This is a genomic window from Parabacteroides sp. AF17-28 (genome assembly GCF_003479205.1).
GTDB lineage: Bacteria > Bacteroidota > Bacteroidia > Bacteroidales > Tannerellaceae > Parabacteroides > Parabacteroides acidifaciens.
In genome coordinates this window covers 9,750-67,420 of sequence record NZ_QUGV01000007.1, presented here as the reverse complement: position 1 = coordinate 67,420, position 57,671 = coordinate 9,750, and the positions used below count along the sequence as shown (strand labels likewise).

Annotated in this window: 53 protein-coding genes and 3 tRNA genes (1 of these 56 only partly in view); 21 read left to right on the top strand and 35 right to left on the bottom strand. The window is 42.2% G+C overall.

Features of this window, described 5'->3' with window-relative positions; translation table 11 throughout:
- The 4 genes in view from DWW90_RS06750 to bioD are tightly spaced (at most 7 nt apart) and all read left to right on the top strand, a layout consistent with a single transcriptional unit that may run on beyond the window.
- Positions 1-471, top strand: partial view of an 8-amino-7-oxononanoate synthase gene (locus DWW90_RS06750; protein ID WP_122344435.1) — the end only. It extends 672 nt beyond the left edge of the window; only the last 471 of its 1,143 coding nucleotides appear in the window; the start codon falls outside the window, past its left edge; it ends in the stop codon at positions 469-471.
- The gene (locus tag DWW90_RS06745) at positions 471-1,133 is read left to right on the top strand and encodes a DUF452 family protein (protein ID WP_122344434.1); all 663 of its coding nucleotides are present in this window, start codon (positions 471-473) and stop codon (positions 1,131-1,133) included. Before DWW90_RS06750 ends, DWW90_RS06745 begins: the two co-directional genes overlap by 1 nt.
- The gene (gene bioC, locus DWW90_RS06740) at positions 1,121-1,882 is read left to right on the top strand and encodes a malonyl-ACP O-methyltransferase BioC (RefSeq protein WP_122344433.1); all 762 of its coding nucleotides are present in this window, start codon (positions 1,121-1,123) and stop codon (positions 1,880-1,882) included. Before DWW90_RS06745 ends, bioC begins: the two co-directional genes overlap by 13 nt.
- A gap of 7 nt (positions 1,883-1,889) precedes the next feature.
- Positions 1,890-2,567 carry a dethiobiotin synthase gene (bioD, locus tag DWW90_RS06735; RefSeq protein ID WP_122344432.1) on the top strand — a complete coding sequence of 226 codons (678 nt, stop codon included), beginning with the start codon at positions 1,890-1,892 and terminating at the stop codon, positions 2,565-2,567.
- Between the two features lie 31 nt (positions 2,568-2,598).
- On the opposite strand, the gene DWW90_RS06730 is transcribed toward bioD, so the two are convergent.
- On the bottom strand, positions 2,599-3,714 hold the full coding sequence (locus DWW90_RS06730; protein ID WP_122333082.1) for a glycoside hydrolase family 43 protein: 1,116 nt from the start codon (positions 3,712-3,714) through the stop codon (positions 2,599-2,601).
- A 156-nt stretch (positions 3,715-3,870) separates the two neighbouring features.
- Between DWW90_RS06730 and DWW90_RS06725 the strand changes: the two genes are divergently transcribed.
- Positions 3,871-4,272, top strand: coding sequence for a lipocalin-like domain-containing protein (locus DWW90_RS06725; protein ID WP_122344431.1), 402 nt, complete (start codon positions 3,871-3,873; stop codon positions 4,270-4,272).
- Positions 4,273-4,524: 252 nt separating this feature from the next.
- Here the strand turns inward: DWW90_RS06725 and DWW90_RS06720 are convergent.
- The 7 genes from DWW90_RS06720 to panC all read right to left on the bottom strand — a co-directional run bounded on the left by DWW90_RS06720 (position 4,525) and on the right by panC (position 10,986).
- Positions 4,525-4,598 (bottom strand) — tRNA-His (locus DWW90_RS06720).
- An 89-nt stretch (positions 4,599-4,687) separates the two neighbouring features.
- Positions 4,688-5,785, bottom strand: a complete 1,098-nt coding sequence (locus DWW90_RS06715; protein ID WP_233547662.1) for a CapA family protein — start codon at positions 5,783-5,785, stop codon at positions 4,688-4,690.
- A gap of 67 nt (positions 5,786-5,852) precedes the next feature.
- Positions 5,853-6,749: a bifunctional methylenetetrahydrofolate dehydrogenase/methenyltetrahydrofolate cyclohydrolase FolD gene (gene folD / locus DWW90_RS06710; RefSeq protein WP_115500408.1), complete on the bottom strand. Its 897-nt coding sequence runs from the start codon at positions 6,747-6,749 to the stop codon at positions 5,853-5,855.
- 20 nt (positions 6,750-6,769) lie between these two features.
- On the bottom strand, positions 6,770-8,095 hold the full coding sequence (gene ffh, locus DWW90_RS06705; protein ID WP_122332990.1) for a signal recognition particle protein: 1,326 nt from the start codon (positions 8,093-8,095) through the stop codon (positions 6,770-6,772).
- A 100-nt stretch (positions 8,096-8,195) separates the two neighbouring features.
- On the bottom strand, positions 8,196-9,518 hold the full coding sequence (locus DWW90_RS06700; RefSeq protein WP_122344430.1) for an MATE family efflux transporter: 1,323 nt from the start codon (positions 9,516-9,518) through the stop codon (positions 8,196-8,198).
- Between the two features lie 103 nt (positions 9,519-9,621).
- Entirely contained in the window at positions 9,622-9,972 is a 351-nt protein-coding gene (gene panD / locus DWW90_RS06695) for an aspartate 1-decarboxylase (RefSeq protein WP_122344429.1), read from the bottom strand.
- 174 nt (positions 9,973-10,146) lie between these two features.
- Positions 10,147-10,986 (bottom strand): pantoate--beta-alanine ligase, encoded by an 840-nt coding sequence (gene panC, locus DWW90_RS06690; RefSeq protein ID WP_122344428.1) that lies wholly within the window; start codon positions 10,984-10,986, stop codon positions 10,147-10,149.
- Positions 10,987-11,085: 99 nt separating this feature from the next.
- On the opposite strand from panC, the gene DWW90_RS06685 reads away from it, so the two are divergent.
- Positions 11,086-11,904 (top strand): glycogen/starch synthase, encoded by an 819-nt coding sequence (locus DWW90_RS06685; RefSeq protein ID WP_115500413.1) that lies wholly within the window; start codon positions 11,086-11,088, stop codon positions 11,902-11,904.
- A 10-nt stretch (positions 11,905-11,914) separates the two neighbouring features.
- Entirely contained in the window at positions 11,915-13,294 is a 1,380-nt protein-coding gene (locus DWW90_RS06680) for a DUF4270 domain-containing protein (RefSeq protein WP_115500414.1), read from the top strand.
- 78 nt (positions 13,295-13,372) lie between these two features.
- Here DWW90_RS06680 and DWW90_RS06675 read toward each other — a convergent pair whose 3' ends face one another.
- Genes DWW90_RS06675 through DWW90_RS06665 form a run of 3 tightly spaced genes read right to left on the bottom strand, consistent with a single transcriptional unit; the run spans position 13,373 to position 17,916 of the window.
- On the bottom strand, positions 13,373-14,677 hold the full coding sequence (locus DWW90_RS06675) for a glycoside hydrolase family 57 protein (protein WP_115500415.1): 1,305 nt from the start codon (positions 14,675-14,677) through the stop codon (positions 13,373-13,375).
- Positions 14,678-14,707: 30 nt separating this feature from the next.
- The gene (locus tag DWW90_RS06670; RefSeq protein ID WP_115500416.1) at positions 14,708-15,970 is read right to left on the bottom strand and encodes a glycosyltransferase; all 1,263 of its coding nucleotides are present in this window, start codon (positions 15,968-15,970) and stop codon (positions 14,708-14,710) included.
- 11 nt (positions 15,971-15,981) lie between these two features.
- Positions 15,982-17,916, bottom strand: coding sequence for a glycogen debranching enzyme N-terminal domain-containing protein (locus DWW90_RS06665; RefSeq protein ID WP_122332992.1), 1,935 nt, complete (start codon positions 17,914-17,916; stop codon positions 15,982-15,984).
- 322 nt (positions 17,917-18,238) lie between these two features.
- On the opposite strand from DWW90_RS06665, the gene DWW90_RS06660 reads away from it, so the two are divergent.
- Positions 18,239-20,290, top strand: coding sequence for a M3 family metallopeptidase (locus DWW90_RS06660; RefSeq protein ID WP_122344427.1), 2,052 nt, complete (start codon positions 18,239-18,241; stop codon positions 20,288-20,290).
- Positions 20,291-20,385: 95 nt separating this feature from the next.
- On the opposite strand, the gene DWW90_RS20380 is transcribed toward DWW90_RS06660, so the two are convergent.
- Genes DWW90_RS20380 through DWW90_RS06615 form a run of 10 tightly spaced genes read right to left on the bottom strand, consistent with a single transcriptional unit; the run spans position 20,386 to position 34,122 of the window.
- Entirely contained in the window at positions 20,386-20,706 is a 321-nt protein-coding gene (locus tag DWW90_RS20380) for a hypothetical protein (protein WP_147382405.1), read from the bottom strand.
- 25 nt (positions 20,707-20,731) lie between these two features.
- The gene (locus tag DWW90_RS06655; protein WP_122344426.1) at positions 20,732-23,365 is read right to left on the bottom strand and encodes a hypothetical protein; all 2,634 of its coding nucleotides are present in this window, start codon (positions 23,363-23,365) and stop codon (positions 20,732-20,734) included.
- A gap of 3 nt (positions 23,366-23,368) precedes the next feature.
- Positions 23,369-25,459, bottom strand: a complete 2,091-nt coding sequence (locus DWW90_RS06650; RefSeq protein ID WP_147382404.1) for a hypothetical protein — start codon at positions 25,457-25,459, stop codon at positions 23,369-23,371.
- Positions 25,443-26,393: a hypothetical protein gene (locus tag DWW90_RS06645; protein WP_122344424.1), complete on the bottom strand. Its 951-nt coding sequence runs from the start codon at positions 26,391-26,393 to the stop codon at positions 25,443-25,445. Before DWW90_RS06645 ends, DWW90_RS06650 begins: the two co-directional genes overlap by 17 nt.
- A complete protein-coding gene (locus tag DWW90_RS06640) occupies positions 26,359-29,805 on the bottom strand; it encodes a hypothetical protein (protein ID WP_122344423.1) in 3,447 nt (1,148 codons plus the stop codon). The genes DWW90_RS06645 and DWW90_RS06640 overlap by 35 nt, the downstream gene beginning before the upstream one ends.
- Positions 29,806-29,812: 7 nt before the next feature.
- Positions 29,813-30,880 (bottom strand): ABC transporter substrate-binding protein, encoded by a 1,068-nt coding sequence (locus DWW90_RS06635; protein ID WP_122344422.1) that lies wholly within the window; start codon positions 30,878-30,880, stop codon positions 29,813-29,815.
- Positions 30,881-30,886: 6 nt separating this feature from the next.
- Entirely contained in the window at positions 30,887-31,597 is a 711-nt protein-coding gene (locus DWW90_RS06630) for an ABC transporter ATP-binding protein (RefSeq protein WP_122344421.1), read from the bottom strand.
- Positions 31,594-32,379 carry an ABC transporter ATP-binding protein gene (locus DWW90_RS06625; RefSeq protein ID WP_122344420.1) on the bottom strand — a complete coding sequence of 262 codons (786 nt, stop codon included), beginning with the start codon at positions 32,377-32,379 and terminating at the stop codon, positions 31,594-31,596. Before DWW90_RS06625 ends, DWW90_RS06630 begins: the two co-directional genes overlap by 4 nt.
- A gap of 1 nt (position 32,380) precedes the next feature.
- On the bottom strand, positions 32,381-33,253 hold the full coding sequence (locus DWW90_RS06620) for a branched-chain amino acid ABC transporter permease (RefSeq protein WP_122344419.1): 873 nt from the start codon (positions 33,251-33,253) through the stop codon (positions 32,381-32,383).
- A complete protein-coding gene (locus DWW90_RS06615) occupies positions 33,253-34,122 on the bottom strand; it encodes a branched-chain amino acid ABC transporter permease (protein WP_122344418.1) in 870 nt (289 codons plus the stop codon). The genes DWW90_RS06620 and DWW90_RS06615 overlap by 1 nt, the downstream gene beginning before the upstream one ends.
- A gap of 869 nt (positions 34,123-34,991) precedes the next feature.
- Here DWW90_RS06615 and DWW90_RS06610 point away from each other — a divergent pair.
- Genes DWW90_RS06610 through DWW90_RS06600 form a run of 3 tightly spaced genes read left to right on the top strand, consistent with a single transcriptional unit; the run spans position 34,992 to position 37,635 of the window.
- The gene (locus DWW90_RS06610) at positions 34,992-35,429 is read left to right on the top strand and encodes a dCMP deaminase family protein (RefSeq protein WP_115500432.1); all 438 of its coding nucleotides are present in this window, start codon (positions 34,992-34,994) and stop codon (positions 35,427-35,429) included.
- 12 nt (positions 35,430-35,441) lie between these two features.
- Entirely contained in the window at positions 35,442-37,175 is a 1,734-nt protein-coding gene (locus DWW90_RS06605; RefSeq protein ID WP_115500433.1) for a S41 family peptidase, read from the top strand.
- On the top strand, positions 37,120-37,635 hold the full coding sequence (locus DWW90_RS06600) for a 5-formyltetrahydrofolate cyclo-ligase (protein ID WP_233547661.1): 516 nt from the start codon (positions 37,120-37,122) through the stop codon (positions 37,633-37,635). The genes DWW90_RS06605 and DWW90_RS06600 overlap by 56 nt, the downstream gene beginning before the upstream one ends.
- Here DWW90_RS06600 and DWW90_RS06595 read toward each other — a convergent pair.
- The gene (locus DWW90_RS06595; RefSeq protein WP_115500435.1) at positions 37,628-37,921 is read right to left on the bottom strand and encodes a DUF721 domain-containing protein; all 294 of its coding nucleotides are present in this window, start codon (positions 37,919-37,921) and stop codon (positions 37,628-37,630) included. The genes DWW90_RS06600 and DWW90_RS06595 overlap by 8 nt on opposite strands.
- Positions 37,918-39,021 (bottom strand): DNA replication/repair protein RecF, encoded by a 1,104-nt coding sequence (locus DWW90_RS06590; protein WP_122344416.1) that lies wholly within the window; start codon positions 39,019-39,021, stop codon positions 37,918-37,920. Before DWW90_RS06590 ends, DWW90_RS06595 begins: the two co-directional genes overlap by 4 nt.
- A gap of 135 nt (positions 39,022-39,156) precedes the next feature.
- Here DWW90_RS06590 and DWW90_RS06585 point away from each other — a divergent pair, with 135 nt between their 5' ends.
- From DWW90_RS06585 to DWW90_RS06565, 5 genes are all read left to right on the top strand, one after another.
- Entirely contained in the window at positions 39,157-39,843 is a 687-nt protein-coding gene (locus DWW90_RS06585) for a tetratricopeptide repeat protein (protein ID WP_115500437.1), read from the top strand.
- Between the two features lie 84 nt (positions 39,844-39,927).
- On the top strand, positions 39,928-40,410 hold the full coding sequence (gene ribH / locus DWW90_RS06580) for a 6,7-dimethyl-8-ribityllumazine synthase (RefSeq protein WP_115500452.1): 483 nt from the start codon (positions 39,928-39,930) through the stop codon (positions 40,408-40,410).
- A gap of 55 nt (positions 40,411-40,465) precedes the next feature.
- Positions 40,466-40,548, top strand: a tRNA-Tyr gene (locus DWW90_RS06575).
- 18 nt (positions 40,549-40,566) lie between these two features.
- Positions 40,567-40,639 (top strand) — tRNA-Gly (locus tag DWW90_RS06570).
- Positions 40,640-40,755: 116 nt separating this feature from the next.
- On the top strand, positions 40,756-41,085 hold the full coding sequence (locus DWW90_RS06565; RefSeq protein ID WP_115500438.1) for a hypothetical protein: 330 nt from the start codon (positions 40,756-40,758) through the stop codon (positions 41,083-41,085).
- On the opposite strand, the gene DWW90_RS06560 is transcribed toward DWW90_RS06565, so the two are convergent.
- Positions 41,082-41,285 (bottom strand): hypothetical protein, encoded by a 204-nt coding sequence (locus DWW90_RS06560; RefSeq protein WP_122344415.1) that lies wholly within the window; start codon positions 41,283-41,285, stop codon positions 41,082-41,084. The genes DWW90_RS06565 and DWW90_RS06560 overlap by 4 nt on opposite strands.
- Positions 41,286-41,382: 97 nt before the next feature.
- Here DWW90_RS06560 and DWW90_RS06555 point away from each other — a divergent pair, with 97 nt between their 5' ends.
- The 5 genes from DWW90_RS06555 to DWW90_RS06535 all read left to right on the top strand — a co-directional run bounded on the left by DWW90_RS06555 (position 41,383) and on the right by DWW90_RS06535 (position 49,248).
- A complete protein-coding gene (locus DWW90_RS06555) occupies positions 41,383-41,928 on the top strand; it encodes an RNA polymerase sigma-70 factor (RefSeq protein ID WP_122344414.1) in 546 nt (181 codons plus the stop codon).
- 83 nt (positions 41,929-42,011) lie between these two features.
- Positions 42,012-42,983, top strand: a complete 972-nt coding sequence (locus DWW90_RS06550) for a FecR family protein (protein ID WP_122344413.1) — start codon at positions 42,012-42,014, stop codon at positions 42,981-42,983.
- 224 nt (positions 42,984-43,207) lie between these two features.
- A complete protein-coding gene (locus DWW90_RS06545; protein WP_122344507.1) occupies positions 43,208-46,495 on the top strand; it encodes a TonB-dependent receptor in 3,288 nt (1,095 codons plus the stop codon).
- Between the two features lie 18 nt (positions 46,496-46,513).
- The gene (locus DWW90_RS06540) at positions 46,514-48,031 is read left to right on the top strand and encodes a RagB/SusD family nutrient uptake outer membrane protein (RefSeq protein WP_122344412.1); all 1,518 of its coding nucleotides are present in this window, start codon (positions 46,514-46,516) and stop codon (positions 48,029-48,031) included.
- Between the two features lie 62 nt (positions 48,032-48,093).
- The gene (locus DWW90_RS06535) at positions 48,094-49,248 is read left to right on the top strand and encodes a glycoside hydrolase family 105 protein (RefSeq protein WP_147382403.1); all 1,155 of its coding nucleotides are present in this window, start codon (positions 48,094-48,096) and stop codon (positions 49,246-49,248) included.
- A gap of 321 nt (positions 49,249-49,569) precedes the next feature.
- On the opposite strand, the gene DWW90_RS06530 is transcribed toward DWW90_RS06535, so the two are convergent.
- The 11 genes from DWW90_RS06530 to DWW90_RS06480 all read right to left on the bottom strand — a co-directional run.
- On the bottom strand, positions 49,570-49,875 hold the full coding sequence (locus DWW90_RS06530; protein ID WP_122344506.1) for a DUF4491 family protein: 306 nt from the start codon (positions 49,873-49,875) through the stop codon (positions 49,570-49,572).
- 188 nt (positions 49,876-50,063) lie between these two features.
- On the bottom strand, positions 50,064-50,429 hold the full coding sequence (secG, locus tag DWW90_RS06525) for a preprotein translocase subunit SecG (RefSeq protein ID WP_115500440.1): 366 nt from the start codon (positions 50,427-50,429) through the stop codon (positions 50,064-50,066).
- Positions 50,430-50,436: 7 nt separating this feature from the next.
- On the bottom strand, positions 50,437-51,195 hold the full coding sequence (locus DWW90_RS06520) for a hypothetical protein (RefSeq protein ID WP_122332999.1): 759 nt from the start codon (positions 51,193-51,195) through the stop codon (positions 50,437-50,439).
- 2 nt (positions 51,196-51,197) lie between these two features.
- Entirely contained in the window at positions 51,198-51,710 is a 513-nt protein-coding gene (lptE, locus tag DWW90_RS06515; RefSeq protein WP_115500442.1) for an LptE family protein, read from the bottom strand.
- A gap of 3 nt (positions 51,711-51,713) precedes the next feature.
- The gene (locus DWW90_RS06510) at positions 51,714-52,910 is read right to left on the bottom strand and encodes a sigma-54-dependent Fis family transcriptional regulator (protein WP_115500443.1); all 1,197 of its coding nucleotides are present in this window, start codon (positions 52,908-52,910) and stop codon (positions 51,714-51,716) included.
- A gap of 93 nt (positions 52,911-53,003) precedes the next feature.
- Entirely contained in the window at positions 53,004-53,831 is an 828-nt protein-coding gene (locus tag DWW90_RS06505; protein WP_122344410.1) for a lysophospholipid acyltransferase family protein, read from the bottom strand.
- 3 nt (positions 53,832-53,834) lie between these two features.
- On the bottom strand, positions 53,835-54,725 hold the full coding sequence (locus tag DWW90_RS06500) for a CDP-alcohol phosphatidyltransferase family protein (protein ID WP_115500445.1): 891 nt from the start codon (positions 54,723-54,725) through the stop codon (positions 53,835-53,837).
- Positions 54,726-54,732: 7 nt separating this feature from the next.
- Positions 54,733-55,461, bottom strand: a complete 729-nt coding sequence (locus tag DWW90_RS06495) for an SDR family NAD(P)-dependent oxidoreductase (protein WP_122344409.1) — start codon at positions 55,459-55,461, stop codon at positions 54,733-54,735.
- A 9-nt stretch (positions 55,462-55,470) separates the two neighbouring features.
- Positions 55,471-55,941, bottom strand: a complete 471-nt coding sequence (locus DWW90_RS06490) for an adenylyltransferase/cytidyltransferase family protein (RefSeq protein WP_115500447.1) — start codon at positions 55,939-55,941, stop codon at positions 55,471-55,473.
- Positions 55,942-56,218: 277 nt separating this feature from the next.
- Entirely contained in the window at positions 56,219-57,082 is an 864-nt protein-coding gene (locus DWW90_RS06485; RefSeq protein ID WP_122344505.1) for a KilA-N domain-containing protein, read from the bottom strand.
- A gap of 71 nt (positions 57,083-57,153) precedes the next feature.
- Positions 57,154-57,671: hypothetical protein (locus DWW90_RS06480; protein ID WP_233547660.1), on the bottom strand; the 518-nt coding region annotated here is incomplete at its 5' end.

Sequence of the window (57,671 nt, the reverse complement as noted above, 5' to 3'; positions counted from 1 at the left end):
GATTGCATCGGGGATATAGACCTGCTGGTCGGTACTTTTGGAAAGGCATTGGCATCTATGGGCGCCTACCTGCTATGCAGCCGGACGATCCGGGAATACCTGATCAATACCATGCGCCCACTTATCTTTAGCACCGCCCTCCCACCTGCCCAGATTGCCTGGACCCGGTACATTTTCGAGAAGCTTCCTGAGTTTACGGAAGAACGGCAGAGACTCGCCACAACCAGCCGTCTGCTATCGGATGCATTAAAAGGCAAGGGAGGAGAAATTTCATCCAGCCACATCATTCCTTTCATTATCGGGGAAAGCGAAGACTGTGTGGAGACGAGCCTAAGATTACAGCGGAAAGGTTTCTATTGCCTGCCCGTCCGTCCGCCGACAGTTCCGAAAGGAACGGCACGAATACGTTTCTCACTGACGGCCAATGTAACGGAAAGTGAAATAAAAGAATTGATTAACAGTATAGACTAATGAAAATAGATAAGCAAGTCAATAAGGGGCAAGGACGTCTATTGCTGTTCTTTTCCGGATGGTCAGCATCTCCGGAACTGTTCCGCCCGCTAAAAGCGGAGCCCGGTACGGACGTTTGGGTCTGCTATGACTACCGCGACCTCCGGTTCGGGGAGGACCTGTCGGCTTACAAGGAAATCCGCCTGGTGGCATGGTCATTGGGCGTATGGGTAGCCTCGGCCCTGTTCCGGGAGAAAAAGGATATGTTTGTAGAAACGATTGCGATTAATGGGACGGACTATCCCGTTCACGACACCTGTGGAATCCCGCCTGCCGTATTCGAAGGAACGCTTGCGAATGTAACGGAGGAGGGCATGCACCGCTTCAACCGTCGGATGTGTGGAGGACGGGAAGTGCTCCAAACCTATGAAAAAGTGCCTTCCCGCCCGATTGACGAGGTGCGCGAGGAGCTACAGACGCTCTATACCCATATCAAGGAAGATGCAGTAAAGCCTGTCGCTGACAACTTCTGGACCCGGGCTGTTATCACATCCGGCGACCGGATTTTCCCGTTCGCCAACCTGCACAATTACTGGCAAAACCGTTGCCAGGTAACCGTATTGGAGGCGCCTCACTATCCTTTTTATTTATGGAAACAATGGAATGAAATATGGAAGCAATAGACAGAGAACGCATACAGCACCGCTTCACCCGCGCATTGACAAGTTATGACAGCCAGGCGGATGCACAGCATCGGATTAGCCGAAAATTAGCATCTCTCCTGCCCGGACCAGTGGGAGGACATTATGGGCGCATCCTGGAAATCGGCTGTGGAACAGGTGGTTTCACCCGTTCCCTTATCGAACAATGCAAGGCGGAGGAATGGGTGTTGAACGACCTTTGCGAAGGTTGCCGGGAAAAGGTAAGCAAACTATTTCAGGGTTGCCCTCCTCGCTTTATCATGGGTGATGCAGAAGCGATCCCCTTTCCCGGCAAGTTCGACCTGATTGCTTCTGCCTCAGCCTTCCAATGGATGAAAGAGCCGGAAAAGTTTCTGGGCAAGCTGGCGAGACTGCTGGAACCGCACGGTACGCTTCTGTTCAGCACCTTTGCGCCCGGTAACCTGTCAGAGATAAAAGAGCTGACGGGAAAAGGACTATCCTATCCCACTGCCGTCGAACTTGCCGGATGGTTGTCCGCCGGCTTCGACCTCCGGCATTGTGAGGAAGAGATAATCCGCCTGACATTCAACAGTCCGCTGGATGTATTGAAGCACCTGAAAGCGACAGGAGTAACGGCTACGGGAAACGGTCTCTGGACAAAGGGTATGCTGGCTTCTTTCTGCAATCGCTACCGGGAACAGTTTCCGGCAGCCAACAATCAAGTAACACTCACATACCGCCCTCTCTATGTTGTGGCGATAAAAAAATAAACAGCTTATGAAAGGAAAAGTATTATTCATCACAGGTATCGATACCAACATCGGCAAGACCTTTGCCACCGGCATTCTTGCACGCGCATTAGCCGGAAAAGGGAAACAAGTAATCACCCAGAAAATGATCCAGACCGGCTGCACGGAGACTTCGGAGGATATAGAGATGCACCGCCACCTGCAAGGTATTTCCTTCACGGAGGATGATTATATAGGATTGACCTGCCCCTATATCTTCACCTATCCCTGTTCCCCACATATGGCGGCGGCAAAGGATGGGCGGACAATCGACCTGTCGGTGATCACCGAAGCGACCCGCCGGCTACAGGGGAAATATGAATATGTCCTGCTGGAAGGCGCAGGAGGATTGATGGTTCCGAATGACTTCCATTCGCTGACAATCGATTATGTAAAAGAACAGGGATATCCGGTAGTCCTGGTCACGTCCGGTAAGTTGGGCAGTATCAACCACACGCTGCTTAGCCTGTATGCCTGCAAGCAGTACGGCATACGGGTCGAAGCTGTCATCTACAACCTCTATCCCCCGACCGACGAGTTGATTACAGCCAATACGTTGGAATATCTCAAACAATATCTGGAGAAAGAGTTCCCCGGTACTCCGGTCATCCTTCTCCCGGAAGAGTCGGATGCAGGAACGGAGGTGGATATCGACTGCCTGCTGTAAGCAGTTTATATATTCAGGGAGAAGGTCCGCACTATTTCTTTTGCGGAGTGGTTGTCGGACCTTCGACGTATAGACGGCCATTGTCGTCTATTCCCATCTTGTCGATGAAGACGACCCGTTCGTCACCGGTCTCCTGTGTCCGTCCGTGATAGACGCAATACATCTGCTTGCCGTCTTTAGACCAGGTCACACTGTTATGCCCGGTACCGGTAACGATGCCTCCCTGCTCCACGTTCTTTTGCAGGACAGGATTATCACTTGACTTGGTGAAAGGGCCGAGCGGATTCTTCGATGTAGCATAGCCGACAGCATAATTCTTGCCCCCGAAATAGTTGGCCGAATACATCATATAGTAAGTGTCTCCCTTCTTGAGCGTATAAGGGCCTTCGGTCCAACGGCGATTCACCTCTCCGGTTGTGACGGAACGGCTTTCCCATTCGGATTGCGTGTCATCGAGTTTTACCGGGGGACGCAAGATAAGTACAGGCTCACCGATGACATCCGTCAGGTCGGGTTTCACCTCTATACCGTAAATCCAGCTCTCCTCTATTTCATTGAACTTCCCTTCTTTCCGGGCCTGTTCGGCGATCTCGCTCTCTACCGGATGCTTGTAGCAGCAACGGGAGAAGTACATATAAGTACGGCCATTGCCATCATCCACGAGGTTTCCGTCGATAACCGGATATCCCGGGTCAAACAGAGGTTTATCGGAAAGTTCCTTAAAAGGACCGGTCGGCTTGTCTGCCACTGCCACGCCGATACGGAAGTTTTCGAGTTCATTGGTCGGGTTTTCCTTCCAGTCGGCACTATAGAGCATGTAGAACTTACCATTACGTTCATAGACTTCAGGAGCCCAGAAGTTGGCAACACCCCATGAACCGGGAACATTCCCCCGAAAAACCTGTCCTTCTGCTTTCCAGTTGACCATATCCGGTGAAGAATAGACGCAGAAACCGTCAACAGCTCCGCCGCCTGTCCCATACATATAATATAGACCGTCCGATGCCAGCAAGACATAGGGATCACCAAACTGTACCGGGAGGGGATTCGAGTAGACAAGGATATCCTCCTTTTGAGCCTTGTTCACGCATGAAGAGATGGTCAATGCGACCAAAAGCAGTAGTACTAATTGTTTTATTCGTATCATAGAATGTTTGTATAATTAAAAACACAAAGTAAATAATGACACAAATATACGAAACAAAAGCCAATTGTAAAAATACCTGCGACTGCTATATATATTTAACTTGCGACTTTGAAAATATTTCCTTTCCTTTGACAACTTATTGAAGCAAGTAAGACTATGGTTAGAAATATATTGATAGCAGTTTGTGCATTCCTTTTTGTCGCATGTAGTAAAGATACAGAATCCAAGTTATTCGGAAAATGGCAGTTGCAACAGGTAGAAGCGAGCGGAACAATCCAGGAGACCGATACGGTTTATTTTAATTTCGAGCACTCTTTATTCATGTACCAGGTTTACTTCCCAGCTGTCGATTCATTCCTCCACTGTTATGGTTACAATGTCATGGAAGGAGATAAAACGCTCCTGCTGGAACTGATAAGTGACCCGAGGCCAGTTGAGAAATTCCTGCCATATACCGATTGGGATTCGACCAAGCGGACTTACACTATTGACAAATTGACATCCAAGCAGTTAATACTTAACAGCAAAGGGAAGACTTATACTTTCCGGAAGTTCTGATAGCAGCTAATCTTAAAGACTCTTTCGAAACCAAAGTTTCTTACAGGAAGTTCATATAAAAAAGCCAGGTCCTACCAGACGCAGATTTCGCAGACGACGCAGACAAACGCAGATCATTTATTGTTTTAAAAGAAATAAGTCTGCGTTCCTCTGCGTCGTCTGCGTCCCCCAAGAAATATCGGGTGAGCCCTAAATCGGCTACCGATGAATGGACATAATAAAAAAGGCCATCCTTTTCAGGATAGCCTTACGGGTGAAAGATGGGGCTCGAACCCACGACCCTCGGAACCACAATCCGATGCTCTAACCAACTGAGCTACTCTCACCATGTTTATCTTAACGAACTACGTTTCCTTTAAGACGGTGCAAAGATAGATATTTTATTTTAAGTGCCAAACATTCCGGACACTTTTTTTTAATCAAAAACATACTCATCAACCGCTTTATTGTTTCCATTTAGAAGCAAACGGGTATTCTTTACATACTTAATTAATGCCGAATCGACTGAAAAAGAGCCATTTTGATTCTTCTCCGACCAAGATGCCGCCGGAACGACCCGGATATCTTCTTTTCCCCATTTATTTACATACCGGGAGGAATAAACCAATGAATATTGTGCGGAGGCAATATACCGGCGCAGCCCTTTCCGGCGCAGGACTACTTTTACCATTGCACCTCCGTCCGTATGTTCCCGGCTCATGTTTGAGATAAAATTGCCTAATGAGTAGACGACCAAACGATCGGGGACGCCGTCCTCCCCTTTCCGAAGTTCCATAGGTTGGACGACATGCGGATGGCAACCGATAACCAAATCCACACCTTGCCCCACCAACCAGTCTGCCAACCGGCGTTGTTCACGGGAAGGCATCTGCTCGTATTCCAATCCCCAATGCATATTGGCAATAATAAAGTCAGGATTAAAAAGTTTGGCTTCGGTAATATCCGCTTCCATCACCTGTTTGTCGATATAGTTGACAATACGGGGCGTATCGACCGTCAAACCGTTGGTATCATAAGTATAATTAAGCATGATGATACGGAAATCCTTCTTGCGGAGCAGCATCGGATACGTACGGTGCCGGTGGTCACGATCCAGGAAAGTCCCGGTATGGCGTATCTCGAGGGAATCCAGCATCCGGATAGTACGCACAAGTCCTCGTGTCCGCCTGTCAAGACAATGATTATTCGCTAACAGGAAGAAATCGAAACCCGCCTTCTGTAAAGCCAAAGCAAAGTCTTCCGGCGCACTGAAAGCAGGATAACCGCTATAAGGTTTCCCTCCCAATGGAACCTCAAAGTTCACGACAGCAATATCCGCAGCCTTCACCTCTTTCTCTATATTCGAAAAGTAACCGCTCAGATCAAAAGAATCTCCTTTCCGGGTATTATCGAGCTGTGTCTGGTGCATCATGGCATCCCCTGCAAACAAGATTGTCAGCGAATCCTGGGCGGAGAGCGGCAGGCAACTAAAAAGGAATAAATAAACGACAAAGGAACAAATCTTATTCATCATAAGGCTTGTTCCTTTGCGATCCCGCGTCAAGCGCGGGAACAAGGTATGTCGAGGCAACCCCACTATATTATTTATAAATAGCTTTCTTCCCTGCCAGAAGGGTATTACGCATCAAAGAGATGATTGTCATCGGACCTACACCTCCCGGAACCGGCGTGATATAAGACGCTTTGGGAGCGACTTCGTCAAACTTGACATCGCCCGTCAGCTTAAAGCCGCTTTTACGGCTTGCATCCGGCACACGCGTCGTTCCGACATCAACAATCACAACGCCATCTTTCACCATATCGCCTTTCAGAAATTCAGGCACGCCTAAAGCAACAATAATAATATCGGCACTCTGGCACATCTCTTTCAGGTTTTCCGAACGGCTGTGGCAAACAGTAACCGTACAGTCACCCGGATAAGCCTTCTGCATCATCAGGGTTGCCATCGGCTTGCCTACGATATTGCTACGTCCTAAGACTACGCAATGTTTACCGCGTGTCGGGATTTCATAACGGCGCAACAGTTCCAGAATACCGGCCGGAGTAGCCGACACGAAACAAGGAAGACCAATAGACATGCGTCCCACATTAATCGGATGGAAACCGTCCACATCTTTACGATAGTCGATCGCTTCGATGATCTTCTGTTCAGAGATATGCTTCGGCAAAGGAAGTTGCACGATGAATCCGTCCACATCGGGGTCGTTATTCAATTCGTCCACTTTGCGCAGAAGTTCTTCCTCGGTCACATCGCTTTCGTAACGGATCAGTGTCGACTTGAAACCGATCTCATTGCAGGTTTTCACCTTGCTGGCGACATACGTCTCGCTGCCGCCGTCATGACCGACCAAAATAGCAGCCAAATGCGGAATCTTACCGCCTGCAGCCTTGATCTGAGCTACTTCTTCAGCCATCTCCTGCTTCATCTGGGCAGAAACAGCCTTTCCATCCAATAGTTTGTACTGTTGCTCTTCCATATTCTATTATCTTTTCGGATTTATCTTTTAAATGAAGGGAATTTCTTACTTCCCGGTTTAGCGGCAGTCAGCATACGCATCATCTTACGCGTTTCGTCGAACTGCTTGATCAACTTGTTCACTTCCTGGATAGTCGTGCCGCTACCTTTGGCAATACGCTGGCGGCGTGAACCGTTCAGGATAGCCGGATTGACACGTTCGTCCGGAGTCATGGAATAGATGATCGCTTCGATGCTCTTGAAAGCATTGTCGTCGATATCCACATCTTTCAGGGCTTTGCCCACACCCGGAATCATGGATGCCAGTTCCTTCAGGTTACCCATCTTCTTGATCTGCTGTATCTGAGCGATGAAGTCATTAAAGTCGAACTGGTTCTTGGCGATCTTCTTCTGCAGGCGTTTGGCTTCTTCTTCGTCATACTGTTCCTGGGCGCGTTCCACCAACGAAACGATATCACCCATGCCGAGGATACGGTCTGCCATACGTTCGGGATGGAAAATATCCAGCGCATCCATCTTTTCACCGGTTCCGACAAACTTGATCGGTTTGTCGACCACCGTACGGATAGAAAGGGCGGCACCACCGCGTGTATCACCATCGAGCTTAGTCAGGACAACGCCGTCGAAATCCAGGCGTTCGTTAAATTCCTTCGCCGTGTTGACAGCATCCTGTCCGGTCATGGAGTCGACCACGAATAAAGTCTCATCCGGCTGGATAGCGCTCTTGATAGCAGCGATCTCTTTCATCATCTGCTCGTCGATAGCCAGACGGCCGGCGGTATCGACAATCACCACATCGTTTCCTTTTGCACGTGCTTCGCGAATTGCGTTCATGGCGATCTCCACCGGATTCTTATTCTCCAGTTCCATGTAAACAGGCACGCCGACCTGTTCGCCGACCACGCGCAACTGTTCGATAGCAGCCGGACGATACACGTCGCAGGCAGCCAACAGCGGCTTCTTATTTTTCTTAGTCTTCAGCAAATTTGCCAGCTTACCCGTAAAGGTCGTTTTACCGGACCCTTGCAGACCGGACATCAGGATGATTGACGGATTACCCGTCAGTTCCAGTTCAGTAGCCGTCCCTCCCATCAGTTCGGCCAGCTCGTCATGCACGATCTTAACCATCAACTGGCTGGGCTTAACGGATGTAAGCACATTCTGTCCTAACGCCTTCACCTTCACCGTGTCGGTGAAACTCTTGGCCACTTTATAGTTTACGTCGGCGTCGAGTAATGCCTTACGTACATCTTTCAATGTTTCCGCCACATTGATTTCCGTAATCTTACCTTCACCCTTCAACAGTTTAAACGATCTGTCTAACCTTTCGCTTAAGTTCTCAAACATAATTCGTATGTATATTTATTTTATCTTCTATTCTTTGAATGAGGGGCAAAGGTAAGAAAAACTGATGAATAAAGCAGGAGATTGCCCGGACAAAATAGCTTCAGATTTTCTTATTCTGCCAGGAAGCTTTCTTCAGATAGACAACGCTTGACACCAACAGACCGGTATAATAAACAACCTCGGTCAGGAAGCAAATGGCTACCGGCAGATGCAAACGCATTCCTGCTACATATATAAACAAGGTGTAAAAAACAAGCGTAACCAACTCCATGGCAAAGGCGGAACGCGTATTTCCCGTACCCGTCACCCCGTTAAATACGATATTCGCAACCGCCCCGATCAACAAAGCGCCGGAAATGACATAAAGCGAAGGCACAGACGCCTCGATCAAAGACACGTCATTCGTATAAACTGACAGGATCGCGGACGGGATCAAACAGGTGACGGAAACGAACACCGCCATGATCCCCAACGAAATCCAGGTGATATGACGGATAATCGGTATCACCTGGTCTTTATGACCCGCACCGATGCTGTTACTTACGAATGTATTCGTCGCCGTCGACAAGGAATTGACAGGAATCAACAAGACAATATAGACACTGCGGACAATATTCGCAACCGCCAGCTCCCGCTGTCCCAGATGTTCCACCGCCACGAAAAGCATGAAATAGGTACTAAGCGATATGAAATACTGCAACATCGTGAAGATGGAAATACCCAACACATGCCTCAGCAGCTTGACATCGAATGAACGGAACTGGTTCAAGGCATACTTCTTGATATCCACCGTCATCCGGGTATAAATCATATAAAACACAATCGAAACTGCCTCTGCCATCACCGACGCAATAGCCGCTCCCTTAATCCCTAATTCCGGAAATCCCCAATGTCCGAATATCAACAGATAGTCGAGCAAGACATTGGTCAGCGCCATCACGATCGCATTCAACGTCAACACCTTAGTGCGCGTAATACCGATGAACAAAGCACGGAACATCACATTCACAAAAGAGAAAAAGAAACCGAACACGCGCCAGTCCAGAAACTCTTCCGTAGCAGACAGAATCGTATCGGAAGAAATCAGTCCCCGCATAATATCCCCAGCAAACAGCCGGGACAGCGTAAACATGACTGCCGCTAACGCAAGCAGGAAGAAGACGCCCTGTATCATCACCGGCCCGACTTCCTTGTAATTCCGCTCTCCATTGCGCCGGGCCATAATAATCTGCGACCCGGTACTGAAACCGAAAGCAATCGTAAAGGCACAGATATAGAACAAACCGCCCATCGCCGATGCGCCCAGTTCAACCTCGCCTACCCGCCCCAAAAACGCAGTATCTGTCACGTTGATAACATTCTGCGCTAAAAGGCTCAAAAAGATAGGATAACTTACATTCCAGATTTGTTTATTCGTGTACATACAGTTTATTTTCGAATGGGATGTTTATACTCATAAAAAAAGCCCGTCACATCAGACGAGCTTTTTCTATATGCTTTTGCATTTATTATCAGCTACCGATGTTTCATATCAGCCTATTTGTCGCCGTATCGGGGAACACAACAGACGGCTTAAATGTTTTCGCTTCCTCAAAATCCATCAGGGCATAAGACATGATGATGATGACATCGCCGGGCTGTGCCTTTCGTGCAGCCGCCCCGTTCAGGCAAACCATACCAGAGCCTCGTTTTCCTTTAATAATATAGGTCTCAAGGCGTTCGCCGTTATTGTTGTTCACAATAGATACTTTCTCGTTGGCAATCAGATTAGCGGCGTCCAACAAATCCTCATCGACCGTAATACTGCCGATATAATTCAAGTTGGCCTCCGTGACCGTCACCCGGTGAATCTTTGATTTAACTACTTCTATTAACATACGATATGAGTTATGATTCCTATTTCTGAATTATTTAGTTTCACTTGTTCCCCTTGCTTGAAACTTTTGTTCCATAGGCATGAAACCGGAGTTTCATGGGCAGGAAACTATTGTTTCACTTATATGAAACTTTTATTTCGCAAGGAAAGCAAAAACATAATTCACAAGTCTATTTTAGTACTTAATATTATCTATCAGACGAACCTCTCCGCAATATACGGTAATACATCCCACGGGATAAGTCGTATCGGACCAGTTCCGGATGGATTCCATCGTGTAGCCATCTACAATCTCATAGTATTCCACCCGCATGACAGGATCGGCATTTATCGTATTGATAACATAATCTATCACCTCCTGCACACTCTTTTCGGGCGCAAAGTTAGTACTTTCTTTTAACGTACGAGCTATTAACGGTGCTTTTTGACGTTGTTCCGGCGTCAAACGTACATTCCGGCTGCTTAAAGCCAGGCCGTCTGCCTCGCGTAAAATCGGACAGGCATTGATTTTTACCGGGATATCCAACTGTTTCACCATCGCGCGAATCACAGCAATCTGCTGGAAATCTTTTTCGCCGAAATAGGCATTATCCGGTTCGACCACATAAAAGAGCTTGCTCACAATCTGGGCGACCCCGTTAAAATGACCGGGCCGACGCGCCCCTTCCATAACTGCCGACACCGTCCCAAAATCGAACGTACGGGTATCCGGCTCCGGATACATTTCTTCTGCCGACGGGGCAAACACATAGTCACAACCGGCCGGCTCTAACAAAGCGCAGTCCTGATCCAGCGTACGCGGATAAGTTTCAAGGTCATGCTTGTCGTTAAACTGGGTCGGATTGACAAAGACGCTGACCACACATACGTCGTTTTCCTTCACACAACGTTCGACCAGGCTCAGGTGTCCGTTGTGCAATGCCCCCATAGTGGGAACAAAGCCGATTTGCTTGTTATTACGCTTTTCTTCAGCGAGATAACTCTTTAATTCTTTAATACTGTTTACTATTTTCATCCCTTAGATGCTTATTGACGGTGCAAAGCAAATAAATAATTGCGGTAAATGAAAGAAATTTTGTATCTTTGTAGCGTCTTTATAAAACTAGTTTACAGAATGGATGCAAAAAAAATCTTGTTTATAGCTCAAGAAATAACACCCTACCTTCCCGAATCCGAGATTGCAACGATATGCAGAAACCTGCCGCAAGGCATACAGGAGCGCGGTCGTGAAATCAGGACTTTCATGCCTAAATTCGGCAGCATCAACGAGCGCCGTAACCAATTGCACGAAGTGATTCGCCTTTCGGGTATGAATCTTATCATTGATGATACCGACCACCCGTTAATTATAAAGGTAGCGTCCATTCAGGCAGCCCGCATGCAGGTATACTTCATTGACAATGAAGATTTCTTCCAAAGAAAACATACTATAAGCGATGATGATGGAAACGAATACGAGGATAACGACGACCGCTCGATCTTCTATGTTCGTGGTGTATTGGAAACAGTGAAAAAGCTCCGTTGGATACCCGACGTGATTCACTGTCATGGATGGATGTCAGCGCTAACAGCCCTGTACATCAAACGTATGTATGCCGACGACCCTTGCCTCAAAAATGCAAAGATTGTCTATTCTATTTATAACGATGACTTCAAAACACCGTTCAGAAAGGAATTTGCAAGCAAATTAAAGATGGATGGAGCCAAAGACAGCGACCTGAAAGGTATCAAGGCCGATACCAGCTTCACCGGACTGACAAAACTTGCCATTGATTTTGCTGACGGCGTGATACAGGGAAGTGAGACAATCAACCAGGATGTGTTGGATTATATCGCGACCAAAAAGAACACGCCGTTCCTGCCTTACCAGTCTCCGGATGTTTATATGGATAAATTCAACGAATTCTACGATGTCGTATTAGGCACAAAATAAATTTAGAGAAATGAAAATCAAGCTTTTTATACTTGGCCTGAGTCTCGGGATCTCGATCTTGAGCGGGTGTAATGATGAGTTGACGCAGGTAGGAACCGGTATCCAACCGGAGAATGACAGACCGCTGGTGCATGCGGATACATTCTACATGAAAGCAAGCACAATGCTTACGGATTCTGTTTATGCACGAACGACTTACGGTTCGTTGGGAGAAATCTACGATCCTTTATACGGCAACCTGAAATCCGATTTCATGTGCCAGTTCTACAGTCCGGAGAACTTCCGGTTCAGAGAAACTCCATATAATGGTAAAATAGACTCTGTTGAATTTAAAATATATTACAGCAGAAGCTGGACGGGTGATTCTCTTACGCCCATGCGTGTCCAACTCTATGAAGTTACGACACCGCTGACAAGGGATTTCTACACAAATATCGATCCGGGAAAGTATTGCAATATGCAGAAATCATTGGGCATGCAGACTTATACGGCACGTGATTTGGCCGTTTCCGACTCTCTTTGGAATGATAAAAACACCACATCCGGTGAATATACTTACTCGCCAAATGTAACCATCCGTATGCCGCAGGAGCTCGGACAACGTTTCTATGAAGCGACGATCAACACACCGGAAGTCTTTAAAAATCAGAATACATTCAATGAATTCTTCCCGGGTATTTATGTAACAAACACGTACGGGACAGGAAATATCCTGAACATTGACGGTACCCAAATGAACATATTTTATAAATATGTAGTGAAAGGTTCTGCCGGCCAGGATTCAATCATACAAACAGCAGAAGTATTTAGCGCCACATCTGAAGTAATCCAGTTGAACCGCTTTAAGAATACCGACATGAGCCATCTCTTGGAACCGAATGACAGCATCGCTTATTTGAAGAGTCCGGCAGGTGTTTACACTCAACTGACCATTCCTGCACAGGATATCGCGCCTATCATTAAGGGCCGTATCGTCAGCAACTTCGCGCTTTCATTGAAAGCGCTTCCGCAGGAAGACTGGAAATATGCATTTGAAGCTCCTGCCAACCTGTTGATTTTGCCAAAGGATTCGGTTGATAGTTTCTTTAAAAGCAATAGTGTTGAAAATAGTATAACCTCTTTTAGAGCTCCATATACGGCTTCTACCCGAACTTATACATTTGGGAATATAGCAAAATTGCTCAAAGCTCACATCGAGAACTCTCCGGACGAGGATCTTGTTCTCAGTGTTATCCCGGTAGAACGCAGAGTAGGAAAGACTACAAACTATTACGGACAAACAAGTGATTATACCGTCGCTATCGAAAACTACTTGAAACCGTCCGGTGTTAAGTTGCGTATCGACAAAGATGCAATGGAAGTACGTGTTGTAACAATTGAATACAGATAAATCGACCTTACATTACAGACATAAAAAAACCGGGGTTTCCAGAAGGAAGCCCCGGTTTTTACTTTTACCACTTTACCTCTATTCAGCAGAAGCAGCTTTCTTTGCCACTTTTTTCTTGCATTTATCAAGTTCCTTCTGCAATTCCTCTATCTCTTCTCCCTGATTCTTGATTGTTGTCAACAGAGAATTCAGTTCTTCGTTTTCTATTGTTTCCGGGAATTCGGCATTCACACGAACGATAAAGTCCGACAAGACGTTCATATAGTTATTGAAAGCGTCATACGGATTGTCGTATGGACTGAATCCGGCACCGATATGCTTTGTACTCATATAATAGAAATGGTCGCTGCTCTGCAGATAATACCAATCCTGACGGATACGGCGGGTCTGCGACAGGCGTACGCGTTCGCCTATTTCATTCAGCTTGCGGAATGCCTCTTGCTGCAAAACATTACCCAACCAGGAACTGCAGTCTCTTTCTTCATCCACCCATGACATCGGGTAAGGAACAGAAATACAATCAACCGGTTTCATCAAAGCCAACACTTCCGAAGGAGTAGAGAAACCTATTCCCTTTTCAGCGGCAAAGCGAGGCAGTGCCTTGAAGAAGTCGAAGATTCCGGTTTCTGCCGGGTGCAGAGAACCTAACACCTCATAATTCATAAACAGATTGATGATCTGTTCGGAATCCGGAGTTGCAGCAATCCAGGATATATATTTATCAGCCGTCAGCGGATATTCATTCCAGCTATAATTACTGAAACGGTCGGACAGGTCTTCACTGAAACGGTCGTTCTTCAACAGCAATTTCAATTTCGGTTCCGTGCAGGAAGAATAGACATAGTTCGGGCTCTTCCATCCTAAGATGTGTTTAGCACCTTCAGTCAACATTCCTTTATAACCCATTGCATAAACCATCTCCGAAATCTCGTCGGAATAGATCAGTTCCGTATTGCGGAACACCTTCGGTTTAACGCCGAACAAACTCTTGATCTTATCTTCCTGTTTCTGTACCTGGTGTTTGAATTCAGCCGGGTCGCCCAGAGAAGACAAAGAGTGAGCATATGTTTCCGACAGGAATTCCACATTGCCGGTTGCAGCCAGCTCCTTAAAGCTGTCGATTACTTCCGGTGTATAGATTTCCATCTGTTCCAATGCCATTCCCGAAATAGAGAAAGCCACTTTAAACTTGCCGCCACTCGTTTTAATCATCTCCAGAATAGCCTTATTAGCCGGCAAATAGCAGCGTTCGGCTATACGGCGGATAATTTCTTCATTCTGGAAATCATCATAATAATAATGATCGTTGCCGATGTCGAAGAAACGGTATCTTTTAAGACGGAACGGCTGATGTATCTGAAAATAAAAGCAGATCGTTTTCATAATATCTTATTTTTTTATTTTTTCTTGTCGTTACTTATTCAATACTTGATCATAGATGCGGCGAACCTTTTGTCCGGCATATTCCCATTTAATATTGTCCACCTCTTTCTTACCTTCCTCTTGCAGGAACTTATGCATGGCGGGATAGGTAATAATGGCGTACATGGCATCTGCCAACGCCTCGATATCCCAATAATCCACCTTCACTGCATAATCAAGAATCTCGGCACAACCGGATTGCTTGGAAATGATGGAAGGCACACCGCACTGCATCGCTTCGAGCGGAGAAATACCAAACGGTTCGGAAACAGAAGGCATCACATATACATCACTGGCTTTCAACACCTCGTACACCTGTTTACCTTTCATAAATCCGGTGAAGTGGAAACGGTCCGAAATATTACGCATCGCCGCCAAGTTGATCATCTGGTCCATCATGTCGCCGCTACCGGCCATCACGAAACGGGCATGCGGAGCTTTCGCCAACACCTTGGCAGCTGCTTCCACAAAATATTCAGGTCCTTTCTGCATTGTGATACGTCCCAAGAAGGTGATCACTTTGTCTTTCACACCCTTTTTATCCTGAATGGATAAAATCTCCTGGCTCAGCGGTTCAACGGCATTATGCACAGTCGTCACCTTTGACGGGTCCTGATGATATTTTTCGATCACCGTCTGCCGGGTCAGGTTACTTACCGTAATAATATGGTCCGCATTATCCATACCGTTCTTTTCGATGGCATACACATCCGGGTTCACATTCCCGCGGCTGCGGTCATAGTCGGTTGCATGCACATGGATCACGAGAGGCTTGCCACTCACATTCTTGGCATGAATACCGGCCGGATAAGTCAGCCAGTCGTGCGCATGAATAATGTCATACTGCTCCGTACGGGCCACAACACCGGCGACGATCGAATAGTTGTTGATCTCTTCCAGCAAGTTATCAGGATAGCGCCCGGAAAACTCCATGCATCCCAAGTCATTTACATGCCTGTAACTGAAGTCTGCATAAATATGGTCACGAAGATCATAATATTTCTGCGGATCCATGTATTTCGACAATCGTTCTCTGACATAATCCATCTGGACATCACGCCATACGATCGGGACGTTGCACATCCCTATTATCTTCAGGAAACTCTGGTCTTCATCACCCCAGGGCTTCGGTATACAAAAAGTTATATCCATATCCGGCTGCATAGCCATTCCACGTGTAAGACCAAAACTGGCCGTACCCAGACCTCCCAGGATATGAGGAGGGAATTCCCATCCAAACATTAATGCTTTCATATGGTACTGTTTTATTCGGCATTATACATCTTCAACAAATCCACTACCCGGAGGATAGCAGCCACATTCATTGCAAACGAGATAGCTCCTCTACCCGTAAACGGAGGGTTACCATCAAACAATTCAGGAATTGTCCCGATACAATGCAATGACATCTCCTCCTCCATGCTTATCAGCATACGTTCGGCGAAAGGCACCCCGCCTTTTCCAAACACACGGAGATAAGCCTCCAGATAAGCTCCCAGCAACCACGGCCACGCCGTACCTTGATGATAAGCTAAATCCCGCTCATATTGCGGCCCGACATAATATGGTTTATATCCTCCACTTTTCGGACTCAGAGAACGTAACCCCTTAGGCGTCAACAACTCTTTCGTCACAATATCCAACACTGACCGTTTCTGCATTCTCGTCAATGGAGAATAAGTCAGTGCAACAGCAAAGATCATATTCGGACGGACACTCCAGTCAACCGTTGAACCGCTAACCGAATCAAACAAGTAATTATACCCGTTTATGAATGTTTCGGGGAACGATTTATCCAGCGCCTTGATAATTTTGTCATACTTCTCAACCGGTGCGCCACCGACCAGTTCCGTATAGAAACAAAGAGCATTATACCAAAGAGAGTTGAATTCTACAATATAACCGGAACGGGACACCACTGGTTTTCCGTTAATAGTGGAGTTCATCCAGGTTATCGCTTTATCACGGCCATTTGCAAAAAGCAAACCGTTATCCATCAACTTCATATCCGGATGTTTCTGGCCGGAAATATATTCCAGGATTTCATGTACGAAATCGGCATACAACTCACGGGCCTTTTCCACGCCGACAGCTTTTGCATACTGTTGGATAGCCCAGATTGCCCATAAAGGCACATCCGGATGTTCCAACTCCCGGATCACAGGATCTAAACTATTCTGCGACATGAAGGCACGCAATGCAGGCATAGCCGTACTCATGATTTTCTCAAAGCGGACAGGGTCGTCGATAGACAAGGTGCAACCCGGCAAAGCGACGAACAAATCTCTTGCACGGACTTTAAACCAAGGATAGCCGGCCAACAAATAAGCATCGTCTTCTTTCGGACGGAAATAGAACTGCTGCGCCGAGTTTTTCAGGCAGTTGAAAAAGCTGGTACGCGGCGTACGGGCATCGACCTCCTGTTCATACAAACTTTTCAGGCGGGTCGTCGTGACAGCACTGTCGCCTGCACTGAAAATAATCGATTCCCCTTTCTTGATCGGGACTTCAAAGTAACCGGGCACATACAAGTCTTCCTGATACGGATATCCCCGCTCCTGCTCTTTCGGATATTCTATTCCAAAATACCAATTCGGCTCATACACAAATTTCACTTTCTTGTTGAATTGCATATAAAGCTCGGGATATCCGGGATACATACAAGTCTTGATACCATTCGTAACCTCTTCAAAACTTTGATTCACATTCCCATTCGCCTGTGTCAGTGATTTTACACTACGGAAAGCCAGAAACGGGCGGAAACGCAGGGTTGTCGCCGAATGGGCATCTTCCAAAGTGTACTTGATCATGATACGGTTTTCATACAGGGAAAAGACCTTTTCCTTCGAGAAGATAACGCCACCGACACGATAAACGGTCCGGGGCACTGTTTCCGAACTATACTCACGAATATATTTATGTCCCTTCGGGCTAAAGTTATTGCCCTGATACTTATGTAATCCAAGATTAAATTCCGCGCCATGCTGAATAACCGTTTCGTCCATAGACGACAGCAACACGTGGTTGTCGTCATCTATTGCAGGAACAGGCATTACCAGCAGTCCGTGGTATTTTCTTGTATTACAATCAACGACAGTTGTACAATGATAGGCCCCCTTTCGGTTTGTTCGGAGGACTTCACGGGTCAAAGACTCCTCCAAATTTATCATGACTGTCTTGTCAAATTTAAGATAACTCATACTTTATATTTGGTTTTAAGTTTATGCTTTAACGTGATAATAAATAAATCGGTTTTATATTCTGACCAAAAGTATCACTTAAAAAATAAAAAAACAAATTTGCTTTCATATTTATTTAGAAATTACATTTTTTACTATTTCAGAACAGTTTGATAAATAATTTGTTACGTTTTAGGACTTATCAGTATATGTGTTGTCAAACACATGCAAGGTTGTTAAAAACTGCCAAATGCACCAATTTCAGAAAGCCCGAAAATCAAGACATTTTTATTTACCGATTATTCCGTACCTTTGTTATATAAATATGATAACACCAAAGAATATGAAGCAAAATAGCGAAAATCCCTTTTTCGGGACTTACCAGACACCTTTCGGGACTCCCCCGTTCGATCAAATCAAAACAGCTCATTACGAACCGGCTTTCGATGAAGGCATCCGGCTATTGGATGAAGAAATCCGGACAATAGCCGATAATCCGGAACCGCCGACTTTCGAGAATACGATTGTCGCGTTGGAACGAAGCGGCAGGCTGCTGGATAAGGTCAGTTCCGCCTTTTTCAATGTGCTGAATGCTGAAGCGGACGACGAAATGATGGAAATTTCACAACGGGTATCGCCCAAGTTGTCGGATAGCTCCAATAATATTTACCTGAATGAAAAACTGTTTACACGGGTAAAAAGCATCTACGGGCAGAAAGAGATGTTGCATCTATCAACGGAAGATGGTCGCCTGCTGGAAGAAACATTCGAGGCTTTTTCCGTACGTGGCGCCGCCCTCAACCCGGAAGACAAGGAAAAGTACCGCAAACTCAGCTCTGAATTAAGCCGGCTCTCCCTGACATTCGATCAGAATGCGCTAAAAGATAAAAACCGCTACGAGCTGCTCTTGACAAAAGAAGAAGAGCTGGAAGGCCTTCCCGAAAGCATACGGGAAGCGGCTGCGCTCCGGGCCAAAGAGAAAGGAAAGGCCGGATGGCTGTTCAACCTTTCGGCTCCCAGCTATGTGCCTTTCATGCGCTATTCGGCTTTGCGGGAATTACGTGAAAAGATGTACCGGGAATACATGAGCGTCGGCAACAAAGGGGACGGATACGACAACAAAGAGATTATCCGGAAAATCGTCAATATCCGGTTGGAAATCGCCCGCCTGATGGGTTACACGAATTATGCAGACTACAAGTTGAAACACACGATGGCCAAAACACCGGTGCGCGTCTACAAGCTGCTCAACGAACTGCTGGAGGCTTACAAACCGGTTGCCGTCAACGAATATAGCGCCATACAAGGTTTTGCTTTAGGGATTGAGAAAGAAAACATGAGCGTTATGCCTTGGGACTGGAGTTATTATTCCGAGAAGCTGAAAGACATCCGTTTCAAGGTGAACGACGAAATGACGCGTCCTTATTTCGAACTGGGCAACGTAAAAAAAGGCGTATTCGGGTTAGCGACTCAATTATACGGCATCACATTCAAAGAGAATAAAGAGATACCGGTCTATCATCCGGAAGTGGATGCATACGAAGTGTACGACGCGGACGGCCAATTCCTTTCCATATTATATACGGACTTCCATCCGCGCGACGGCAAACAATCGGGCGCCTGGATGAACAGCGTAAAGGAACAATACCGCGAAGGGGACGGAAGCGACAGCCGTCCGCAGATCATTATCGTGATGAACTTCACCCGTCCGACCGAGACAAAGCCGTCCTTATTGACCTTCGACGAAGTCTACACATTGCTACACGAGTTCGGACACGCCCTGCACGGTATGTTTGCGAAAGGGTCCTACGCAAGCCTTTCCGGGACGAATGTCTACCGCGACTTCGTGGAACTGCCTTCCCAACTGATGGAAAACTGGCTGACGGAAAAAGAATTCCTCGACCAGATCGCCGTCCACTACCAGACCGGAGAAAAGATTCCGCAGGAATTAGTACAAAAACTGGTCGATGCCGCCAACTTTAACGTAGGATACGCTTGTTGCCGCCAACTGAGCTTCGGTTTTCTGGATATGGCCTGGCATACACGTACAGAGCCGTTTGAAGGCGACGTGATCGCATTCGAGAAAGAAGCATGGAAACAAACCGTCATCGTCCCGGAAGTTCCCGGCACCCTGATGAGCAGCAGTTTCGGACATATCTTTTCCGGAGGTTACTCCGCCGGATACTACGGTTATAAATGGGCGGAAGTCCTGGACGCCGATGCTTTCTCCCTGTTCAAAGAAAACGGTATCTTCAACCGGGAAACCGCCCGCTCCTTCCGCGAAAACATCCTGGAAAAAGGCGGCACGGAAGATCCGGACATCCTCTACAAACGCTTCCGGGGAAAGGAGCCGGGAATCGAGGCGCTGCTGAGGAGGAATGGGATAAAGAAATAAAAAAGTATAGAGATCTCCAAATACCGATGTTTTAAATATTAATGTATCCTTGTTTGGTTAATTGGAGGTCTCTTCTTCTTTTTCACCTTGATCCCTTATTTTATCATTTCCAATGCAAAGACGTTTGTTTGAAGACATTTCCCTTTTTCTTTTCCAATCTTCAAACAATATTCTTTTTTTTCAACTTCGATATCATCCAATTCTTTATTACGTGTATAATCTTCCCTTGTGATATCCAGGACAATAAGCATCAGAATAAAAATAGCAATTGCTGAAAAAAAACATACACCATGTAAACTAAAAATGTCACTCACTGGTATTTTACAATGAATACAAATAATAGTTTCACACAGCCAGACCAAAACTATTATACAGAAAACAATCAATAAAATCGGGAAAAACCTCCTTCTATCCATAACATTATTCTTTTAAGATTAATAATCAAACCGGCTCAGTCACGGGCTTCTCTTCCAGAATAAGCTGTAAGAATATACCAATGAACATTGAAACAAAAGCAAACTGAACTAAAAATTCCCACAAAATAATATACTCAATTCGCTTAGCAGTACCAATATAGAAAGATTCGGCAATATTAAAAGGCGATTCTTTACCCGCCCCAGGAGTATACTTTATGGAAGAAAGCCCTCTTCTATATATTTGATGGTTATCCGAACATATAAAGAAACGCTTACATAATGAATCCAATGCACATGCATTGAGCGTAGTAAACCTATCTATTTCCTTCAACGAGTCTAAAGCCATATAAGCACGTTCTATTTTAGATTGTATTACATGTGAAGTCGTTGTATGCTCATAAATTAGATCTATTTTTTCACTTACACTATTATTTGTTTCTGCCGTATACGATTTAATCAATTCAATACTCAAAGCCGTAAACCGATTATAATCTAAAGAATCTATCATGTACATCTTCAGCAGACGCTCTGCAATCTCGGGATACGGTTCCTGACGTAGATTTGTTTGATTTGCACTATATTCATTGACCGCATGAACAACAGAATCAAACAACTCCGGTTTAAATTGCTTCGCAACTGTTGCATAAAATTCTTTAACCATAAAAAATCCAGGATCTTGAACTTTATACTCCGAATCTTTAATCAAAACTTTATTCACATAAAAATCATCGAGATAATCACTTCTCTCTATAAACCTATCTGCAGAGAATGCAATAAACAGAAAACCTGTAACTATAGCATAGAAAAAACCGATTAAAAGTAATGACAAAGAACGAAGAATCTTCTTTACCGGACTCAAATAGGGAACAATCTTACCTATCTCAAAATATACGAATACCAATATGACAACAGTCAACATAACTGCTGTAATAGGAAACGGTTGGTGAGACAAATCAAAAAAGGCTTTAAACATATCCTCACTTAATGTAATTGTAATCCAAGCCGTAACGATAGCTGCAGCCAAACGAGGCAATAGAATGTGAACTCCTCTAAAATACCAATACGGACCAGAGAAAAAAGCGATCGGAAGTATTTTATAATAGAGATTGACTACTGTATTATAAATTATAATCAATGATGCGATTGCAATCAAAATATCCTTACCACCGGATAAATTACCCCATGCAATGTCATAAAAGAACCATCCCAACAGAAGAAACATTCCAATATATCCAACAGGCCATCTACCGATATGCATGGAGGTATTTACAAAATCATAGCGCCGGATACACCATTGAGAAGTTCTTTCCATCCTCAATTCTAACCCTTTGGCATTCCCTGAAATTTTTACATAGGCCAGAAGTGCCGCTATAGAAAGAAAGAGCATGGAATAAAAACACACCGGAGAAACCTCCCAAGGAAAAGGAACGGCAGTAAACAACCATCTCTTGATGAATGACATCACCGTCCAAATTCCCAACAAAGGCAATATGACCATTATCATAAACTGAATCAGATGGATAAACACTTTTTTCACCGGATATTGCCAGTGACTAATCATCTGATTAACTGTTATCGAATTGATATTATGTTTTTTATCTGCATAATACACGCGGCTTAACTCTGTCTCAGGATCGGAGAACCAACCTTGAAAACGTTTATTTTTCTTTTTCCGGAATAAATGCTCATTTATCTTATACCAATTGTCCGATTGAGGAAATTCTTTATTAGCCAGAGGATTCTGTAAAGCATCTATCCAACGTTTTTCAGCACTGTCCAGAAAGACAGACTGAAACTTCATCTTCTTTAATGCATAGGCTCTGTTATCCAAATTTTGTTTTAACTCATTTTTCAAGACCTCCCGGTAATAATAAAAATTAGCTTTACTCATCAAGGCCACAAAGAAAAAGTTTCCTCTCAGTTTAATAGCAAACTCCTCATAGTTAGCCGCATTTTTAAAGACATCCGTATGTTCAAGATCGAACATAAAGTCAAGCAACAATTTGCGTAGGAATTTACTTATTTGCCCATTTTCTTCTATATCAGCATTATAGTCTATCTCCTCTTTTTTCTGTTTCATCTTAGCTCTACGTTCCTTTCCCTTTTCAGAATAGATACCAAAAACAGGTAAAGAAGAAAAAGATATCCCTTTATCATCTTCATCCGTAGATTTCAGCTGTTTCTGTTTAATCAATTGAAGAAGGTAATTTCGTTCTTTTCCTTCTTGGTTTTTATCCGAACGAGGATACTCCACAGAATATGCTTTTTTCACAGCACCAGTTAGAAAATCCTTTACGTCAAGATCGGAAGACAATGGAAGCGATAAAATAACAGCCTCTACATGTACACTATACAGCTGATCCTTAGGAAAATCTTCATCCGTTTGGTGAGTTATATTCACTCCTCTTAAATCAAAGAAACCTGTAGCCGCCTTTTCACTATCTTTTTTTCCTTCCTCATTATGACTTAGCCTGCCTTGTACATAATGCACTTTAAATTCAATAGCGTCTTTGGTTATTGTAAGAAATACCGGATATTTAGGAGTCAACGGACCGCAAGTATAGTCATAAGCCTTTACGCTACGATAATTAAACACCGCAACGCCTTTTGACAAGTCGGAAGACTCCAGATCCAATACAAAAAAACGACCGTAATTCATAATTTAAGAGTTGCTTTTAAGTGCAATTATATATTCTTCGATTGCTTTACAGACTTTCTCCCCTTTTTCATCATTCAGCATCAATCTGGGTTTGATAAAAGTATATTCTTCCCACATCTCAGTCCATTGGCGAATAGTACCGTATGCTATCAAATAAATAAGATGTTGCAAATGTTCCCAAAATGAATTTCCATAATACAAAATATCATTAAAGGTCGAACATATCAATCGTGAACTTCTGCAATCAAGAGGTGAACATCCGTTTATCAATTCTTCCCCTGCTTTCATATTCAATAATTCACGTTCCTCTTTATAGACATCATTTTTTATCCGATTGTATTGGGCGCGCAAATTAAGTAGCGTATTGAACTTATTTACACATTTCATCCTTGGCCTACCTTCTTCAAATATTTCGCTCAAAAAATCTATCAGCGAACCAACACATTCACCTTCTTGCATCGTAATCGATTCATATCGTTTCTCCATAACCCGATAAAGATAAAACAGGAATAATTTAGGAGTATTAGTAGGGCACGCACCACGTGCTATATGCCAAAAAGATTCACTACGCAATAGATGTTGCTCCTGTAACCGCTCTTGAATGGCATAAACAAAAGCTGAAATATGCATAAAGTATAGTCTGTTATCAGGTCCAAACAAGTTCTTTATATTCATATTTCTACACTCTCCTCCTACACCTTCAATCTGATAGACAAATTTTTCATTAACCGATTGATACAGCTTTATACCTATTGCCTTGCACAATGACTCATTAATAGTTCCTCCATAACTCTCGCCACTTTCACTATATTTCTTTAGTTCATATAAAATTTTAAGTAGATAATAACTATACTCTCTATCTTTTTTATCATTTCTCTCTGCTAATAAATAGTCCAATAAAATTATATCGTAACGTTGAAAAACAAGTAATTTCAATGCTGTTTTTACAGTCTTTGCACAAACAATAACAATATCAGGATCTGTATACTTTTTTAATGCAACACCATTACTATCATACCACTTCCAAGATTTTTGCTTACCATTAACAGCCCATTTGTTTTCTATTTCATATTCTGTAGGACAACACCATACAATATCAGCACACCCAATAGATCTTAAATCATCAATAATAATCTTCAATTTACCCGTTACAACTCTACTCTCTTCCTTTATTTGGTGCTCATTATCAATAATATTTACATTCTCTGTATTGCCATTTATTTCTTTCAATTTCTCATTGGCATAATCATCTAATAATAATATTCTCCATTTTGCTCCAAAACAAAAAGCATTATCTTTTTCTATTTTTATCTCCCTCACTTTTTCATCTTCCAAATCTTTTTTATTATATCGAGATTTGTCATTTATACATACTTTCGCCAATCTTTTCAACAAGTCTTTCTCTATTTCATATTCCGAATGAAATACAAATGGTGAAACAGAAAAACCATGAACATGTAATTCTCTACTTAAATAAGAGTTTTTCACTAAGCGAGCATTTAGTTCTGCATATTCATTAGCAACACAATACCGATAAAGTTTTTTCTGTACATTATCATGTATTTTCTTTACAATATTCTTAAATCTTTCAGTTGTTACAGCAGGGGTTGTAATCGGAAGATAATAATTCCAAATACTACTATCCATTATCGATTTAAACCGACTGGACCTTCTATAAACATACTCGTTTATGTAACTCATATTCTCACTTTCTTTCAAGATATCAAATATAGTTATATGTATCATAGGAAGTTTTGTGGCCAAAACAGGTAAATTCACTGTATTGAATGAATCACCAATTTTACTTAAAGAATAGAAACAGCCATTCTCATTTTTTTTTCTTTCGTAATCAGCTATATAATAATCTTGAGCAAAAAGGTATTGATTACCTGAAACTAAATCAGATAAACTGTGATAAACAACATAAAATTGAATATCATGATTAACGTCACATTTATTTATCACAATTTTACCTACAAACTCACCAATCAACATACTCACAGACGATGATAAAAGAGGTGACAATACAATTCTCTTAGTATTAGCCGAAACAGAATAGGTTTGCGCCAAATAAATTTCAATTTTTGAACTCATCTGCTGTTTGTTTATCTAAATATTTTTTAGCCTCAAATATATCTATATATACACGTTCTACTTCATCACAGACTCTCACTATAAAATCTGAACCAAAATTTAACTGACATATATTATTAAACAGAGAACCCTCACCACCAGTATGTTGAAAGCATGAGGCATAAGAAAAATATTTCTTTAAAGTATCAAACTCTACTTTCGTCATTATCTCATCATCCCAATCTATTTTTCTATTTTTCATCCGATTGAATAATTCAACTTGCTTATTCAATAATCCCCATTGTTTATCATGCACATAAAGCATATTACCATTTATCTTTTCATCCGACTCATTTATTTCACAATCATTACAAATTGCTTTTATCAATCCTAGTCTATACTCTTTTTCTACAAAATCAGTAGCATCTTCCAGTTTATCCCATAATACTAAAGTCACCTGAATATTATCTTTTACACATTCAGGTTCAAACGTCACATAGACATCGTTTATCCTCGAAGTACTATCTTTATTTTCTTCAGCTATTTTAGAACAAATAAAATCTTGAAAATCTGTCAATAATGGCTTTCGCATCTCACCAATACTTGTAACTATATTCCACAGGTCTCTATTCTTCAAAAATTTTATTTTAGACATTTCCGGTTTACTAAAATAAATATTCTTCCACTCTTCAAAACTGAGGCTATATCGTATTTGGATATCCGAATAAAATTTCTTGATTGTCCCAATATCACTCTTATCAAGTCTCACACCATGAATATCTATTTCTTTCATAACACTAAGAAAAGCCTTCAATCTTACAGGATGATATTTCAATTGATCCTGCACTGTTTGAACTGTACCACATTTATTCTCCTTATTGATGGCTTTTGAGATCATAGAAGCCTTCTCCGGATTAAACTCACCGCTGCGTGTTATTATTAAAACCTTTTTCATAATGAGCCGAAAATAAAAGTTCAGACAAAGTATATTTACAATCTCTCACAGCATGATCAATAGCCGCGAACTGCAAAAAAGGCTGTTTCTGCGGCATATCTACAGTATTTGGTTTAGAGCGCCCAGAATGAATAATAAACTGAGGCAAATATCCAGTAACTTCTTCCGGAGTTTCCTGTCTAGACAATATACGATGAAGCGTATGAGTGATCTTACATTTCTCAATTGCTTGGTTTTCTTTAATAGTTAGTTTGTCTGTAGCTTGAACACTTTCTACTTTAAACGTAGCATACATTTTATCAAGTATTCCTTGATGAATAGATATAAAATCAAAAGAATTACTTTGCATCTTATTTAATTCAATCTCATAGTTCATCTTCTTTTTTCTAATAGTTGCTATAACTTCCACATCATAGTTTGCTTGATCAAAGATTCCTATTTTGGGTGTTATAGGGGCATTATAGCCTATTATATCAACACGAGCATCCTGAACAATCTTTCCCAAATCATCCTTCCGCTCTTCATAACACTTTACATCATAAGCCCATATCTTCATCTCATGATATTTCTGGGTCCTATTTAGTACGTAATTAGTAGTGTGAACATTCTTATTGTAATTTTCTTCCAGTATTTGGATAAGATTATTCCGCTTAGCCTCAGTTAGATTCTCTATGTCTAAAAAATCTATTCCTACACTTTGACATTGGATTATAATCCTATCACTATCAGCCAAACTCCTATTTTTAAACTCATCACTCGATTCATTAAAGTAACAGATTAAGCTATAAATTGATTTTTCATCCTCTACTGTTTCTTTTAGATAATTATCAAGAATCTCACTCACTGAGATTCTTTTCCTTTCTACTAAAGGTGATATGGAACTAAAAATACGCTCATCAAATATCGCTATCCTTGTTCTCCCTGCAGCTAAGTGTTTATATTTCCATTCTTCAGTCCAGCCATTTTGCCGAATTAGTCTATCAGTAGAATTATTACCTGTTATCCCCTCCACAAAGCATGCCTCGGCAAATAATAAAGAACGATCAGAATAATTCCGGGGATCATCTTGATGTTTTTTTTGTTCTTGAATCATTCCTTCATAATGTGTCGCAAAAATAACAGCATCTTCAAAAGACGTTATATTATCTTCCGACGTCCCTTTCAAATTAACACTTATTTTATCTGCTTCTAATTTATGAACTTCTGATTTATTATCCATCACTGTAAGTTTATCATTATTCTGACCATAAACCTGTTCATACCATAACCTATAAGTTCTATTTATTCTATTTTTAATCTCATCATCTAAATCCTTAATTTTACTATCCTGCGATTCCAAACCCTTTTTATATTGATTTATAGCAGAAATAATTGATTTCAAATGTTTTAAATTGATTTCCTGATACTTAATAACACGAGATGAAAGCACCGGTATTATTCTACTACAATCCTTATCACAGCACACAACTATATCATAATCAGGCAAATCCCCAAATTCCGCAGGATCAGATTGCTTATCAAAATTCGTACATTCAAAAATATTACAACTATTTTCTTTCAATTTTTTCTCAATGAATGAATCTATATTTAAAAAACCTGATTCTTTTGAAATAAGGAAAGCTACCCTCTTTGGCTTAGGCAAACATACATAATACTGAATAGCATATTTATCCTTCTCCCCATCCATCTTGACACCACGTATCGCTATGACAGGAGGCTCTTTTTCAGGTATTTCAGTGTCAATAAAATAGCCACGTAACCAAGCAGCAGAAATACGAATTTCTTTTATCCCTTTACTTTTATCATCCATATTTCCTTCTTCATCAAGATAACTACACGAAAGGGCCTTCTCGAGATTCTTAATTGACTCCTTAGAGTTAGGCATATTACTAGTAATAGCAAGTACAAAATATTTATCTCCTACATCAAGATACTTTTGCTGCAAATCAGGAACTCTTTTTCCACCATAAATAGTTGTATCATATAACAATTCATCTCCAAATAATTCCTTTTTCGAAATATCTATAAAATTAAGATCAATAGCTAATTTATTGTCAGATCTTTTTCCACTATGCTTAGCAGCATTACGAATGATATTCTCAATAATAGAGAAAAAAGCCTGACGTCCTATGACTCCACCAGGAAGTGCTACATCAAATTCTCTTAATTTTTTAAAGTCTTCTTTTTGCTTTTCTCTTTCTGGATTCTTTCCTGTAAACTCACCAAACCGTAAGCAAATTTCATCACTACTTTCATAACCTTCAGAATAAGCTATAAAATCCATCAATAGATTTTTAGGTTTATGTCCCTTTGTTTCTGTAGAAGATGAATTATTCTCTTTATGCCGTTTGTAACGCAAATCAGGTTTTAATTCATCATATATAAAATCCTTAAAACTAATAGTAGAATTAGCTGGTATGTAATCCGTTGCAACCGTAGCTATATAATCTTGTCGCTCTTGCAAATAATTAATAAATCTCCCCATCCCTACTAAAAAAGGCATTTCAAATTCCTTATTTTTCAGATCCTTAGATAATGATTCTATTGCATCTGGATAAAGATCTTTAAGAACTTCACTATCAAGCATTTTACTAACAGAATTAAGTTTCTGTTTTATATAAAACATAACATGACTACCAAGATTGTGGCTCATGTTACGAGACATTATTGCGGCTTTAGCCGATTTAACAGCAGCTATATTCGTCTTGTCTCTTAGAAGCTCAACTTCATTCAGATATTTAGACTTAGTAATATAACTAAACATTAATCTTGTTATATCGCGCTCTAAATACTGCAAATTATTACTAAAAATAGCTGCATTATGAGTAAAATGATATATACCATCCGAATAGCGATAAGCAAACAGCACTATTGAGACATATTTTACGACTTGACTATTATGAATTTTATTATATATAGATGCAACATAATCCGTAAATAATTGCTGATATGAACAAAATTTTTCAAATGGAGATAGTTGCTCTGTATCAATAGAGACAGGATAGTATTTATCACAAAAACCAGTAATATCTAACTCTATACCACTATCGACGTTAGTATCTTCATCTTTCTTAAGATTAAATAAAGTACCACTATCCTTAACAGATTCCAAGATACGATCAGTTACAGCAAAAGAATGAACTATAATATTAGATGTAATTTTATTAGATTCATAATGTTCAAATAAATATCCAATAGGCTCTTTTGAGAATTTATCAATAAAAGCGTTTGAAATAGCTCGATGCAATCCAATTCCTAATTCAGAAGTATACCGTTCTAAAGGCAACCACTTCGAATCCTTAGCATCCATACGACCAATGTCCAATGTTATTATACCCAAATTAGAACTACTTACTAATTTAGCTAAATCAACTTCTTCTAAAATATCAGTAATTACACAGCAACGTTTCATATTTCACTCAATTTAAATCCGAAACAAATTGCCCGTCATGATAGCTCATAATTTGATAATCTATATTTTGATTACCTTTTTTATCATACCATAATCGTCCTGTTACTCCATTAACCACATTATCATTATAATACTTAATAATATCTTCCTTTTTAACCCCACTTTTATTCAAGTTATTAATAATAGTCATCACATCATAAGGATAGGCAGCAAGAATATTAGGTCTATCGCCATATTTTTTCAAATATTGTTTTTCAAATATTTTATACGATTCCGTTAAAACATAAGACAACCCTAAAAATGGAATATTATCCATTTCTTTCACTGTAGCAAAATCATATGTATACAAATCACCAAAATTTAAGTCTCCAAACATTTTGTCCAAAATACCTGCATGATGAAAGCTTCTAACTATATTCAAAAAGTTATACGATAAAGATTGTACTACGATCAAATCTGGATTCAAAGACTTTACTTTTTGCGTCAAATTATTAAAATCTTTTACAGAAAGATCAAATGGAACATCATGCACATTCAATCCCATTTTTTGAGCATTAGGAACTACTATTGTTTTATAAGCTAATTCAGCATCAGGAAAAATATGACGTAAAAAAACTATATTTTTTTTCTCATTACTTAAAGCATAATTTAAATATGCCATATCTTCCGCATCAGAAGAAGGATACTGTTTTATCACATTATTGGCATTTGTGATTTCTGGACTAAATGCAAATACAAAATGAGGGATTCCTTTTGCTTCCAATATAGGGTTAATACTTTCTGACACTGCTGGCTTTAAAGACACAACCACATCTAACCCATTTGTAGCTATCATTTGATTCAAAATATTAACTGCAGTTTTAGGCTCTCCCTTTGTATCTTGAATAAACAATTTCACTCTTGTTGTATCAACATTCATCAGAATCGCATTAGTAAATGATTGTCCAAGAAAAGCAATATCTCCTGTCAAAGGCATTAAAACTCCCACATGGATTTTATCACTTTTTTCATTAGAATCACAAGAACAAACAAAAAAACAAAAAATAGCGCACAAGCTCATTAGAATATTTTTCATGATTTTCTATTTTTTAAACATTACTAATTCTATATCTTTAATATCCTTATCCACAAATCGATGAGCAATCCTCCCTTGCCCCAGCAGCAAACAACAATCACAAAACCCAATCGCTTTATTAATATTCTGCTCAATCAGCACCACCGTCACATTCATCTTCCCACGAACAACCTCCAGTATCTCATACATCTCTTCTATCGACCGGGGCGAAAGTCCCGCGCTCGGTTCATCCAAAATTAGCAGCTTGGGATTCTGGGCCAATGCCATAGCTAACGCTAACTGATGCCGCTGCCCACCGCTTAACTTATCCGCCATCTTAGTCCTTAACACCTTCTCGGGCATCCGCAAAATAGGGATAATGGACTTCAATTCCGAAATGTAGGCATTGTTTTTTTTATATCCAAATGAAAGTTGCAAATTATCCCATACAGAAAGCTCATGAAACACTTGGCCTCCTTGCTGCATTATCGAAATACCACGTCGCGCCAGTTCACTGGTAGATAGATGAGTGATCGATTCTCCTTCAAAAGCAATCTCACCTTCCCTATAAGGTATCATATTCATGATAGCCTTCCCCAACGTGGACTTTCCCGAACCATTAAGCCCGATTATCCCGACCGCTTCACCTTGATGAAGTTCCAAATCGATTCCTTGCAAGATATTTACACCGGGAACATATCCACCTGTAAATCCTGATATCTTTAATAGTTCCGTCATAACCCTAAATAACTATTACGCACCTCTTTATCATCAAGCACTACAGCTGTGGGCCCCACCTTTGCGATAATCCCGTCATCAAGGTAGGCACAAGTGTCAGCCAGTTCACGTACAAAATGCATATTATGTTCTATCAGCAAAATAGTCAAACCCTCATCACAAACCATTTTACGAATCATTTCTTTTATTGTTTCAATATAAACCTGATTAACTCCGGCCGTAGGTTCATCGAGTAATAACAGTTTGTCATTTCCCATCAACAGACGGGCAATAGCTATCAGTCGCTGTTCGCCATAAGAAAAAGCAGAAGCTTTATAATTGAGCATATCCAAGTACTTACAGTTCTCTCCGAACAAGCGCTTCAAAATACCCACAGCCTGTTCCTCCTTTTCTCTCTCCCTACGGGCAATTTTCTTAGGAAACAGGAGTGGCTCGAACGGCATCTCCCCCGTCTTGTCATCTGAAGCGATCTTCATATTTTCCATCAATGTCAAATCATCCATTAACTGACGCCCTTGAAATAAACGCCCAATCCCCATCAAAGAGATACGATGGGCAGAAATATGGTTTAATCGTTTACCGTCAAAAATAACATCACCACTAAAATCACTCTGGAAACCGGAAATAACATTAAACAAAGTGGTCTTTCCGGTTCCATTTCCTCCAACCAATGCCGTTATTTTCCCTTTCTCTACGTTCAGATTTACGCCATTCAACAAATTGAACACTTCACTACGAGTATTCGTAAAACTGAGCTTTATATTTTTCAATTGTAGTATCATTCTATTTCAACACATTTTCTCCCCACAACCCCTGCGGACGGAAATACATAACTAAAATCAAAGCCCCTCCATAAATGATTTGTCGCATATTGGCAGCAATAGCATCCGGCATTCCCACAAACCGTAAAATCTCAGGAAGCAGAACTACAAATACCGCACCCAAAACAGGTCCTTTGATATTACCCACACCACCAATAAACAAAGCACTAACAATAAAAATGCTTTCATCCAGCGTAAAACTGGTAGGATCGATATAACTGACATACGATGCATAAAACAGGCCAGCCAATCCGGAAAATGCAGCAGACAAGAAAAAAGCCCAAGCCTTAAACAACATCGTGTTTCGCCCCAAAGCCTGTACCGACAATTCATCCGACCGCATCGCTTTCAAAACTCTTCCATAAGGCGAGTATTTTATTCTCCGGAACACACCAATTACTGCCAAAGAGACCAGAGTTGTCAAAATACAATATCCCCAAACACCCGGAAGACTCCATATCCCAAGTATCTTTATACCGGGAATACCGGGAATGCCATATGGGCCACGTGTCACATCTGTCCAATTATATAATATGGTATAGACAATCATCTGAAAGCCGAGAGAGGCCAAAATAAAATAATCTCCCTTTAACTTCACCGAAGCAAACGAGACTACGTAACTGAACAGTCCCGTAGTAAACATGATTATCGCCGCAACAACAATAAAGGGCAAATCGAACTGCATCAAAAAATAAGCACTAATATAAGCTCCTATCCCATAGAAAGCAGCTTGACACATACTTAGCAAATTTGCCATTCCAATAGGCAAATTTGCACTCAGCACCAATAATATATAGATGTTGAGCATAATGACGATATGTAGAATATATTCCATTAGACGGTACGTTGTTTATATCCGAGAATCCCCTGGGGACGCAGAAAAAGGAAAAATAACAGTGCCAAAAAAGTAATTGCATTCTGCCAGTTGGATGCAAATTGATAAACTACCAACGACTGCAATATACCCAACAGCAAGCCGCCAAGAATACAGGCATTAAAACGTCCCACCCCACCAATAATCATAGCAACCATCGCATTTATCAACACATTCATTCCCATATTCGGATCAAGGCCGACATCATAAACAGTGAGACAACTGGCCAAAGCAATAAAAGTTCCGCTCAACAAGAATACAAAACTCCGGGTCTGCTTCATTCGATACCCCAACGCCTCGAACAGGATTTCATCGGAGCTTAACGCTCTGAACTGTACCCCCCAACGGGAATAGCAAATAAAAAGTATAAAAAAAAGAATGACTGCCCCTCCGCCGAAAAGCTGATACATCTGGGGAGTTGTAATGATTATATCACCGTACATAAAGGTTCTCTGTATAGAATTATCTATCACTTTTGTCTCATTACCAAAAAACATGGCAACCAAATTAACCAAGACTGTCATCACACCAATAGAAGCAATCATAACCACATTCAACGATGCTTTCTTTCGTTTTAGAGGGCGATAGATCAATAACTCAACCAAAAGACTCATCAACATGGTAAATACCACTGCACCAACAATAGAAATCAGGAAAGACAATCCTATCCGGTTCGATAAAAAATAAAATGCATACGCGGCGATCACATACAATGCTGCCGCTGCAATATGAAAGATTCTCGTCGTATTATATACCAACGAAAAGCCGATAGCCAAAAGAGAATACAGAATTCCTGTTATCAAGCCATTTATCAAGAATTGCAATATCATGATATTAGAATATTTATCTATCGCAAAATAATAGATAAATATTCTAAAAACCTAATAAATATAAACATATTAAATATCATTCTTTATTACTTCCCTTTACGTTATACCTAAAGCGAACAAAAGCCTTCAAGCAGATACCACTCTCCGTAAGTTTAGTTTTTATCAATATTTGAGAGATCCAACTATTCAATTATTACAATAACCCCCATTTTCGTAATTTTTCTATTTCATCCGAAATCTTGATCCATTTTGGATTGACCTTTTTCACGGATTTACCCTTTCCTGCTGACAACAGTCGGAAAGGGGTGCCGAGCCCATTCCAAAAAGCGTGCAATTTAATTCCCGAAAACCGGAAACACCGACAAAGTGATAAAGCTTAACTCCCGGAGAATCGCCTGTAGCAAAATAAAACGGACGGCGTCCCAAATATCGCAAGGAAATTTAGGGGCTTTTTTGCCCTTTAGACGGTCCTCTTTCCAATTACGACCGTCCAAATCGCCATTACGACCGTGCTAATCTCCGCGAGGTGCCGAGTGCACTACACATTAGTACGGTCGCAGTGGCAAAGAGGACGGTCGTAATTGATGGAAACGCTCAAAAAAGGCGAAAAAGTCCCTTTTTGAGCTCTAAAAAGTGGATTAACATTTGTTTAGTTTCAGTTCTCTTTTTAGCCGGAAAAATACGTTTTATACAATAACCCCCTGATAATACCCCCTCCAAAAGCGTACTTGGAAAATCCGATAGGGACGTCGGGATCTTTTTCAAAATCCACCGGAGGTAAACAAAAACCGTTAAAGCTGTTCCATATATCCCAAATATATGTACCTTTGTCTGCTATTATATAATAAGGTATATAAAATCAGAAAACGATGTGCGATAAGAAGGAAAAGCAACTCGAATTGGATAGACGTTATCTCAGGATGGCGGCCGTATGGGCGGAAAATTCGTATTGCAAGAGACGACAGGTTGGGGCACTGATAGTTAAAGACCAAATGATTATCTCTGACGGATATAACGGTACGCCATCTGGTTTCGAGAATGTTTGTGAAGACGAGAATAATGTCACCAAACCCTATGTCCTGCATGCCGAAGCTAACGCAATCACAAAAGTGGCGGCTTCGTCAAACAGCAGCAAAGGAGCGACTATTTACGTCACATCTGCACCCTGCATCGAATGTGCCAAGCTTATCATCCAATCGGGAATCAAACGGGTGGTCTACTCTGAAAAATACAGGGTGGAGGACGGTTGCAACCTATTGCGTCGCGCAGGTGTTATTATTGATTACATAGAAGATATAAACGAATAAAGATACGTTTTTATGGAGAAGAATAGAAGGCTGTCCGTATGGCTGCCTGTGATTATAGCTTTAAGTGTTGCTCTCGGGATCTTTGTAGGAAATCATTACCTTAGACTGACACAGGGTAAGAGACATATTTATTCCAGCGGGAACAAGATCAATGCCATACTCGACATCATTGACGAACAATACGTCGACACGGTCAATATGAAACAATTGGTAGAAGATGCCATCCCTAAGGTTTTCAGCGAGTTGGACCCGCATTCCGTATATATACCGGCCAAAGACGCCCAACGGGTGAACGAAGACCTGGAAGGATCGTTCAGCGGAATCGGCGTTTCCTTTAATATGCAGACGGATACCGTTTTGGTCATTAACGTAATCCCCGGCGGACCATCCGAAAAAGCAGGCTTGAAACCGTTCGACCGTATCATTACAATCAACGACTCCTTATATGCCGGCAACAAGAGCGACCAGGAAGTAATCATGAAGACACTTCGCGGAGCCAAGAACAGTACCGTCAAGTTAGGAGTAAAACGGAAAAACGAACCGGACCTGTTGTATTTCGATGTAACCCGTGGCGATGTTCCCGTGAACTCCGTCGATGTGGCTTACGAAGTGAGCAAAGGAATCGGTTACATCAAAGTTAGCAAATTCGGACGTACAACCTATAACGAATTTATCACGGCAATCGCCAAACTGAAACAGGCCGGCTGCACTTCCTTCGTGATCGACCTCCGCAGTAACACCGGCGGTTACATGGATGCCGCCATCAATATGGTCAACGAGTTTATGCCGGAAGGCCGCCTGATCGTCTATACTGAAGGAAAGGCATTCCCGCGCAATGATGTTTATACGAACGGAACCGGCACTTGCCAGGATGCACCGCTCGTAGTTCTGACAGACGAGTTCTCGGCTTCCGCCAGCGAAATCTTCTCCGGGGCGATCCAGGACAACGACCGGGGTCTGATCATCGGCCGCCGTACGTTCGGCAAGGGGTTGGTGCAGTCGCCGATCCAACTTAGCGACGGATCGGAAATCCGCCTGACAATCGCCCGCTACTACACGCCGTCCGGACGCTGCATCCAGAAAAAATATGAATTGGGCAAGGACAACGAATATGAACAGGATATCTACAACCGTTTCATGCACGGAGAGTTTGACTCTGCCGACAGCATCAAACAGGACAATGGCGAAAAATACGAGACCGTCATGGGACGTACGGTTTACGGCGGCGGCGGTATCATGCCGGATATCTTTATCCCGCGCGACACCAGCGGCGTGACGACTTATTTCTCCAATGTGGTCAATAGCGGAACGCTGAACCTGTATGCACTCGAATACTCGGACCGCAATTACGACAAGCTGTCTTCTTTCAAGACCTACCAGGAGTTGTACAAATACCTGCAACAGCAACCGTTGCTGTCCGACTTCATCAACTACGCGACAGCGAAAGGCATCAAGAAACGCCCGCACCTGATCAACATATCGAGCAAGCTGATGGAGAAACAGATACATGCCTACATCGTCCGCAACTTCTTTGACGAAGCGGGCTTCTATCCTATTTTCCAGAATGACGACGTCACACTGAAACGTGCGATCAAAGTGCTGAACGAAGGTAAATCGGTTCCGACACCGGAAAATAAAAATATAACAGAAGATGGAATTGCACAAAGCCAAACAAGCACTTCGAGAAGATATGGCCTCCTTAAAGAGATCATATACGAAGACTGCATTGCTGGAACTCTCTGCTAAGATAACGGAACGGCTGGAAGAGACCGATCTCTTCCGGCAAGCTTCCTGTATTGCGCTCTACCACGCCCTTCCGGGAGAAGTACAGACGGCTGCCTTTATCGAAAAATGGTACCTGAAAAAGAGACTTCTTCTCCCTGTTGTGAAAGGGAACGACCTCCAATTGTTGCTTTATGCCGGAAAAGAATCCCTGAAAGCCGGAGCTTTCGGTATCTTGGAACCGACGGAAACCTGCCAGCCGGTTGCGGAAAACGAGATAGACCTGGTGATAGTTCCCGGCGTCGCCTTCGACCGCGGGCGTAACCGCCTCGGGCGGGGAAAAGGTTTTTACGATCGCCTGCTTTCCACACTGGACGTGCCTAAAATAGGTATCTGCTATGATTTCCAATTGAAAGACACCATCCCGGTCGAACCGTTCGACCGAAAAATGGACCTGATCGTAACCGAAAAAGAGATTATCTGATCACGATATCCTGCAAAACTTCTGCCCCGGCATACTCGTTCAAGCTCTTTATCAAACGCTCCCGGCACAATACCAATTCGCTGCGCAAGACGGAGGATGTGAGGGAAACATGCAGCACACGGTCCTTTACATATATATTACGTGTGTATTGTGCGACCATTGGCCCCATGATCTCGCCCCAGGCCCGTTGGACACGTATCTCTAAAATCTTCCCGCGCAGTTCGGCGTTGTCTTCGAAGAACTCCCGGATCGCCTCGCCCAATGTCTGTGCATTCCGGCGTATCATCCCGCTTCCTCCATCGGTTGGACTTCGCCCTGTTCGACCCTGAACAGAGCATAACCGTGATTGATCGACTGCAGGATTGCATCCAGATATTTACGGTTCGTATCCGTAATAAATATCTGCCCGAACTGGTCGCCACTCACTAATTTGATGATTTGCTCCACCCGGTCGGCATCCAACTTGTCGAAGATATCGTCCAACAACAAGATCGGACATGCCTGTCCCCGGCGTGAAAGGAAAACGAACTGCGCCAGCTTGAGCGCGATCAGATACGTTTTGTTCTGCCCCTGCGAACCGACACGGCGGATCAGGTAGTCGTTCAGCGTCATCTCCAACTCATCCTTATGAATGCCTGTCGAGGTATAGCCGAGGATACGGTCGCGCTCCCGGTTGGCAGCCAGCATATCCGCCAGGCTGCCGCGTTCGAGTTGGGAGATATAGCGCAAGCCGACTTGTTCGGTCGAACGGCAGATCGTCTGGTAGTATTCATTGAATATCGGGGTGAAATCATTTACCAGCATTTGCCGCTTCTCATACACCATCCGCCCGTACATATCGAGTTGCATTTCCAGCACTTCGTACAGGGAAGCGTCCGTGCACTGGTCCTTCAGCAATGAATTCCGCTGGAGCAACGCCTTATTATATTGTATTAGCGCATGCAGATACGGCTTGTCCTGCTGCGAAATGATCACGTCGACGAAACGGCGGCGCTCCTCGCTCCCGCCCTGTATCAGTTCGGAATCGGCGGGCGACACCATCACTAACGGCAATAGCCCGATGTGTTCCGACAGCTTGTCGTATTCTTTTTTATTCCGTTTGAACTGTTTCCGCTGCCGGCGGCGGATGGCACAGAATATCTCTTCCTCCCGCCCTTCATAATCGTAATTACCTTGTAACACACACATATCCTGACTATTATTAATGAGTTGGGAGTCGGGCGTATTGACATGGCTCTTGCAAAAAGAGAGATAATGAATGGCATCCAGCAAATTCGTCTTTCCCATTCCGTTATTCCCGAAAAAGCAATTAATCTCGGGAGAGAAAGAAACTTCTGCCTGGAGAATATTTTTGTAATTGAGTATAGAAAGCTTTTTAAGTATCATCCGCACTATATTAGTCGCACAAAATTAAAAAATATACTTCTAAGTATAGATTTTCTCAGTAAAAAAAACTACTTTTGCGACTTGAATTGCCACAGGCATAAAACAGTGATAAAATAATAACAACTATAAAACATTATGGCTACTAAGGAAAAAGACACCAACAAAGAGTTAGAGGTCGAAGAAATTGTTTCGAAATCGGAACAGTTCATTGAAAACAATTCAAAGAAAATCATTTATGGTATCATCGCTATCGCACTCGTTGTTGGAGCGGTTTTAGGTATCAAACACGGATATTTGATCCCGCAGGAGAAGAAGGCCGCAGCAGCTATGTTCAAAGGTGAACAATACTTTGCAAGAGATTCTTTCAACCTGGCATTGAACGGTAATGGTGCAGACTATGAAGGATTCGAAGCCATCATCGACCAGTATGGCAGCACATCTGCCGCAAATCTGGCAAAAGCTTACGCAGGTATTTGCTATTTCAAGATGGGCAATAACGAAAAAGCGCTGGATATGCTGAAATCTTTTAGCGGTGGCGACAAGATGATCTCTCCGGCTGTAACCGGCCTAATCGGCGACTGCTACGTCAATATGGGCAACATCAAGGAAGGTATCAGCTATTTCGAAAAAGCAGCCAAACAGGCCGACAACGAAGTGGTCAGCCCGGCATACCTGAAGAAAGCCGGTATCGCTTACGAGAACCTGAAACAGTATGGAGATGCTGTCAAGGCTTATACAGCAATCAAAGAGAAGTATTACAATTCAATGGAAGCAAGCGACATCGATAAATATATCACACGCGCATCTGCTTTGAATAAATAAAATCATCTGCTTACACAGTATTTATAATCATAAAAGAGGATGCCTTGTTCTGACGAGACATCCTTTTCTTTTAATAATAAGAATATGGCAACAGCTTATCAAAATTTATCGGAGTACGACTTCAATAGTGTTCCCGATGGTTCGGACATGACCATCGGTATTGTCGTAGCGGAATGGAACAAGCACATCACCGAAAAACTACTGGAAGGTGCCTGCAACACACTGGAAAAGCATGGCGTAAAAGCAGAAAACATATACGTGAAACGAGTACCGGGCAGTTTCGAACTGACTTTCGGAGCAAAAAGACTGGCTGAAACCAAAGAATTGGATGCCGTTATCGTTTTAGGATGCGTTGTAAAAGGTGATACTCCCCATTTTGACTATGTATGCTCCGGCGTTACACAAGGCATTACGGAACTCAACCTGATGTATGATATCCCGTTCATATTCGGTTTATTAACAACAGACAACATGCAGCAGTCCGAAGACCGCGCAGGCGGCAAGTACGGAAACAAGGGCGATGAGGCTGCAGTTACCGCACTTAAAATGGTAAATTTTTCAGCCTAAACACTTGCAGGTTTCAAAAATAATCGTACCTTTGCACTGCAATTGAAAATAACGGGGGCAGTTACCAGAGTGGCCAAATGGGGCTGACTGTAACTCAGCTGTCTTTCGACTTCGGTGGTTCGAATCCATCACTGCCCACCTTTTTTAATTGAACATGCGGAAGTAGCTCAGTCGATAGAGCATTAGCCTTCCAAGCTGAGGGTCGCGGGTTTGAGCCCCGTCTTCCGCTCTCAAGAAGAGGAAAATCTTTTAGGTTTTCCTCTTTTTTTATATGCTTTCCTCCTGTTTATGTACAAAATAGTACTATCTTAGCTTCGTGTTTACAAACCATAAAAATAAAGGCATATGAATAGGATGAAATGGGCGTATATGTTATTAGTCGCATTGCTGTTGACAGGCTGCGGAACACTTATGCAGCCTTACCAGATGGACGGCAAGATGAAAGATATCGAGTTAGGAATGACCAAGAAGAAAGTAATCTCTGTGTTAGGAAAAGATTTTGAGTCTGCCGGTGCCCGCATGACACCCGAAGGGGCGATTGAAAGCATCAGCTATAAGACAGCCTCCATGATGGAAGATACGGAAGGATATTATATCCTGAGTTTTAAGGACGGAAGGTTAGTAGAATGGTTTAAGGAAAAATACCCGGCCCGCAACTACAACCATTCCCATTAATTAAGACAAACAGTCAATAACAAATAAGGCAGACGCCTCTGGGCATCTGCCTTATCTCTTTTACGGTTATAAACCTTTTTCGATACATGCACCCGGTTAAAGCTGACCGGATGGCCGTGATTCTCAATCTCCGCTTCCCTACTTCCTTTTCGGTTCGCCTTGATGTAATCCATAAACGAATCTTTCTTCTTTGTCTTCATACTGAATATATTTAACGGGACAAAGATACGGATAAAGATGACATTCTAAATATATTTGTTGAGGATAGATTAGAAATTCTTATCTTTGTCTCTCATTATGCAGGAGGATAAGGAGCTAATATTATTATTGAAACAAGACAATCAACAAGCTTTCGGTCTTTTGTATCAACGGTATTGGGCAAAAGTGTATAACTTTAGCCGCCAGTACTTATATACTAAAGAAAGTGCAGAAGAGGTTGTTTCCGAGGTATTCATTAAGCTGTGGGACTCCCGTTTATTGTTAGATAATAATAGTAATATGAAAGGACTATTATTTATTCTCACCCGAAATATTGTTTTTAACCAATTCCGTAAAAAGATAAATGAGGACGCTTTTCGTACTTTCATGCTTTCTTCCGTAGAGAAATCATATGACTTAGAGGAGCAGATCGAGGCGAATGATCTGAGAGCATATATCAACCAATTAGTAGAAGAACTTTCTCCACAACGTCAATTGGTATTTAAAATGAGCCGTAACGATCAAAAAAGTTATAAAGAAATTGCATCTGAACTCAATATCACAGAAAAGACAGTAGAACGTCATATTAATGAAGCATTAAAATATCTTCGCAAAAATATATATATACTTATGTCATTCTTATAGGAAAAAAATATATTTTTTCATTTCTCTTGGGGGGTATCTCGTTTTGGGGTGTTTTTAATTATATACAGACTAATTAATACATCATGAAACAGATAAATGAACTGATTAAGCAAATTCTTCATGCACCCATCAGTCAAAAATTGGTAGAGCAGCTATTTACAAATCCAGTCGTTCGCAATGAACTGGAAAAGCAATGGAATGCGACACCCGAAACAAATAAGGAGCAGATTGATGGGGATAGAATTTGGAATATAATCCATTCGGCCATCAATAATCGTGTTAACAATAGATATTTCACTTTCTATAAACTATATAGCATTGCCGCCTCCTTTCTTTTACTTCTTAGCATAGGATCTGGTATTCTTCTATTGACGAGAGAGCAGACAAAAGAGACTGTCTTTGTTGTGGCAACAGGTCTTCAACGGTTTGAGACATGTACTTTACCTGATGGGACGAAGGTAAAAATCGGACCTGGCAGCAAACTTTCTTATCCGGACCATTTTGACGGCAAAACACGATTAGTCAGCCTTGAAGGACAAGCCTTCTTTGAAGTAGCGCACAATAAGAACAAACCGTTTATCGTTTCGACTTCTGACATGGAAGTTACAGCATTGGGGACGGCATTCGAGTTATTTAATTACCAAAAAAACGACAAGATAGAAACAATTCTGCTGAATGGTAAAATAAAAATCATGACGGGTAGCGAATCTACCAGCATAATATCAGAACAAATACTCACACCTAATAAAAAATTTGTTTATTCACGTTCAAATAAGCAGATACAAATATTCAATGTTGATGCTGATCGGTACACACAATGGCGAGATAAAAAAAATCCATCTTTTAACAATGAACAACTATCAGTTATTATTCCACGCTTAGAGCAATGGTATGGTATTCAAATAGAATGTTCGGCAGAAATAGCCTCTCAATATCGGTACACATTCACTATCCGTGATGAATCGGCCGAAAACATATTAAATTTATTACGATTTACTTCCCCCGTCAGATTCACTAAAAAAGATGATGTCTATATTTTGAAAGCCTCCAAATAATTACTCATTAATATCTAATTATCATGAAAATAAACGGTCCTTAGTCGCAAAAAAGTCGGAGTGTATTTTGCACATACAGACTCCGACTTCCAGAATTTTCTTATCCGTAGGTAGCAGTTTGACGGCAACTACCTATTTTGTAAAATCTTAAAACTATCAAATGTATGAATTTATTTAGGAAAAGGGCTACGAGTTCAGCTCTTTTAACAAAAACATTCCGTATTATGAAGATCTCGATAGCTTTGTTAATAGTAGTATTTAACTCTGCAATAGCTTCTTCGTATGCACAAGTCGCTAAATTTTCGATCAACACTAAGAACACGAAAATTTCAGATATACTGAAGCAGATAGAAGATCAAAGTGAGTTTACTTTCTTTTATTACGACAACCAGGTTAATGTAAATGAAAAGGTTAATGTGAATGTAAAGAATGGTTCGGTCGAAGATATCCTTTACCAAATGTTTAATCAGACAAATTATTCTTATGAAATCGTTAATAAACAGATTTTGTTGACTAAGAAGAACCTGAAAGAGGCTGTTATGCAACAAAACAGAAAAATAAGCGGTACCGTAGTCGATCCGAAAGGAGAACCGATCCCAGGGGCTAATGTGTTAGCAAAAGGAACGACACTTGGTGTGATTACGGATATCGAAGGTAACTTTTCAATTGAAGTTCCTGCCAACGCAATTCTTCAGATATCCTATATCGGCTTTAATACACAGGAAATAACTATTTCCGGGAAAAAGACATTCCATATCGTATTGGCTGAAAATTCACAGGCATTGGATGAAGTTGTCGTTATTGGTTATGGTGTTCAGAAAAAGTCAGATTTAACAGGAGCTGTTGCCAATATTTCGACAGACAAACTGAATACGGAAAGTAATGTCAATATCATGAATGCATTGCAAGGTAAATTGGCTGGTGTCGACATCGTTTCCCAAGGCGGTAAACCTGGAGCCGGAAGTCGTATTATGATTCGTGGTATAGGCACACTAAATAACAGCACCCCTCTTTATATTGTCGACGGAATGTATTTTGAAGGCATTGATCACATCAATCCAAATGATATTCAGAGCATTGATGTACTAAAAGATGCATCAGCATCAGCTATTTATGGTTCACGTGCTGCTAATGGTGTTGTAATTGTGACGACAAAGAACGGTGTAGATACACAAGGTGTTCCACAGTTAGATTTTTCAATGAATTTAGGAGTTCAGACACCTGAAAGATACCTTAGTATGCTGAACGCAGCACAATGGGCGGAAGTATCGACCGCTTCCCGTACAGCTGCAGGTAAACCGATATTGGATATGGCAAATGATTTATCAACCAAAGAGGATAATGACTGGCAAAGAATTATCATGGGGAATGCTTTGATGCAAAACTATAATGCATCTGTAAAAGGCGGTAATAAGGGATATACTTATTATGTCGGATTAGGCTATTTCAATCAGGATGGTGTTATGAAAGAAACTAATTATGAACGTTTCAATATTCAAGCCAAATCCGATTACAAACGAGGATGGTTTACATTCGGACACAACATCTTATTGCAAATGTCCACAACTCTCGGTCCCAATACCTCTGATGCCGGTAACATATCCTATCTGGCGACAACTTTGTTTGCGATTCCGACACAAGCGAAATATGATCCGACAAGAGTAGGCGGATACGGACATTTGTACGGCGACGTATTTAATAATCCGCATCCATTAGTAAACGCAGACCGGAATTTGAGAAAGAACGATGCCAAATCCTATTCTGTCAATGCAAATATATATGCTCAGATGGAACTTCCTTTTGGACTGAAATACAAATTAACGGCCACACCGGGTTTTAGTTTCGGGGATGGCATGGAGTATGATGGAATCTATGACACAGGGCTTGTACGAAATGCAAAAACATCTCTTAAGCGAACCACAACAAAAAGCAACAATATTCTTATAGAGAATATTTTCACATACGACAAAACATTTGGCGATCATAAAGTTTCAGCCTTATTAGGCTACACATACCAAGAGGATAACTACCGGTACACTATGGCTTCGGGGATGGAACTACCTGAAGGTATCTATGAAATTACGGCAGCAACTTCTAACCGGAATAATGACGGTACTTCAAGCAAGTCCAGTCTGAGTTCTATTCTATCTCGCGTATTTTATTCATATAAGAATCGTTATTTATTTACTGCGACCTTACGCCGTGACGGTTCTTCTCGTTTTGGATCTAATAACCGTTATGGGAATTTTCCTTCTTTTTCATTGGGCTGGAATATGGCGGAAGAATCGTTTATGAAAAAGTTCGAATGGTTGGATCAGTTGAAAGTACGTGGCGGTTATGGAGTTTTAGGTAACCAGGAAATCGGTAATTACCTGTATCAATCATCCGTTTCTTCCGGCATGAATTACCCGAATGGAAAAGGCGGACTTGATTACGGTTCATTCCCGAAAGAATTTTCCAGTCCTTCTATCCGTTGGGAAGAAACAGCCATGACCAATATTGGATTAGACATGATCCTTCTTCAGAATAGATTAAGTTTTACCGGTGAATACTATATTAAGAACACAAAAGATATTTTACTTACAGTGCCCATTCCACCATCAACCGGAGGCTCTAATGATCCGGTCCGGAATGCAGGAAAAATTTCAAACAAAGGTTTCGAATTTTCAGTTTCATGGAGAGACCAGGTTCAGAACGATTTTTCCTATGGAGCCAGTTTTGTGGGTAATATCATGAAAAATAATGTAACTGAGATGGGAACCGGTGATCAGGTCATTTGGGCTGGAAGTACAGGCGGAACTTCGAATGTCAATACATCAAAAACATTACAAGGATATCCTATCGGTGGTTTTTGGCTAATTCCGACAGATGGGCTTTTCAAGAATACAGAAGAAGTCCAGGCACACAGTAAAGACGGTAAATTAATCCAACCAGCTGCAGTTCCCGGTGATGTACGATTCAAAGATGTAAATAATAACGGGACGATTGATGATGGTGACCGCGTTTATTTAGGAAGCCCATTCCCTTCTTTCACTATGGGATTGAATTTGAATGCCCAGTGGAAATGGTTCGATATCATGGTAGGAATTCAAGGTAATTTTGGGAACAAAATATATAATGCCACTAAAGTCTATCTGGAGAATACTACAGCCGGAATCAATTATCTTTCTTCGACGTTAGATTATTGGACGGAACAAAATACAAATGCTTCATATCCGCGCTTGACCTGGAACGATACAAATCGCAATCTCCGTCCCGAATCCGATCGCTATCTGGAAGATGGTTCGTATGTCAGGCTTAGAAATATCCAGGTTGGATACACGCTTCCCCGGTTTATCAAAGGGTTAAATAAATGCAGAGTATATGTAAATATGGAAAACCTGTTTACAATTACCGGATACTCCGGATATACACCAGATGTAAACAATGGAGCAGCCATGTCTCGTGGTGTGGATAATTTTATTTATCCTCTTAATAAAACATTTATGTTAGGTCTTAATGTCTCATTCTAATTTAATACTGAATATCATATGAAAACTATACTGAATTTATCACTTTGCTTTTTCATTGTTCTCTGGATAACAGGATGTGATAGTAAACTTGATCTGTCGAATCCTAATAAGCTAACAGATAGTGATTTCTGGAAAACGGAAGCACAGTTTTCGTCTGCTTTGACAGCAGTCTATCCCTTACTGAAAAATACAAACACCGGATATTATGGCCGTACAGGCGTACGAATCCGCAATACTCGCGGAGATGAGTTCTTGTGGCGTAGTAACACACCTGATATATATACCTTGCATATTTTTACCAATTCAAATACAAATGGTGTTATTCAGGGTATATTTTCGGCCTGCTATTCGGGTATTTACAGAACAAATCTTATTTTACAAAAGATTGAAGAGACATCATTTTCCGATTCCTTTAAAAATCAAATCAAAGGAGAATCTTATTTTCTAAGAGGTTTGTTCTATTTTATTTTGGCAAAGGAGTTTGGTGATGTGCCCATCCGTGCTGCTGCATCACAAGATCCGTCTACATTTGCTATCAAAAAATCACCACAAGCAGATGTCTATGCACAAGCAATCGGTGATTTTACAGAAGCTGGAAAACTGCTTCAACAAACGGCCGAGGTCGGACGTCCAACCAGAGGTGCAGCCTTTGCCTTTTTAGGAAAAATTCATGTTTACATGGAAAACTGGCAAAAGGCAAAAGATATTCTTGAACCCCTAACTAAAGCACCTTATACATATAAGCTCGTAGATGATTATGAATGGAATTTTGATGCAGAACATGAAAACAATGAAGAAAGCATTTTTGAAATTCCTTTTGAGGACTTGGGAGGAACTTCTGTTTGGGATAATGGAGAAGATGCAAATTCAGCACAGGGAACACCGGTGGGTATGGATTATTCGGCTGCGGCAGTAGGAGGATGGTTTAATGCGACAATCTCAGAACAAGCACTAAACACATTGCTTATGGAAAAGGATAAAAATGACTCAATTGATTACCGGGTACGAATGACTGCAGCCTGGGATTATCCGGGATGCATGTATTATATGAAATCTTTTCAGGAAGTTTTCTCCGGTGCAAACATATCTGATGCTAAACTGATTTGGCTGCTTAAATATCAAAATTGGCAGACGATGACAGCCGAAGATCCAACAGCCCGTTCTTTCATTAATGATCGTGCATTTCGTTTTGCAGATGTACTCCTGTTACTCGGCGAAATTGAAAATGAATTGGGAAATCAGTCACAAGCGATTAATTACATTAATCAAATTCGGGAAAGAGCAAACCTGAATCCTTATTCGGGTACAACGGACAAAATGGCTGTTAAAGATGAAATTATCCACCAACGATATGTAGAGCTGTTTAAAGAGGGAGAACGTTTTTATGATTTACGCCGTTGGGGAATACTAAAAGATGCTATTCTGAAAGCAGATCCGATACGAGCGAAAAATCTTCAGGAAAAACATGAGTATTTACCTATTCCGGCAAAGGAATTACAAACAAATACGTTATGTGAACAAAATCCGCTTTGGTAAATATAATATGGGAGAAACGAAAAATACAGTTTCTCCCTACTTTATTAATCAATAAACAAAAAATGAATAATAGATTTATAATGAAGTTTCTTCCTTGCATTTTTTCTCTATTTATCTTCTTTCAAATTGAAGCGAAAGAATATTCAAAAAAGATAGAAGTCGATTCTATAAAACAAGTAGTGACGGATGTTGTTTTATGGCAGATCAATGCTTATCCGAATATGAACGATAACCGTGTTTGGAAAGAGTTGAATGATATGACATGGGCAAACGGTGTTTTCCTTTCAGCATTAGCAACCTGGCTGGATTATTCGGATTCTCCTGAAATCAAGAACTGGTGTTTGAATATTGCCCACCAAAATAATTATGCAACTAATACAAGTCAAAACAGCATTTATTTTGCAGATGATTTTGCAATTTGTCTGATGTATGCCAAATTATATGAAAAAGAACATAACAAACGAATGCTTCATCACTCATTGGCAAAGTTGGATTTTGTAATCAATAATCCGGTCAGAAATTCATTACAAATGAAAACATTAGACAGCAAGGACCGTTGGTCATGGGCAGATGCATTATATATGGCACCACCTTCATTTGCCGCTTTTTCCAAAATCACAGGCGACATTAAATACCTATCTTTTATGGATCAAGAGTTTTGGGCGACATATGACTATCTGTATGATAAAAATGATTCTCTTTTTTACCGGGATTCCAATTACTTTGGCAAAAAAGAAAAGAATGGGAAAAAGGTTTTCTGGGGAAGAGGAAATGCATGGGTTGTTGGTGGACTTTGTCAAATACTGAATTATATGCCGGCAGACTTCCCGTCTCGTTCCAGATATAAGCAACTGTTTACAGAGATGATGATAAAGATAGCATCTTTGCAGGATAACCAGGGATACTGGCACGCCAGTATGCTTGACCCGGAGTCTTATCCTTCCCCGGAAACCAGCTCCACCGGATTGTTCACGTATGCATTATGGTGGGGAATAAATCAAGGGCTACTGGAAGAATCCCGCTTTAAGCAGCAGGCGATAAAAGGATGGAGGGCTTTAGTTGAAGCAGTTCATTCCGATGGGATGTTAGGATGGGTACAGCCAATAGGAGCTGATCCTCAAAAAGTAACCAGGGAAATGACAGAGGTATATGGACCTGGTGCGATGATGTTGGCAGCTGCGGAAATAATTCAATACATATCCAAGCAGAATAATTGATTTTTCCATAATCAACATAGTAGGGATGGATTTAAAACTCCGCCCCTACTTCCTCTCCGGTTCGCCTTAATTCAATCCATAAACGAATTTTCTCCTTTACATTCGGGCTAACTTAGTCCGCAAAAACATACACAACAACAAATTACGTCATATTCGTAACATTTACATACAATTCGTTAGAACAGATCGACATCGAAAAACTGAAGCAGACAAAAGTCCTTCTCCCTGAGAAACGGGATCAACTGGTCAAGATACTGGAAAACCTCAAAGATGACGATAATCCGGTTGTCATGGTAGCAACCCTCAAATACTGAGCGGACTTTACTTTTCCGGATAGGTCCGCTTTGGATTCTTAGGGAACCAGCCTTTGAGGACACGTTCTTCCTGTTCGAACACCTCCTTTATTGTCCAGAAGGAAGAGAATGCGAAAACGCCGCAAATGGCCGAAAAGAAGACGCTTTCGATCAGCAAAGAGGCGATTGTTCCGGCAATACCCAATAGGAGAAAAATCCACCAGCATTTCGTGCCCCAGTAATATTCCGCTTTCACTACGACCGGATGAAAAAGCCCGATAATCAAGAAGGTTGCGATACCTATCAATAATCCATTAAAGTTAATCAAGTCCATCATATTTGTTTACTGTTTAGAGGAGGGTGCCTGTTTGCACATCCTTTTCAGACAAAGATACAAGAAAATAATATCTCCCACGATCAATTATATCTATCCATTTATCGATAATTATATAAAAGATAACAAAAAAAGAGGCATCCCGGTTGCGGAATACCTCTTCTCTATATCAGAAAATTCGTTTCTAATTAATTAGCCGGAGTATCTTCAGAAGGAACAGGGGCTGTAGCAGGCTGCTGAGCCGTACCGAAGTCAGGAGCTACCGTATTCGGATCGATCGTTACAGCGTTGTTTATCTGTTCTTTGATTTCAGACTGGGTAGTGTGCTGAGCTCTTGGAATGAAAGCAGTAATCACAATACTTAAAACAACAACGGTACCGGCAAGGCTCCATGTTGCTTTTTCAAGAAAGTCCGTGGTTTTGCGTACCCCCATAATTTGGTTAGAAGAAGAGAATCCTGAAGCCAGACCTCCGCCTTTTGAGTTCTGTATCAATACAATCAAGATCAATAGTATAGATGCGATCAGGATTAAGATAGAAATAAATACGTACATCTTTGTTTTATTTTTTAGTGTTAATAATCAACTTTTCAAGAAATCTGATTTGGTCTGCAAAGTAAACATTTTTTTCTGGATATTTCAAGTTTAAGTTTTTAATTATTTGCAATGCCTTCTCATATCGCTTCTGTTTTATGTAAATATGGGCCAAAGTCTCGGTAAAATAGGAGTCGTCCAGCGATTTATGCTGTCCTTCTTCCAGCTCGGCCAGATTTTCGGGAGCGCTTGCTTCCGGAGCTTCCGCATCCAGATTCAGACCGCTTCCGGGCGGGCGCTGTTCCTCGTTGCGGATAAAAGAGTCGATCAGGTCGTGATGCTGCAAACGGACCTCTTCTTTTTCCTCGGGCTGTTCGTTTTCTTTTGTCAGCGACCAATAGATATAATCGGACGAAACGGACGGCTGGAACAAGAGAGAAGCATCTGCCTTCGGTTCCTCCTCTTCTCGGTTGGACAGGAAAGCGTCAATCAAGGAAAAAGCATCTTCCTGTGACGGTGTTTCCTCTTCTACCGGCTTGGATTGCAGACCGTAGCGCTCTCCTTCTATCAAGGTGAACAGTTTCCTGCGATCAGGAATAAATATCGCCATTTTTTTGAGTTCAGCGCTGAAACGTATATCACTCAGGACAGCCAGATTCTTCAGGTAAAGCATCCGGGCTATCTGAAAATAGGGAAACTCGTCCACGATCTGCTTCAACTGGGGAAGCGTTTCCTCAGTCAGCAGCGTGGGATTTCCCATCAATTGATATAAATCAGCCGCTTTCATCCTTACCAGTTAGCAACGGTTGCATTATAAATCTGGTCGACCAACTCATCCGTAATCTCTTCCGACAACTGGTCCTGTACCTGCTGTAACATCTGAGTCGCATCGAACTCGCGATAAGCCGAGAAACTCTGTTCGAAATCTTCTTCCGGGTTCACCCGGTTGGAATAGCGGACACGCACCGTAATCGTCAGCTTGGTCTGAGACGCATAGGCATCTTCCTTGACTGCCATAGGAGTCAGGTCGTAGCCGGTGATCTCACCTTCCAGATCGAGGTCGCCATTGCTGTTGACCAGTTGCAGGCGGGTCTGGCGGATATAAATATCCTTCAGGGCTTCCGTGAACTTCTGCGAAAGGGGCGGATAGACCAGCGGGGCCTGGTTGGGGAAATCCTTGATGGTGATCGTCTTGACCTTCGTATAGTCGATAGAGGCACCATTAAACTTATAGGAGATCGAACAAGCCGTCACGATCAGCCCGATCAGGCAGAAAAGCCATATCTTATTATTCTTCAACATCTTTTATTCCAGATTATATTCTTTAATTTTTCTGTACAGGGTACGCTCCGATATTTTCAGGTCCGCAGCGGCATTCTTGCGGCGTCCGTTATGTTTCTCGAGCGCTTTGCGGATCATCTCTCTCTCGACCTCTTCCAACGACAACGTCTCTTCCTCTTCCACCGCCTCGGCTTCCTGGATGGTGGGAACGGGATGAACCGGATGTGCGGAATGAATCGGATGCGGATACGTCACCGGTTCTTCGGGAACATCGATCGGCATCTTGCCTCCCATAATATCGTGCACTAACTTTTTCAGGTCATTGACATCTTTCTTCATATCGAACAATACCTGGTACAGGATTTCCCGTTCACTGTTAAATATCTTCTGATCCGGGTCTTGCTTGACCAGGACCGGATATTTCTCCATATTCAGATCCGGCAGATACAGGCGGAGCGTGGGAGCTGTGATATCCCGGTTCTCCTCGATCACGGAAATACGTTCGGTGATATTTTTCAATTCCCTGACGTTGCCCGGCCAGCGGTACGACAGCATCAACTGGCGTGCTTCCTCATCCAGGCGGATCGGCGGCATGCGGTATTTCTCCGCACAATCACCGGCAAACTTACGGAACAGCAAGATTATATCTTCCCCCCGCTCGCGCAAAGGAGGAACCTGGATAGGTACCGTACTCAAACGATAGAACAAGTCCTCGCGGAACTTGCCTTCCGCAACGGCCTGCGTCAGGTTCACATTGGTGGCCGCCACGATGCGGACATTTGTTTTCTGCACTTTGGAAGAACCGACACGGATAAATTCGCCCGTTTCCAGCACACGCAGCAGGCGTGCTTGCGTGGGGGTCGGCAACTCTCCTACCTCATCCAGAAAAATAGTTCCGCCGTCCGCCACTTCGAAATAGCCTTTACGATCGGACAAAGCCCCTGTAAAAGAGCCCTTTTCATGCCCGAACAATTCGGAATCGATCGTTCCTTCAGGGATGGCGCCACAGTTCACGGCTATATATTGCCCATGCTTACGCGGGCTGTTCTGATGTATTATCTGAGGAAAAGTTTCTTTACCGACACCGCTCTCTCCGGTAATCAGCACAGACAAATCCGTCGGAGCGACTTGTAAGGCAACATCGATAGCACGGTTCAACGCGGCATTATTGCCGATAATCCCAAAACGCTGCTTTATCTGTTGCACGTCAACCTTAATCATATCTTCTATCTGTAATTATTTCAGTTTAACCTGCCAAAATTACAAATCTTAATCCAATTTACCGAATCTGCAGGTGGTTTCTGTGCCGCTTTGTTATTTTTTAGCACCGTATGTCCGCTGATACAGGAATTCGGCCAGGTCTTTATCATCGGCGATCGCCCCGATTTCTTCCGGAGTGACAGGCTCGCCGATATAGACATCGACCATACGTCCGCGTTTGTTAAACGCTTCGGTCGGTATCCGCAACGTACGGATACGCCAGTCGATACGCCCCAGCCAATAGAAAAAGCGGGAATTCAGAAAATCGAAATAGACAGGATAGACAGGCACTTTGGATTTCCGGATCAGGCGGATCACACTGTGCGTCCAGGGCAAATCCTGTATCCTCCTTGTTTTCTTATTATACATCGAGATACCGCCCGCCGGGAAAAAGCCCATCGGATGGCCCTCTTTCAGTTGTTGCAGGGAGAGGCGGACTCCGTTTATATTTTTTGGATTGGCTCCTTGCTTGTTGGAATCGGGAGTGACAGAGACGAAATTGTCTTCCATCGCGCCGATCTTTGTCAACACTCCGTTGACCATCACTTTGAAATCCGGACGCCGCGAAGCAAATATATCGATCAGCATAATACCGTCTATCGACCCGATCGGATGGTTGGAGACGGTTGCAAACGCACCTTCCGGCAAGTGGTCCAACACTTCGGCATTGTGCAACCTGTATTGAATATCAATCAACGGATCATTCAGCAAAGCCGTTGTAAAAGCAGCCCCCCGCAGGTGGCAGTTGTTAGCATGTACCCGGTTTACCTTTTCGATGTTAAACCATTTGATCAGCGCATTTCCGAGAAATGCACCGAAACGACTTTTAAAGAACGGGGCGACCTGCTGTAAATCATGGATGTCTACTACGCTCTCTTTCATAAGTTATTGTTTATAGAATGTTGCACACATCTTTTCGTGCTTCCGCATGGCAAGCAGCAAAACGATGTTCAACACGATTATCTCATAGAGGAAATAAAACCAGACCTCCCCGACCAGCACGACGATAAACATTACGATCGTACGCCCGTTGAAGGTCAGCAGGTCGATCATCCGCATCAGTTCCTTGCTCTGCTTGCGAAACCTGACGCGGATATCCTCCGGTATATTATCCCCATAACGGGCATGCAGACTGCGGAGCATCCCTTGCAAGGAAGGGGTAGCCTTCACCTGTAAAAGCGTATAGCCACGATACAGGAAATAAAAGAATTTGTTTATACCGTATTTCATCTCCTTATGGCGGGCACGCACCTGTTCCAATGTCTGGAACTCCGCACCTTTATCCTTACTGATGAAATACAAATGAAGTGTCTTGTAATAGTCCGTGATATTAGCCTGCACCAGATGCGACAGGCCTGAAAGGACCGCTAAGGCAAAGAACCAGTCCGTCCCGTAATCGTGAGACAGGCGGAGCGCAAAAGCAACGTATATACAAGCGAACCAGATATCTCCGGCAAAGCCATCCAGGATACGGCCGATAGCCGATTTGATGCCGGTCAACCGGGCCAACTGCCCGTCCACGCAATCCAGGATATTCGCAAGCACCAGCAACAGGATGCCGCATATGTTATAAATCAAATCGTCATGATAGAAAAAGAAACCGACTGCCGCCCCCACAAAGATGGACACCACAGTCACCATATTAGGAGTAATACCTGTACCTTTCAGCATACGGGCAATGCGGAAACCGATAGGACGATAAAAAATCCGGTCAATCTTATTTTCTGTTTCTATCGACTTCAACGAAGCCTCGTATTCCTTATCCAAATCGCTCATTTATCTTTTATTTATACGAATAACCGCCGTCTACAACGACCACTTCGCCATTAAAATAACTATTTTCTATTAACATCTTATAGACCTCCGCCAACTCTTCCGGATCGCAGAAACGCCCCAACGAAACCTTATTTTCGATGTTACGGCGTATCTCGGCAGGCTTTGTCTTCTGCCATTCGGTATCGACGAAACCGGGTGCCACAGCGTTCACACGCAGTTCATACGGCACGAGGAATTTCACCATATTTTTCACCAGCGAATGCACGGCGCTCTTCGTCACACCATAGGCCAATGAAACCGAATGAGGCTGAATCCCCATCAGCGAACCGGTGAAGACAATGCTTCCCCCTTTGCCGATACGACGGACAATCCGCTGCAACAGGAAAACCGGGAAATGCACATTGGCAAAAAATACCCGCTCCCACTCTGCCATATCCAGATCCTCAAACGGATCCCGGCAAGTCAGACCGGCATTAAAAACAACCGCTTCCAACCGTATGTCGCGGTCATCCAGGTATTGTTCTATCTTGTCAATCGTATTTTTATCGGAAATATCAGCCTGCAGCGAATCGACCTCCACGCCGAACTGCTGCTGCAATCCGTTTACGGCACGGATAGCCTCGCCTTCATCCGAAGCATAGGTAAGGAGCAGATTATGCCCGGCTTTTGCCAGGCAAGAGGCAACCGCTTTACCGATTCCTTTTGTCCCCCCTGTTATCAATATAAACTGTCCCATCTGCAACCCTCACTCTTTTTCACCGAAACCTTTGACGGATTCAGGCTTGGACTGACGCTGAGACTTCAAATTCGCTTCATAAGAATCGTGAATCGTTTTCTTCAGGTTCGAAGAAGAAACGCCTGTGCCGTAAGGGAAGTAAAACACCTGTACACCCAAGTCTTTCAAATAGTCGTATTTACCGTACCAGTCGTCTCCCACGACAAAAGCATCGATATTCAGCTTTTTCACTATTTCAGAATGGTCCAGTGTATGTTGCGGAATCACAATATCCGGAGTTTTCAATGCTTCGATAATCTGCAGGCGTTCGGTAAAAGGGATAATCGGTTTCGCTTTATAAGAAGACACCAATTCATCCGTGCTTACACCCACGATCAATATATCCGCAATACTGCGGGCATAATTTATCATCCGGAGATGGTTGTAATGGAACATGTCGAATGTTCCAGATGTATATACAATTGTTTTATCCTTAAACATACTACTTATATTCTTTTGAAACCGCAAACTTACGCAAACTTTTCCTATCAAAAAAAAAATGACAGGAAAAAGGGACAGATATTATCACTGCTGTAGCCTTTTAGAAAGAAAGACAGCGCGATAACAAAAAGACCAATGCCAAAAGCTGCAAAATATCTATTGAAGATGCTACACTCACCGTTAGACAAACGATAATTAAGTATGAATATAAACATTAATAAGTTGTATAAGGTCAAAATACATAGGAAAAAAAGTGTTGGAGGAGGGAAAGTAGAAATTATTCGAGTGACATATTACCGTCAATAATAGTTCGGAATTTCTTTTCCGCATCTATAGCATTGAGGTGTAAAAGTTGCTCTTCCGCCATGCAACGAAGATGCATATATCGTTTGGACTTGCCAACCTGACGTTTGATGAGTTCAGCATTAAAGGACTCCATATTCGACAATACAACTAATTCATTGATACTTGCCATATCTCTTATGTTCAGGTTCTTCTCCGCATACTTGGGATTGGCTTCGCGCCACTGCTTGGCAGTACATCCCCATAATGCCAGATTCAACAAATCGGCTTCATCGGCATACGCTATCTTTTGGTCGATGTCATTTGTCTGAGGAATAATAAAATCGCGGATTGCATCCGTGTGCAGTGTATAGTTCACTTTACTCAATATGCGTTTCACATTCCATTCTCCTAATAGCGGATGTGATTCGATTTCTTTCATCCGTTGGTATTCCTTAATGAGATAAAGCTTAAATTCAGGGCTCAACCATGTTCCAAACTCAAAAGCAATGTCCTTGTGAGCATAAGTACCTCCATATCTACCGGGTTTGGACACAATTCCTATCGCCCCGGTTTTTTCAATCCATTGCTTTGGAGTAAGAATAAAGCTGTTGGTGCCTGCTTCCATTTTAAAGGCATCGAATTCGATGCTTTTAAAAGCCGGATTGTTTATCCGTTCCCACAACCCTAAGAAATCAATCGTACTACGTAAACGCATCCAGTTCTGAATTATATAATTCGTCCGCTCCTTATCCTTGAAATGTGCCATGTCAGTCAGGCAGATGTAATCGTTACTATCTGGACGTACAGAAACTGATACCTCAATATCGGTTACTGTGATTTTTCTTACGGGTGTCATATCGTTATAATTCCTTTTAGGGTTTACGACGTAAAGATACGCTTTCCTTTCCTTTTCACCAACACAATCTTTCAAAGAACGCTTTTGTTTTCAGTGTGCGGCCACAAGCGTCCCGGCTCATTATCCAAGCGGACCAGGTCCATCAGGTCGCATAGGTCGTCGGTCGAAGCGGAGTCTTTGCGCAGTTTGTCGCTCAGGTAATCCACTGTTTCGGAGAAGTCGAAAGCGAGGAGTAGGCAGAAAGACAGATGCCTGTACGACGGGACGCCGCCGTTGCCCTTTCCTTCCGATAGCGAGAGTAGCCGCCGAAGCAAGACGGGTTCGCGGAGGATGTAGACCAGCGAGCCGAACACCGTGTGCCGGCGCAGGTAGTCGACGGTCCGTTGCTTGTCGTGCAACAACAAGTTTGTGAGAAATGTACGGTAACTTTTTGCAAGCGTGTCCCACTCCGTAAAAGCGGCGTCGTAGGCCGCCTTATAATAGAAGGGGTGCTTTTCGGTAGGTAATGTACTCAATTTAAGGTTAAACTTCTTGACCGAAGGGATTTCCTTCCCAAATAACTCTTTTAAGTCTTGATACATAGAACGGA

What these genes read in the sequence shown, in the direction of transcription:
- DWW90_RS06645 (WP_122344424.1), bottom strand. Translation starts at nt 26,393, where the DNA reads ATGAAAAAGGTTTTAATAATAACACGCAGCGGTGAGTTTAATCCGGAG.
- DWW90_RS06530 (WP_122344506.1), bottom strand. Translation starts at nt 49,875, where the DNA reads ATGGACTTGATTAACTTTAATGGATTATTGATAGGTATCGCAACCTTC.
- DWW90_RS06745 (WP_122344434.1), top strand. Translation starts at nt 471, where the DNA reads ATGAAAATAGATAAGCAAGTCAATAAGGGGCAAGGACGTCTATTGCTG.
- DWW90_RS06615 (WP_122344418.1), bottom strand. Translation starts at nt 34,122, where the DNA reads ATGATATTGCAATTCTTGATAAATGGCTTGATAACAGGAATTCTGTAT.
- panC (WP_122344428.1), bottom strand. Translation starts at nt 10,986, where the DNA reads ATGAAAATAGTAAACAGTATTAAAGAATTAAAGAGTTATCTCGCTGAA.
- DWW90_RS06605 (WP_115500433.1), top strand. Translation starts at nt 35,442, where the DNA reads ATGGAGAAGAATAGAAGGCTGTCCGTATGGCTGCCTGTGATTATAGCT.
- DWW90_RS06550 (WP_122344413.1), top strand. Translation starts at nt 42,012, where the DNA reads ATGAAACAGATAAATGAACTGATTAAGCAAATTCTTCATGCACCCATC.
- ffh (WP_122332990.1), bottom strand. Translation starts at nt 8,095, where the DNA reads ATGTTTGAGAACTTAAGCGAAAGGTTAGACAGATCGTTTAAACTGTTG.
- DWW90_RS06540 (WP_122344412.1), top strand. Translation starts at nt 46,514, where the DNA reads ATGAAAACTATACTGAATTTATCACTTTGCTTTTTCATTGTTCTCTGG.
- DWW90_RS06555 (WP_122344414.1), top strand. Translation starts at nt 41,383, where the DNA reads ATGCAGGAGGATAAGGAGCTAATATTATTATTGAAACAAGACAATCAA.
- DWW90_RS06495 (WP_122344409.1), bottom strand. Translation starts at nt 55,461, where the DNA reads ATGGGACAGTTTATATTGATAACAGGGGGGACAAAAGGAATCGGTAAA.
- DWW90_RS06715 (WP_233547662.1), bottom strand. Translation starts at nt 5,785, where the DNA reads ATGATGAATAAGATTTGTTCCTTTGTCGTTTATTTATTCCTTTTTAGT.
- DWW90_RS06590 (WP_122344416.1), bottom strand. Translation starts at nt 39,021, where the DNA reads ATGATACTTAAAAAGCTTTCTATACTCAATTACAAAAATATTCTCCAG.
- DWW90_RS06640 (WP_122344423.1), bottom strand. Translation starts at nt 29,805, where the DNA reads ATGAAACGTTGCTGTGTAATTACTGATATTTTAGAAGAAGTTGATTTA.
- DWW90_RS06585 (WP_115500437.1), top strand. Translation starts at nt 39,157, where the DNA reads ATGGCTACTAAGGAAAAAGACACCAACAAAGAGTTAGAGGTCGAAGAA.
- DWW90_RS06670 (WP_115500416.1), bottom strand. Translation starts at nt 15,970, where the DNA reads ATGAAAGCATTAATGTTTGGATGGGAATTCCCTCCTCATATCCTGGGA.
- DWW90_RS06500 (WP_115500445.1), bottom strand. Translation starts at nt 54,725, where the DNA reads ATGAGCGATTTGGATAAGGAATACGAGGCTTCGTTGAAGTCGATAGAA.
- DWW90_RS06535 (WP_147382403.1), top strand. Translation starts at nt 48,094, where the DNA reads ATGAATAATAGATTTATAATGAAGTTTCTTCCTTGCATTTTTTCTCTA.
- lptE (WP_115500442.1), bottom strand. Translation starts at nt 51,710, where the DNA reads ATGTTGAAGAATAATAAGATATGGCTTTTCTGCCTGATCGGGCTGATC.
- DWW90_RS06680 (WP_115500414.1), top strand. Translation starts at nt 11,915, where the DNA reads ATGAAAATCAAGCTTTTTATACTTGGCCTGAGTCTCGGGATCTCGATC.
- DWW90_RS06490 (WP_115500447.1), bottom strand. Translation starts at nt 55,941, where the DNA reads ATGTTTAAGGATAAAACAATTGTATATACATCTGGAACATTCGACATG.
- DWW90_RS06520 (WP_122332999.1), bottom strand. Translation starts at nt 51,195, where the DNA reads ATGAAAGCGGCTGATTTATATCAATTGATGGGAAATCCCACGCTGCTG.
- DWW90_RS06665 (WP_122332992.1), bottom strand. Translation starts at nt 17,916, where the DNA reads ATGAGTTATCTTAAATTTGACAAGACAGTCATGATAAATTTGGAGGAG.
- DWW90_RS06485 (WP_122344505.1), bottom strand. Translation starts at nt 57,082, where the DNA reads ATGACACCCGTAAGAAAAATCACAGTAACCGATATTGAGGTATCAGTT.
- DWW90_RS06650 (WP_147382404.1), bottom strand. Translation starts at nt 25,459, where the DNA reads ATGAGTTCAAAAATTGAAATTTATTTGGCGCAAACCTATTCTGTTTCG.
- DWW90_RS06630 (WP_122344421.1), bottom strand. Translation starts at nt 31,597, where the DNA reads ATGACGGAACTATTAAAGATATCAGGATTTACAGGTGGATATGTTCCC.
- DWW90_RS06545 (WP_122344507.1), top strand. Translation starts at nt 43,208, where the DNA reads ATGAAGATCTCGATAGCTTTGTTAATAGTAGTATTTAACTCTGCAATA.
- DWW90_RS06610 (WP_115500432.1), top strand. Translation starts at nt 34,992, where the DNA reads ATGTGCGATAAGAAGGAAAAGCAACTCGAATTGGATAGACGTTATCTC.
- DWW90_RS06625 (WP_122344420.1), bottom strand. Translation starts at nt 32,379, where the DNA reads ATGATACTACAATTGAAAAATATAAAGCTCAGTTTTACGAATACTCGT.
- DWW90_RS06600 (WP_233547661.1), top strand. Translation starts at nt 37,120, where the DNA reads ATGGCCTCCTTAAAGAGATCATATACGAAGACTGCATTGCTGGAACTC.
- bioD (WP_122344432.1), top strand. Translation starts at nt 1,890, where the DNA reads ATGAAAGGAAAAGTATTATTCATCACAGGTATCGATACCAACATCGGC.
- DWW90_RS06730 (WP_122333082.1), bottom strand. Translation starts at nt 3,714, where the DNA reads ATGATACGAATAAAACAATTAGTACTACTGCTTTTGGTCGCATTGACC.
- ribH (WP_115500452.1), top strand. Translation starts at nt 39,928, where the DNA reads ATGGCAACAGCTTATCAAAATTTATCGGAGTACGACTTCAATAGTGTT.
- DWW90_RS20380 (WP_147382405.1), bottom strand. Translation starts at nt 20,706, where the DNA reads ATGGATAGAAGGAGGTTTTTCCCGATTTTATTGATTGTTTTCTGTATA.
- DWW90_RS06565 (WP_115500438.1), top strand. Translation starts at nt 40,756, where the DNA reads ATGAATAGGATGAAATGGGCGTATATGTTATTAGTCGCATTGCTGTTG.
- DWW90_RS06660 (WP_122344427.1), top strand. Translation starts at nt 18,239, where the DNA reads ATGAAGCAAAATAGCGAAAATCCCTTTTTCGGGACTTACCAGACACCT.
- DWW90_RS06510 (WP_115500443.1), bottom strand. Translation starts at nt 52,910, where the DNA reads ATGATTAAGGTTGACGTGCAACAGATAAAGCAGCGTTTTGGGATTATC.
- DWW90_RS06675 (WP_115500415.1), bottom strand. Translation starts at nt 14,677, where the DNA reads ATGAAAACGATCTGCTTTTATTTTCAGATACATCAGCCGTTCCGTCTT.
- DWW90_RS06595 (WP_115500435.1), bottom strand. Translation starts at nt 37,921, where the DNA reads ATGATACGCCGGAATGCACAGACATTGGGCGAGGCGATCCGGGAGTTC.
- DWW90_RS06685 (WP_115500413.1), top strand. Translation starts at nt 11,086, where the DNA reads ATGGATGCAAAAAAAATCTTGTTTATAGCTCAAGAAATAACACCCTAC.
- bioC (WP_122344433.1), top strand. Translation starts at nt 1,121, where the DNA reads ATGGAAGCAATAGACAGAGAACGCATACAGCACCGCTTCACCCGCGCA.
- DWW90_RS06700 (WP_122344430.1), bottom strand. Translation starts at nt 9,518, where the DNA reads ATGTACACGAATAAACAAATCTGGAATGTAAGTTATCCTATCTTTTTG.
- secG (WP_115500440.1), bottom strand. Translation starts at nt 50,429, where the DNA reads ATGTACGTATTTATTTCTATCTTAATCCTGATCGCATCTATACTATTG.
- DWW90_RS06505 (WP_122344410.1), bottom strand. Translation starts at nt 53,831, where the DNA reads ATGAAAGAGAGCGTAGTAGACATCCATGATTTACAGCAGGTCGCCCCG.
- folD (WP_115500408.1), bottom strand. Translation starts at nt 6,749, where the DNA reads ATGGAAGAGCAACAGTACAAACTATTGGATGGAAAGGCTGTTTCTGCC.
- DWW90_RS06635 (WP_122344422.1), bottom strand. Translation starts at nt 30,880, where the DNA reads ATGAAAAATATTCTAATGAGCTTGTGCGCTATTTTTTGTTTTTTTGTT.
- DWW90_RS06620 (WP_122344419.1), bottom strand. Translation starts at nt 33,253, where the DNA reads ATGGAATATATTCTACATATCGTCATTATGCTCAACATCTATATATTA.
- DWW90_RS06560 (WP_122344415.1), bottom strand. Translation starts at nt 41,285, where the DNA reads ATGAAGACAAAGAAGAAAGATTCGTTTATGGATTACATCAAGGCGAAC.
- DWW90_RS06655 (WP_122344426.1), bottom strand. Translation starts at nt 23,365, where the DNA reads ATGAATTACGGTCGTTTTTTTGTATTGGATCTGGAGTCTTCCGACTTG.
- DWW90_RS06725 (WP_122344431.1), top strand. Translation starts at nt 3,871, where the DNA reads ATGGTTAGAAATATATTGATAGCAGTTTGTGCATTCCTTTTTGTCGCA.
- panD (WP_122344429.1), bottom strand. Translation starts at nt 9,972, where the DNA reads ATGTTAATAGAAGTAGTTAAATCAAAGATTCACCGGGTGACGGTCACG.